At 42.3% G+C, this 56,296-nt stretch carries 57 protein-coding genes and 2 tRNA genes (2 of these 59 only partly in view); 28 read left to right on the top strand and 31 right to left on the bottom strand.

What is annotated here, in order from left to right:
* Positions 1-1,512, bottom strand: the 5' portion of a protein-coding gene (locus LEP1GSC192_RS01640; RefSeq protein ID WP_020768022.1) for an ATP-dependent DNA helicase. Its footprint begins 486 nt before the window's first position; 1,512 of the gene's 1,998 nt are visible here — the first part of the coding sequence; its start codon is at positions 1,510-1,512; the stop codon falls past the left edge of the window.
* Positions 1,513-1,518: 6 nt separating this feature from the next.
* Positions 1,519-3,327, bottom strand: a complete 1,809-nt coding sequence (locus LEP1GSC192_RS01645) for a sodium-dependent transporter (protein WP_020768116.1) — start codon at positions 3,325-3,327, stop codon at positions 1,519-1,521.
* A gap of 236 nt (positions 3,328-3,563) precedes the next feature.
* On the opposite strand from LEP1GSC192_RS01645, the gene clpB reads away from it, so the two are divergent.
* Entirely contained in the window at positions 3,564-6,131 is a 2,568-nt protein-coding gene (clpB, locus tag LEP1GSC192_RS01650) for an ATP-dependent chaperone ClpB (protein WP_020768043.1), read from the top strand.
* Positions 6,132-6,246: 115 nt separating this feature from the next.
* On the opposite strand, the gene LEP1GSC192_RS01655 is transcribed toward clpB, so the two are convergent.
* The 4 genes from LEP1GSC192_RS01655 to LEP1GSC192_RS01670 all read right to left on the bottom strand — a co-directional run bounded on the left by LEP1GSC192_RS01655 (position 6,247) and on the right by LEP1GSC192_RS01670 (position 9,604).
* Positions 6,247-6,654 (bottom strand): helix-turn-helix transcriptional regulator, encoded by a 408-nt coding sequence (locus LEP1GSC192_RS01655; protein WP_036088666.1) that lies wholly within the window; start codon positions 6,652-6,654, stop codon positions 6,247-6,249.
* 304 nt (positions 6,655-6,958) lie between these two features.
* Positions 6,959-8,494 (bottom strand): hypothetical protein, encoded by a 1,536-nt coding sequence (locus LEP1GSC192_RS01660; RefSeq protein WP_020768396.1) that lies wholly within the window; start codon positions 8,492-8,494, stop codon positions 6,959-6,961.
* A gap of 40 nt (positions 8,495-8,534) precedes the next feature.
* Positions 8,535-8,882 carry a hypothetical protein gene (locus LEP1GSC192_RS01665; RefSeq protein WP_020768381.1) on the bottom strand — a complete coding sequence of 116 codons (348 nt, stop codon included), beginning with the start codon at positions 8,880-8,882 and terminating at the stop codon, positions 8,535-8,537.
* 17 nt (positions 8,883-8,899) lie between these two features.
* Complete coding sequence (locus LEP1GSC192_RS01670; RefSeq protein ID WP_020768262.1) at positions 8,900-9,604, bottom strand: hypothetical protein; 705 nt, start codon at positions 9,602-9,604, stop codon at positions 8,900-8,902.
* Positions 9,605-9,649: 45 nt separating this feature from the next.
* Between LEP1GSC192_RS01670 and LEP1GSC192_RS01675 the strand changes: the two genes are divergently transcribed.
* Positions 9,650-10,000 carry an STAS domain-containing protein gene (locus LEP1GSC192_RS01675; RefSeq protein ID WP_020768291.1) on the top strand — a complete coding sequence of 117 codons (351 nt, stop codon included), beginning with the start codon at positions 9,650-9,652 and terminating at the stop codon, positions 9,998-10,000.
* 37 nt (positions 10,001-10,037) lie between these two features.
* Complete coding sequence (locus LEP1GSC192_RS01680) at positions 10,038-10,793, top strand: diacylglycerol/polyprenol kinase family protein (protein ID WP_020768279.1); 756 nt, start codon at positions 10,038-10,040, stop codon at positions 10,791-10,793.
* Positions 10,794-10,826: 33 nt separating this feature from the next.
* Here LEP1GSC192_RS01680 and LEP1GSC192_RS01685 read toward each other — a convergent pair whose 3' ends face one another.
* From LEP1GSC192_RS01685 to eno, 7 genes are read right to left on the bottom strand one after another with little or no spacing between them, the layout of a single operon-like run.
* Positions 10,827-11,399, bottom strand: a complete 573-nt coding sequence (locus LEP1GSC192_RS01685; protein WP_020768388.1) for a hypothetical protein — start codon at positions 11,397-11,399, stop codon at positions 10,827-10,829.
* The gene (locus LEP1GSC192_RS01690; protein WP_020768321.1) at positions 11,374-11,919 is read right to left on the bottom strand and encodes a DUF4416 family protein; all 546 of its coding nucleotides are present in this window, start codon (positions 11,917-11,919) and stop codon (positions 11,374-11,376) included. Before LEP1GSC192_RS01690 ends, LEP1GSC192_RS01685 begins: the two co-directional genes overlap by 26 nt.
* Positions 11,920-11,946: 27 nt before the next feature.
* Positions 11,947-12,948 carry a YheT family hydrolase gene (locus LEP1GSC192_RS01695; RefSeq protein ID WP_020768505.1) on the bottom strand — a complete coding sequence of 334 codons (1,002 nt, stop codon included), beginning with the start codon at positions 12,946-12,948 and terminating at the stop codon, positions 11,947-11,949.
* Between the two features lie 3 nt (positions 12,949-12,951).
* Positions 12,952-13,311 (bottom strand): hypothetical protein, encoded by a 360-nt coding sequence (locus LEP1GSC192_RS01700; protein ID WP_020768453.1) that lies wholly within the window; start codon positions 13,309-13,311, stop codon positions 12,952-12,954.
* Positions 13,312-13,321: 10 nt separating this feature from the next.
* Positions 13,322-13,924 (bottom strand): ClpP family protease, encoded by a 603-nt coding sequence (locus tag LEP1GSC192_RS01705; protein ID WP_020768100.1) that lies wholly within the window; start codon positions 13,922-13,924, stop codon positions 13,322-13,324.
* A gap of 10 nt (positions 13,925-13,934) precedes the next feature.
* Positions 13,935-14,399, bottom strand: coding sequence for a septum formation initiator family protein (locus LEP1GSC192_RS01710; protein WP_036088669.1), 465 nt, complete (start codon positions 14,397-14,399; stop codon positions 13,935-13,937).
* 7 nt (positions 14,400-14,406) lie between these two features.
* Entirely contained in the window at positions 14,407-15,705 is a 1,299-nt protein-coding gene (gene eno, locus LEP1GSC192_RS01715) for a phosphopyruvate hydratase (RefSeq protein ID WP_020768223.1), read from the bottom strand.
* A gap of 31 nt (positions 15,706-15,736) precedes the next feature.
* Here eno and LEP1GSC192_RS01720 point away from each other — a divergent pair, with 31 nt between their 5' ends.
* The 5 genes from LEP1GSC192_RS01720 to LEP1GSC192_RS01740 all read left to right on the top strand — a co-directional run bounded on the left by LEP1GSC192_RS01720 (position 15,737) and on the right by LEP1GSC192_RS01740 (position 20,816).
* A complete protein-coding gene (locus tag LEP1GSC192_RS01720; protein WP_157186883.1) occupies positions 15,737-16,516 on the top strand; it encodes a DUF4870 domain-containing protein in 780 nt (259 codons plus the stop codon).
* A 6-nt stretch (positions 16,517-16,522) separates the two neighbouring features.
* Positions 16,523-17,515, top strand: coding sequence for a UDP-3-O-acyl-N-acetylglucosamine deacetylase (locus LEP1GSC192_RS01725; RefSeq protein WP_020768101.1), 993 nt, complete (start codon positions 16,523-16,525; stop codon positions 17,513-17,515).
* Positions 17,516-17,616: 101 nt separating this feature from the next.
* Positions 17,617-17,997: a TIGR04452 family lipoprotein gene (locus tag LEP1GSC192_RS01730; RefSeq protein WP_020768060.1), complete on the top strand. Its 381-nt coding sequence runs from the start codon at positions 17,617-17,619 to the stop codon at positions 17,995-17,997.
* A gap of 104 nt (positions 17,998-18,101) precedes the next feature.
* Positions 18,102-19,907, top strand: a complete 1,806-nt coding sequence (lepA, locus tag LEP1GSC192_RS01735) for a translation elongation factor 4 (RefSeq protein ID WP_020768142.1) — start codon at positions 18,102-18,104, stop codon at positions 19,905-19,907.
* 3 nt (positions 19,908-19,910) lie between these two features.
* Positions 19,911-20,816 carry a hypothetical protein gene (locus tag LEP1GSC192_RS01740; protein ID WP_020768336.1) on the top strand — a complete coding sequence of 302 codons (906 nt, stop codon included), beginning with the start codon at positions 19,911-19,913 and terminating at the stop codon, positions 20,814-20,816.
* Between the two features lie 108 nt (positions 20,817-20,924).
* Here the strand turns inward: LEP1GSC192_RS01740 and LEP1GSC192_RS01745 are convergent, their stop codons facing one another.
* From LEP1GSC192_RS01745 to LEP1GSC192_RS01755, 3 genes are read right to left on the bottom strand one after another with little or no spacing between them, the layout of a single operon-like run.
* Positions 20,925-21,656, bottom strand: coding sequence for a succinate dehydrogenase/fumarate reductase iron-sulfur subunit (locus LEP1GSC192_RS01745; protein WP_020768435.1), 732 nt, complete (start codon positions 21,654-21,656; stop codon positions 20,925-20,927).
* Positions 21,656-23,572: a fumarate reductase/succinate dehydrogenase flavoprotein subunit gene (locus LEP1GSC192_RS01750; protein WP_020768497.1), complete on the bottom strand. Its 1,917-nt coding sequence runs from the start codon at positions 23,570-23,572 to the stop codon at positions 21,656-21,658. Before LEP1GSC192_RS01750 ends, LEP1GSC192_RS01745 begins: the two co-directional genes overlap by 1 nt.
* A 1-nt stretch (position 23,573) precedes the next feature.
* On the bottom strand, positions 23,574-24,275 hold the full coding sequence (locus LEP1GSC192_RS01755) for a succinate dehydrogenase cytochrome b subunit (RefSeq protein ID WP_020768007.1): 702 nt from the start codon (positions 24,273-24,275) through the stop codon (positions 23,574-23,576).
* A 221-nt stretch (positions 24,276-24,496) separates the two neighbouring features.
* Between LEP1GSC192_RS01755 and LEP1GSC192_RS01760 the strand changes: the two genes are divergently transcribed.
* From LEP1GSC192_RS01760 to LEP1GSC192_RS01775, 4 genes are all read left to right on the top strand, one after another.
* Positions 24,497-25,975: an aldo/keto reductase gene (locus LEP1GSC192_RS01760; protein WP_036088672.1), complete on the top strand. Its 1,479-nt coding sequence runs from the start codon at positions 24,497-24,499 to the stop codon at positions 25,973-25,975.
* The gene (locus tag LEP1GSC192_RS01765; protein WP_020768121.1) at positions 25,959-26,441 is read left to right on the top strand and encodes a DUF309 domain-containing protein; all 483 of its coding nucleotides are present in this window, start codon (positions 25,959-25,961) and stop codon (positions 26,439-26,441) included. Before LEP1GSC192_RS01760 ends, LEP1GSC192_RS01765 begins: the two co-directional genes overlap by 17 nt.
* Positions 26,442-26,445: 4 nt before the next feature.
* Positions 26,446-27,339 carry an alpha/beta fold hydrolase gene (locus LEP1GSC192_RS01770; RefSeq protein WP_020768181.1) on the top strand — a complete coding sequence of 298 codons (894 nt, stop codon included), beginning with the start codon at positions 26,446-26,448 and terminating at the stop codon, positions 27,337-27,339.
* Between the two features lie 168 nt (positions 27,340-27,507).
* Positions 27,508-27,717, top strand: coding sequence for a hypothetical protein (locus LEP1GSC192_RS01775; protein ID WP_020768242.1), 210 nt, complete (start codon positions 27,508-27,510; stop codon positions 27,715-27,717).
* Positions 27,718-27,786: 69 nt separating this feature from the next.
* Here the strand turns inward: LEP1GSC192_RS01775 and LEP1GSC192_RS01780 are convergent, their stop codons facing one another.
* Entirely contained in the window at positions 27,787-28,092 is a 306-nt protein-coding gene (locus tag LEP1GSC192_RS01780) for a hypothetical protein (RefSeq protein ID WP_020768298.1), read from the bottom strand.
* 521 nt (positions 28,093-28,613) lie between these two features.
* The gene (gene serA, locus LEP1GSC192_RS01785; RefSeq protein ID WP_020768271.1) at positions 28,614-29,837 is read right to left on the bottom strand and encodes a phosphoglycerate dehydrogenase; all 1,224 of its coding nucleotides are present in this window, start codon (positions 29,835-29,837) and stop codon (positions 28,614-28,616) included.
* 113 nt (positions 29,838-29,950) lie between these two features.
* On the opposite strand from serA, the gene LEP1GSC192_RS01790 reads away from it, so the two are divergent.
* Positions 29,951-30,496, top strand: coding sequence for a hypothetical protein (locus LEP1GSC192_RS01790; RefSeq protein WP_020768333.1), 546 nt, complete (start codon positions 29,951-29,953; stop codon positions 30,494-30,496).
* 102 nt (positions 30,497-30,598) lie between these two features.
* On the opposite strand, the gene lysS is transcribed toward LEP1GSC192_RS01790, so the two are convergent.
* The 4 genes from lysS to LEP1GSC192_RS01810 form a co-directional block, all read right to left on the bottom strand.
* A complete protein-coding gene (lysS, locus tag LEP1GSC192_RS01795) occupies positions 30,599-32,098 on the bottom strand; it encodes a lysine--tRNA ligase (protein ID WP_020768400.1) in 1,500 nt (499 codons plus the stop codon).
* 1 nt (position 32,099) lies between these two features.
* Entirely contained in the window at positions 32,100-32,735 is a 636-nt protein-coding gene (locus LEP1GSC192_RS01800) for a hypothetical protein (RefSeq protein ID WP_020768049.1), read from the bottom strand.
* 55 nt (positions 32,736-32,790) lie between these two features.
* Positions 32,791-32,873, bottom strand: a tRNA-Leu gene (locus tag LEP1GSC192_RS01805).
* Between the two features lie 64 nt (positions 32,874-32,937).
* The gene (locus LEP1GSC192_RS01810; RefSeq protein WP_020768051.1) at positions 32,938-33,609 is read right to left on the bottom strand and encodes a CDP-alcohol phosphatidyltransferase family protein; all 672 of its coding nucleotides are present in this window, start codon (positions 33,607-33,609) and stop codon (positions 32,938-32,940) included.
* Between the two features lie 128 nt (positions 33,610-33,737).
* Between LEP1GSC192_RS01810 and LEP1GSC192_RS01815 the strand changes: the two genes are divergently transcribed.
* Positions 33,738-33,811: transfer RNA gene (locus LEP1GSC192_RS01815), tRNA-Asp, on the top strand.
* A 329-nt stretch (positions 33,812-34,140) separates the two neighbouring features.
* On the opposite strand, the gene fliG is transcribed toward LEP1GSC192_RS01815, so the two are convergent.
* From fliG to pdhA, 4 genes are read right to left on the bottom strand one after another with little or no spacing between them, the layout of a single operon-like run.
* Positions 34,141-35,160, bottom strand: coding sequence for a flagellar motor switch protein FliG (fliG, locus tag LEP1GSC192_RS01825; protein ID WP_020768161.1), 1,020 nt, complete (start codon positions 35,158-35,160; stop codon positions 34,141-34,143).
* 22 nt (positions 35,161-35,182) lie between these two features.
* Positions 35,183-36,535: a pyruvate dehydrogenase complex dihydrolipoamide acetyltransferase gene (locus tag LEP1GSC192_RS01830; RefSeq protein ID WP_020768253.1), complete on the bottom strand. Its 1,353-nt coding sequence runs from the start codon at positions 36,533-36,535 to the stop codon at positions 35,183-35,185.
* Between the two features lie 44 nt (positions 36,536-36,579).
* Positions 36,580-37,554 carry a pyruvate dehydrogenase complex E1 component subunit beta gene (locus tag LEP1GSC192_RS01835; RefSeq protein WP_020768314.1) on the bottom strand — a complete coding sequence of 325 codons (975 nt, stop codon included), beginning with the start codon at positions 37,552-37,554 and terminating at the stop codon, positions 36,580-36,582.
* On the bottom strand, positions 37,554-38,537 hold the full coding sequence (gene pdhA, locus LEP1GSC192_RS01840) for a pyruvate dehydrogenase (acetyl-transferring) E1 component subunit alpha (RefSeq protein ID WP_198289289.1): 984 nt from the start codon (positions 38,535-38,537) through the stop codon (positions 37,554-37,556). The genes LEP1GSC192_RS01835 and pdhA overlap by 1 nt, the downstream gene beginning before the upstream one ends.
* A gap of 146 nt (positions 38,538-38,683) precedes the next feature.
* On the opposite strand from pdhA, the gene LEP1GSC192_RS01845 reads away from it, so the two are divergent.
* The 8 genes from LEP1GSC192_RS01845 to LEP1GSC192_RS01890 all read left to right on the top strand — a co-directional run bounded on the left by LEP1GSC192_RS01845 (position 38,684) and on the right by LEP1GSC192_RS01890 (position 46,772).
* Entirely contained in the window at positions 38,684-39,361 is a 678-nt protein-coding gene (locus tag LEP1GSC192_RS01845) for a response regulator (protein WP_036088676.1), read from the top strand.
* Positions 39,362-39,365: 4 nt separating this feature from the next.
* Positions 39,366-40,793, top strand: a complete 1,428-nt coding sequence (creC, locus tag LEP1GSC192_RS01850) for a two-component system sensor histidine kinase CreC (RefSeq protein ID WP_020768160.1) — start codon at positions 39,366-39,368, stop codon at positions 40,791-40,793.
* 85 nt (positions 40,794-40,878) lie between these two features.
* Positions 40,879-42,219 (top strand): cell envelope integrity protein CreD, encoded by a 1,341-nt coding sequence (creD, locus tag LEP1GSC192_RS01855; RefSeq protein ID WP_020768335.1) that lies wholly within the window; start codon positions 40,879-40,881, stop codon positions 42,217-42,219.
* Positions 42,220-42,283: 64 nt separating this feature from the next.
* Positions 42,284-42,988, top strand: coding sequence for a DUF1361 domain-containing protein (locus LEP1GSC192_RS01860; RefSeq protein ID WP_020768091.1), 705 nt, complete (start codon positions 42,284-42,286; stop codon positions 42,986-42,988).
* 476 nt (positions 42,989-43,464) lie between these two features.
* Positions 43,465-44,310 (top strand): flagellin, encoded by an 846-nt coding sequence (locus LEP1GSC192_RS01870; protein ID WP_036088678.1) that lies wholly within the window; start codon positions 43,465-43,467, stop codon positions 44,308-44,310.
* A gap of 455 nt (positions 44,311-44,765) precedes the next feature.
* Positions 44,766-45,614: a flagellin gene (locus tag LEP1GSC192_RS01880; RefSeq protein ID WP_008590488.1), complete on the top strand. Its 849-nt coding sequence runs from the start codon at positions 44,766-44,768 to the stop codon at positions 45,612-45,614.
* 283 nt (positions 45,615-45,897) lie between these two features.
* The gene (locus LEP1GSC192_RS01885) at positions 45,898-46,221 is read left to right on the top strand and encodes a helix-turn-helix transcriptional regulator (protein ID WP_036088682.1); all 324 of its coding nucleotides are present in this window, start codon (positions 45,898-45,900) and stop codon (positions 46,219-46,221) included.
* Positions 46,221-46,772 (top strand): SRPBCC family protein, encoded by a 552-nt coding sequence (locus tag LEP1GSC192_RS01890; RefSeq protein WP_020768432.1) that lies wholly within the window; start codon positions 46,221-46,223, stop codon positions 46,770-46,772. The genes LEP1GSC192_RS01885 and LEP1GSC192_RS01890 overlap by 1 nt, the downstream gene beginning before the upstream one ends.
* A 65-nt stretch (positions 46,773-46,837) precedes the next feature.
* Here LEP1GSC192_RS01890 and LEP1GSC192_RS01895 read toward each other — a convergent pair whose 3' ends face one another.
* Positions 46,838-48,085: a lipoprotein LipL46 gene (locus LEP1GSC192_RS01895; RefSeq protein ID WP_020768016.1), complete on the bottom strand. Its 1,248-nt coding sequence runs from the start codon at positions 48,083-48,085 to the stop codon at positions 46,838-46,840.
* Between the two features lie 66 nt (positions 48,086-48,151).
* Between LEP1GSC192_RS01895 and LEP1GSC192_RS01900 the strand changes: the two genes are divergently transcribed.
* From LEP1GSC192_RS01900 to LEP1GSC192_RS01925, 6 genes are all read left to right on the top strand, one after another.
* Positions 48,152-49,411, top strand: a complete 1,260-nt coding sequence (locus tag LEP1GSC192_RS01900) for an exo-beta-N-acetylmuramidase NamZ domain-containing protein (RefSeq protein WP_020768311.1) — start codon at positions 48,152-48,154, stop codon at positions 49,409-49,411.
* A gap of 31 nt (positions 49,412-49,442) precedes the next feature.
* Positions 49,443-50,051, top strand: coding sequence for a hypothetical protein (locus LEP1GSC192_RS01905; RefSeq protein ID WP_036088684.1), 609 nt, complete (start codon positions 49,443-49,445; stop codon positions 50,049-50,051).
* Entirely contained in the window at positions 50,048-50,902 is an 855-nt protein-coding gene (locus LEP1GSC192_RS01910) for a DUF2797 domain-containing protein (protein ID WP_020768345.1), read from the top strand. The genes LEP1GSC192_RS01905 and LEP1GSC192_RS01910 overlap by 4 nt, the downstream gene beginning before the upstream one ends.
* A 6-nt stretch (positions 50,903-50,908) precedes the next feature.
* Positions 50,909-51,772 (top strand): M48 family metalloprotease, encoded by an 864-nt coding sequence (locus LEP1GSC192_RS01915; RefSeq protein WP_020768269.1) that lies wholly within the window; start codon positions 50,909-50,911, stop codon positions 51,770-51,772.
* A 100-nt stretch (positions 51,773-51,872) separates the two neighbouring features.
* Positions 51,873-53,063, top strand: a complete 1,191-nt coding sequence (locus LEP1GSC192_RS01920) for a DUF2157 domain-containing protein (RefSeq protein WP_020768198.1) — start codon at positions 51,873-51,875, stop codon at positions 53,061-53,063.
* Entirely contained in the window at positions 53,060-53,623 is a 564-nt protein-coding gene (locus LEP1GSC192_RS01925) for a GDYXXLXY domain-containing protein (protein WP_020768472.1), read from the top strand. Before LEP1GSC192_RS01920 ends, LEP1GSC192_RS01925 begins: the two co-directional genes overlap by 4 nt.
* Here the strand turns inward: LEP1GSC192_RS01925 and LEP1GSC192_RS01930 are convergent.
* The 4 genes from LEP1GSC192_RS01930 to LEP1GSC192_RS01945 all read right to left on the bottom strand — a co-directional run.
* Entirely contained in the window at positions 53,595-54,473 is an 879-nt protein-coding gene (locus tag LEP1GSC192_RS01930; protein ID WP_020768245.1) for an NAD(P)-dependent oxidoreductase, read from the bottom strand. The genes LEP1GSC192_RS01925 and LEP1GSC192_RS01930 overlap by 29 nt on opposite strands.
* 45 nt (positions 54,474-54,518) lie before the next feature.
* Entirely contained in the window at positions 54,519-55,268 is a 750-nt protein-coding gene (locus LEP1GSC192_RS01935; RefSeq protein ID WP_020768423.1) for an MlaD family protein, read from the bottom strand.
* A 70-nt stretch (positions 55,269-55,338) separates the two neighbouring features.
* Positions 55,339-56,106 (bottom strand): ABC transporter ATP-binding protein, encoded by a 768-nt coding sequence (locus tag LEP1GSC192_RS01940; RefSeq protein WP_020768110.1) that lies wholly within the window; start codon positions 56,104-56,106, stop codon positions 55,339-55,341.
* A gap of 1 nt (position 56,107) precedes the next feature.
* Positions 56,108-56,296, bottom strand: partial view of an ABC transporter permease gene (locus LEP1GSC192_RS01945; protein WP_020768061.1) — the 3' end only. 591 nt of this gene lie beyond the right edge of the window; the window shows 189 of its 780 coding nt (coding positions 592-780); the start codon falls outside the window, past its right edge — the gene reads right to left on this strand; its stop codon occupies positions 56,108-56,110.

The following is a 56,296-nucleotide window of genomic DNA, read 5'->3' on the forward strand; positions in this document are numbered from 1 at the left end:
TATAATTTCGTTTAAGGATTTGTTCGAGGTAAATAGAACGAATGCTCCACCTTTAGTAAGCTCGATCAATTTTAAAATATAACGAGAAAGGTCCGCCGCATTTCTTTCCGGAGATTCGGTTGCATCCTTGATATCTTTCGGCAAAAAGAGCAATGCATTCTTTTCATACGGAAAAGGAGAAGCCACCAATTTAGAACGAGAAGGTAATCTTCCGATCCGATCCGCAAAATAGCCAAGGTCGCCCTTATTTGTGGAAAGTGTTGCAGAAGTGAAAATTATACTTTCCGTTCTTGGCTCCAACACTTCCCGCAATATTGTTTCCGATTTTAAAGGTTGGGTCAGAAGTTTCGGGAACATCTCTTTCGTTTTCGTATTCGGGGGATCCGCCCAATAAACTCTTTCTCCTTCGTCCATTGTGCGGAAAAGATGTAAACCTTCTGCGATCTGACCGATCCTTCCGGAAGACATTTCTATTTCCATTGCGATCTCTTTCTCTTCCAACTCGTCGCTTTCTTTAGAATATTTTTTTAATTCTATAAGAAGCGCTTCTTGCAAAGAATCTAATGCTGCTTCTAATTCTCCTCCGTCCATTTTTAACGGTCTGCGGATCCGTTGGGAACCGTAAAAGTTGAGCGGAAGTTCTCCTACTACCTTATTGAAACAAAGGAAAAGTTTTTCTCCCGCAAGATTGGCTAGATCATTGATCTTAGGAGAATTAAGCCTTGCTCCGAGTCCCGATTTTTTCTGGGAATTCCAAACACCTTGTAAAAGTTTTTGGATCTCCAAAGATGATAATTCTATTCTGAACGCATTTCCTAAAACTTCCGGAAAATTATGAGCCTCATCGATTACGATCTTTTTAAAGTCCGGAAGTATATTAAAATCCGACGCTATATGCGCCGCGAGTAGGGAATGATTTACGATTAGAAGATTGGACTTCTGCCATTTGGCCCTTTCTAAAAAATAAAATGAATGAGAAAAATTCGGGCAACTTCTTCCTAAGCAAGAGTCCGCCTCTCTGGTTACCTTGGACCAAAAATCAGGGGACGCATATCCATCGTATTCTTGCCTTCTTCCCGATTCGGATTGGTTTACCCAATCCTTAAATGAATTCAGATGTTCCATCATCTCGGGACCAAAGGTCCCTTGTGTGAGAACATTTCCTAATTTTCTTTTGCAGACGTAATTGGAAGCTCCCATTGCGATCTCTGCTTTTACTTCCTGTCCCAAAATTTGGGAAACAAGAGGGATGTCTTTTCGAATGAGCTGGTCTTGTAGAGCTTTTGTTTCCGTAGAGATGACTACGATCTCTTCTCTTTCTATCGCGTTCATTGCCGCAGGGATCAAATATGCTAAGGATTTTCCCACACCTGTTCCCGCTTCCACGATCAAATGTTCCGAACCGGCAAACGCTTGTTCCACACTATTTGCCATTTGGATCTGGCCCGATCTAGATTCGAAATCAGGCCAAAGTTTGGAAAGTTTTTTGAATTGTTCTTCGACTTTACTCAAAGGTACTTACGCTTCCCTGGTCCGGAAAAGTTTGATCACACAATATAAGGATAGAAGGGACACTAATCCCAAAGAAACCCACATGATCACCGCTCCATCGAAAGTTAATTCGGGAGAAACGGAACCGAATGCAGCCGCTATCGAGGAAGTTTCTTTATACGGAAAGAAGTTCATAAAGAATGCCAGGATCAGTATAAAACTTCCCAAAAAGATTGGTAGCATTTTGTTCGTGGATCTATCCTTGGATTCTTCCTTACCTTTTAGGCTGAAATGTACTAAAACGTAAATGAGCCCGAATACTGCGAGGATTGATAGAAATACATAACGGGAGATCAATGCCTGGAATTTCGCTTCTTCCGCGCTTGTTCCAGCCGAGGCATTTGCGATCATCCAATCCACATCCATTTTATTAAAATAAGATCCAAGATTTTGGTAGAGGAACATTCCGAATACGACAAGTAAGAATGCCGGAGTGATATATTGGATGACCCACCAGAAAAATTTAGGTAGGTGAGCGTGTGCACCTTTATGACCTTCTTCCAAACCTTTTTTGGCCCCTATTACCCAGCCGAAAATTAAGATCTGTAAGGTAGCTAAAATATAGATGAGAACCGTTCCGACCCAGAAATCCGCTTGGTCCAGCGCATTGAAGTTTTTGTTAAAATACAAGATAGGAAAGGAAAGCCCGAATGTGAAAAGAAAAAGAATAAAACTAGAAATCCTTCTTCTAATATGAAAAGCTTCTTCCAAAAACACGATCACTGGTTGCAACATCGTAACGGAAGAAGTGAGCGCCGCTAAGAATAAAACAAAGTACCAGATCGCTCCGAAAAAGGAACCTCCCGGCATTAATGCAAATACGGATGGAAGTGCGATAAATCCCATCCCAAACGTTCCGAAGGAAGTCGCCGATACTCCTAAAAATAAAAATGCCACAGGAATCGTGATCATTCCGCCGAATCCGACTTCTATAAACTCGTTTAGGGAAGCTGCGGAAACGGAAGATAAGATCACATCGTTCTCTTTTTTAAGATAACTGGAAAATACCAAAGCGATCCCGAAACCTGCAGACAAAGTAAAAAAGATCTGACCCGCAGCGGAGATCCAAACCTTAGCCTCTCCTAAAGCGGACCAATTCGGATTCCACATCTTGGCAAGCCCTAACTCTATATTATCCAAAGTTAATACTCGAACAAGTACGATCACGGAACAGATGAGCATGGAAGGGACCGCGATCTTAGCGAATATTTCGATCCCTTTCGCGATCCCTCTATACACTAAGATGAAATTCATTAAAAAACAGGCAAGTGTGGCGTAAAAAATTTTACCTTCTATGGCCATCCCATTTTCTTTAGCGCCTACTAGGGTATGAAAATGATCGGAAGAATTCTGGATGAGGGAATTCAGGTCCCCGTTCCCTGGGTTCAAGCTGATATTTCCTGTAATAAAATCGAATGCGTAAGCTAAACACCAGGCTTCCACAAAAACATAATATACATAAATGAGCAAAGGAATGGTAACACCGATTGCTCCGAGCAGTCTAAGAGGTACACCAGAAAGATAGGCTCGGAACAGATTCGGAAAACTATGACCATGTTCTCCTCCCATTCTTCCCATCACCCATTCGGTGATACAAACCGGGATCCCGACCAGGATAAAACTAATGATGTAGGGGAGAAGGAAAGCTCCTCCTCCATTCTGTACTGCTTGTCCCGGAAAGCGGAGGAAATTTCCGAGTCCGATCGCTCCCGAGGCAACGGTTAATATGAGTCCAGTACGGGATTTCCAACTTTCCTTGGGCGGTTCTTTAGTCATCTAGGGTTGTTCCGGCTTTTAGGGATTTTCGGACTTACCACCTGTCCGAAAAGGGAATGGACTATAATCCCAGCGGAACATATCCCCTTGTCAAAACGAATTCAGTTTGAGAAACGGAAAAAAAAGAGACATAAGCAATTGAGAATTGTCTCTGACTTTCTGGCAGAAATTAGTGAAAAAAATCTTTAAAGCCAGTCTAAGGTATAAGTCGAATCCATAATAGATCCGGTAAAAAAATGAAACTAGATAAGATTACATTAAAATTGAATGAGGCTCTTTCAGGTGCACAAAGCTCCTATGATAAGAACCCCGAGATACAAGAGGAACATATCATCGCTCAAATCCTAGGACAAGGAGATGGGTTTGCTCCTCCTTTGTTTTCCAAGCTGGGTTTGAATTTACCTGCGTTCCTAGATAAAACGGAAGAAGCGATCACTAGGCTTCCTAGAGTAGAAGGTCATTCCGAAAAGGGATTTTCGCGAGCCGCAATCTCTCTTTTACAATCTTCCGACAAGATCAGGATCGAATTGAAGGATGAATATCTTTCCACAGATCATGTTCTCTTGGCATTTCTGAAGAACGGGACTTCTTCCCTTCGCCAGGAATTCAATCGATTAGGACTCGATTATCCTAAATTATTAAAAGTCGTATTAGAACTTAGAAAAGGACAACCCATCATGGATGATACTCCGGAAAACAAGGCGGACGCCTTAAAGAAATATGCAAAAAATCTAAACGAGCTTGCAAAACTAGGCAAGCTGGACCCGGTCATCGGAAGGGATGAGGAGATCAGAAGGACCATCCAAGTTTTGACCCGCAGGACCAAGAACAATCCTGTGCTCATCGGGGAGCCGGGAGTAGGTAAGACCGCGATCGTAGAAGGTCTAGCCGGTAAGATCATCCAAGGAGAAGTTCCGGAAGGAATTAAGACCAAGACAATCTATGCCTTGGATCTAGGTGCGATGATTGCCGGTGCAAAGTATCGGGGAGAATTCGAGGAAAGACTAAAAGCGACACTCGACGAAGTAAAACATAGCGAAGGGAATATCATCCTATTCATAGACGAGATCCATACACTCGTGGGAGCAGGAGCGCAAGAAGGAGCAATGGATGCTTCTAATATGCTGAAACCTATGCTTGCCAGAGGGGAACTTCGCTGTATTGGAGCTACAACCTTAAAGGAATACCAAAAGTATATCGAAAAGGATGCCGCCTTAGAGAGAAGGTTCCAACCCGTTTACGTTAAGGAACCGACTGTGGAGGAAACAGTTACCATTCTTAGGGGATTAAAAGACAGATACGAACTTCATCATGGAATTAAAATTTTGGATTCCGCGATCGTGGCTGCAGCTAGTTTATCGAATCGTTATATAGCGGATCGTTTTCTTCCGGATAAGGCAGTAGACCTGATCGACGAGGCAAGCTCCAAGATGAGGATAGAAATGGACTCTATGCCGGAAGAATTGGACAAGCTGAGTAAGAAGATCCAGTCCTTAAAGATCGAAAAAGAAGCCTTAAAAAGAGAAACGGATCCGGCTTCCAAACAAAGAGTGGAGAATATCGCGAAAGAACTTTCGGAACAGGAAGAACTTTTCCGAAATCTAAAAGCTCGTTGGGATCTGGAAAAATCCAAAATTGCTAAAATTAAGGAAATCAAGGAAGAAACGGATAAATATAAGGTTTTGGAGGCGGAAGCAGAGCGTAGGGGAGAGATCAATAGAGTCGCAGAAATTCGTTACGGAAAACTAATCGAACTTTCCAAAGAAATGGAGAAAGCGAACGCGGAACTCAAAAAAATTTCCGGATCGGGAAGACTTCTAAAAGAAGAAGTGGATGAGGAAGATATCGCGAACATAGTTTCTCGTTGGACCGGAATTCCCGTCTCTAAAATGCTCCAAGGGGAGAAGGCAAAACTTCTCAAAATGGAAGATTCTTTAAAGATCAAGGTGATCGGTCAGGACCATGCTTTGGAATTATTATCGGAAGCGATCCGTAGATCCAGAGCAGGGATAGCGGATCCGAATCGTCCGATCGGTACATTCTTATTCTTAGGACCGACCGGTGTGGGTAAAACGGAAACTGCTAAGGCATTGTCCGAATTCCTTTTCGATGATGTGAATGCAATGCTTCGAATCGATATGAGCGAGTATATGGAGGCTCATTCAGTTTCCAGATTAATAGGAGCTCCTCCGGGTTATATAGGACATGATGAAGGCGGGCAATTGACTGAAGCTGTAAGACGTAGACCTTATTCCGTGATCTTGTTCGACGAGGTGGAAAAGGCTCATCCGGAAGTGTTCAATATTTTCTTACAGATACTGGACGAGGGTAGGTTGACCGATTCCAAGGGAAGAAATGTGGACTTTAAGAACACAGTTATCATTCTTACTTCTAACCTAGGTTCGGATGTTTTAGGTTCGACGGAGTATTCACAAGAAGAAAAAGAAAGAATGGTGGAGCAAAGGTTGAAAAAACATTTTAAACCTGAGTTCTTAAACCGCTTGGACGAAGTGATCCTATTCAAATCCGTGGACGAGGCAATGATCGCTAAGATCGCAGAATTACAATTGCAGATCATGGCTAAAAAGGCAGAGGAAAACGGATTAAAGGTAAGTTTCACTCCTGCATTAAAGAAACACGTTGTACAAGCGGGTTTCGATCCTGAATACGGAGCAAGACCTTTGAAAAGACTGATCCAAAGAGAGATCGGGAACGCTCTCAGTAGTTTTATCCTGAAAGGCGAATTCAAAGAAGGACAAAGTATCGTTCTGGATTATTCCGGCGGGACTGTGCTTGTTAAGTAAGAAGAAAATAAAAAACCCCGGGTTTGTTACAACCTGGGGTTTCAACAACGGCACATAGTAAGGGAAAAGAATGTGCAGTATTGCTTTACGGGAGTTATAACCTCCCGTATTCGATTTAGAATTCTACTTTATGTAGAAATAATTCCTCTTTTTTCATTTTTAAAACTTTAGATGCCATGCTCTTGAAATCTTCAGGCGGCTCTAATAGTCCTAACTCCACTTTGGAAAGGAAAGGAGTCGAGACCTTTAATTTTTTAGCCATATCGTATTGTTTGATACCCAATTCTCTGCGTTTTGCCCAGAGTTTATTGGTAAGTCCTTGGCTGAATTCAGGATAAACCTCTTCTACCGGACTGTCGTTAAACAGCTTATCTAATGTCGTTTTCAAATATTTAGCGCAAGCTTGTCTGAATTTTTCAGTAGGAGCTTGGCTTCCGGTTTCAATTTTGGAAAGGTAGCTAGGGGATACACCCAGAGCCCTTGCCATATCATATTGCTTGATTCCCCGTTTTTTACGGAGCATATAGATGTGGTTGTTCATTCTTTTCCCCTTTTTAACCGTTTTAAAACGACCTTACTTTGTCTCGAGAATAAATTTCCATTGGGTCAAACAAGCACTTAAGTATAGAAATTTTTTCCAAAGTCGGCTTATACTAAAAGAGAAAAGAATAAGAATCAAGCATTTGAATTCTTATTCGATAAAAAAAGGCCGCTACACTTTCACTGATTGTAGAACACGGTCAGTAGTCCGAAGTATAAAGGTATATAACCTTTTCGGACTACTGATATAAGGGATTTCTAAGCTATCGTAAGCGAAGAATATACGATCAGATCTTACCTTCTTTCAATCTACTGGAATCCAGAATGAATTGATAATCCGTTTTAAGCTTTTGGGTTAGCTCTCTTACGAAGTTTTGCTTTTTAGCCCGGATCAAATCCTCTTTAATTCTCTCTCTAACTTCTCCGTAAGGCATAGGGATCCTGTCTTGAGGATTGTTAGGATTTGATTTAGCGTAAGAGAACATTTTGGCAGCCTCATATTGTTCTCTCATCTCCGCTTCCGAAACGGTTACATCGCTTGGAAGTTCTCTTTTAAATACCAATGGTTGCACAATGTATAATTTCATTACATTGAACATATCTTGGAAATCCTTGGATTCCAAAGCTTCTTTCAATTCGGTAGAGTGGTCCGCTATCTTAAACCAAACATATTGTTGTCTAAAAAATTGGAGCACATTCGCCTTATCGTCTAATTTGGAAGAATCCAGTCCGCTTTGTTTGGCCAATTGTTCCAACTCGTTCAAAACGTCTTTAAATTTAACGGTTTCTCCGGTTTTAGTATTGGTTAATAGAACGGAGTCATGATTGAAAGTATTCAGATTGTCTTGGGTAATCGTTACCTTTTCGAAACCTGCATTTTTCACTAATTGTTCCTCTTGTTCGCTGACTGCGCTGAACAAGAATCTTTTTTTCATGAAGTCCTCATAACGTGGAGCGATATCATCCACCTTCAGATCCAAATAATTACGTTTTACTTCCGCTTTGATCTGTTCGGAAACATCGGGCGTCTCGATATATTTTTTAGCGAGAACTTTCAATTTACCGAATTCTTTTGCGAAAAACTTTCCAACTCTGGAAGCGTAGATGGTTTCCACCCTTTCTACTCTTAAGATCAGGAATTTTTTCTTTCTAGGAGCCTTAGGGTCCGCGCCAGGTTGAATTTGGTCATCGATCTCTTTTAAGATCCATTTTCCTTCGTTTGCTGCGGCTTCTTGGTAATAGGGAAGGTTCGGATCATTTCCACAATTTAAACATTGCGGCTCCAGTAATCCGCCTACCGCTTTGTAAGCAGGTTGGTCCGTATGATCCACAACATATTGGATAATTTCTTTTTTAGAGGAAAGTTTTTGAATTCCTTCGAAAATACTTTGGGCTCTCTGTCTGGTAACTTCCTCGTCTTTAGGATCGAAGGAAAAAACTGCGATCACACGTACGAAAGCGAATTTTAATTTACCGACTTGCTCCAACTTCTCCGCTAAATTCCTTTGAAGAAAAGAAGCCGCCATCTGAGGTTTGGAATATTTTAGAAAAACAGCTAATTCGTCTTCGGTAACAAGTTTCTTTTCGGTATTGTACAAAGAGATCAATTTGAAAAGACCTAAAGTTTCCAGAAGTTGTGTTTGTTCTTCTTTGGTCGGATGATTCGGCTCCGGCTTGCGTCCGCCTGTATTGAGTTGGTAGAAGTTCCTGAGTTCTTTTCTGGTTACAGTGCCTCCTTTGAATGAGGCTAATACATCCGAGTCCGAATTACACTGAAAGAGTAAAGCAGCCAGGAAGGTGAGTGCGATTATTTTTTTGTTCATGTCGTTTTATATAACCTGTTCTTTTCGGATCTCGAAAAGACTAGTATTTATGAATGGTCTTTCGGGCAGGTTGCTGCTTCTTACCTTGGATTTCAACGGATATTTCGCGAGTTAGGCGTTTTTCGTTGTCTTGGTAAAGTCCTTCGGCTGCCCTCGCGCCTGAAGGTGGGCCGGAAGAATTCCAATCGGAAGGAGTTTCTTTTGTCTTCAAAGAAAGCATCTCTTGTTTCTGAGAGGAGAGTTTATCCATCTCCGCTCCAATCGATACTTTTAGAGATTCGGAATAATCCCGGTCTGCTGCAATTCTATCCTTGATCTTGCCTAGTTCGGTCAGGTCCCGATCTATTTCTTCCGTTTTTCGTAAAAGATGAGCCACTTTGATTTTCATGGATAAGACCTGGAACCTTAAACTTCAGTTCCTGAATCTAGTCCCCAGGCTGCTTCTTGCAAGTAGGAAAAAAAGAGTCCGCAGGCAAGGATCATCAACTCTTCTCCCGGTTTGGATAGGCATATAAGAAGGAAGAAGGTGGAAAATAAGAGTCCGCTAAGAAAATCCTTCTTTCCCTTCCAGAGGACCCAAACCATTCCTAAAAACAAGAGTACCGATTTGAATAGAGACGGTCCTAAACTAGGATGAGGAGGCTCATATAAGATCCAAGCTCCGGAAACCAAAACACAAATTCCTAAAATTAGAATACGAACTTGTTTCGGAACGGAGAAAATTAGAAATAAGGAAAGTGCTGGGATCAAAAAAGGAGAAAGTTCCCTTCTGGAAAAGGAAAGGATACAGGATCCTGCCAATATTAGAATTCCTAAAGTTTCTCTAAAAGCTGGAGAGCGGCTTCCTAAAAAAGAAAATCCTCCGGAAGAGATCATACCGGCAAGGCTTAATGACACCAGATCCAAAATGAATTCCGCGGAGGTGCCGTCCCAAAAGGAAAGAACACATAGTGAAGCGGGAAAAAGTAAAAAACTGAGATTGGGTCTAAGGGTTTTGGAAGAATGGAACTGGGAAAATGCGATCGTAAGACAGAGTACCAAGGAACCGGAAAAAGGAAACCCATAGGTTTTGAAAAACAGATAAGCTGAGGTGAAGAATAGAAAAACCATTTGTATCTATTATGAAATTCCAGTATTCTGACGAATCAAACCGTTATGATCCTGAACGAGATTATCATCCAGACGGAAAAGATAGACGGCGTTCAAGTTCTGAAATTGCAGGGTTCTATCAACTCCTTTACGGAGAAAAAATTTAAGGATGTACTATCCTTGGCGGTACGTCAGGGACCGGTCATCATGGATATGGAAGACGTTCATTTGGTATCCTCCACCGGGGTCCAGGCCTTAAAGGAAGTTAGTCAATCCAGTTTCGCAACTAAGAACAAACTGGTTCTTGTAAATATTTCCAAAGCGGTGATCAATGTTTTTAAGATGGCCGGCTTAAGCGGATTTTTCCTAATTGCAAACGACGAAGAGGCAGCATTAAAGATGGCCTCTAAAAGATGATAATCTAAGATCTAAGATGAAATCTCGGAAATAAAAAATGAAATCTGAAAAAACTTCTTCCTTTAATTATTTTAGAAAGGCTTGGCACTTACTAGGACTGATCATTCCCGCCTTTTATTATTTCGATGTATTTCACGGACAATTTTCGTTAATGTATGCCACCAGGGCCATTCTGACCGTTTTACTCGTTCTATGTCTGGGGCTTTTGGTCCTATTAGAATGGGCGCGGTTCCATATTCCTGTCGTCCAGACAGTATTCGTAAAGTTAGCCGGTCCTTTATTGAAGGAAGAGGAGAAATCCAGGATCAACGGGACCTTTCCTTATTTTCTTTCCATCACGCTTGTGGTATTTTTTTTTCCTCCAGATATTGCGATCCTTTCTTTATTATTCTTAGTCATTGGAGATCCGATGGCTGCTTGGGTTGGGACCCATTTCGGAAAGAACAGATTTTCGAACGGAAAATCTAAGGAAGGGATTTTAGCGTTTATTTTATCTTCCGCCGTCGTAGGACTTTGGTTTCTCTCTGTGATTCAGTCGGGCTCCAGAGAATTCGGGATCTATCAATTTTCTTCCGGAGAATTTTGGCAGAATGTAATTTTGATCCTGCCTGCAGTAATCGCTGCCGCCGTAACCGAATTGTATAGTGGAACGTATTGGAACGGGATCGTAGATGATAATCTTCTGATCCCGGTAGTGTCTGCGGTTGTATTAGGACTTTTCTCGTATTTTACTCTGGATCTGAGCGTAGATCAGATCTTTTTAAATCCGATGCAGATCTTCGAGATGTATTAGGAAATCGAATTTTCTTTTCTGCGGGGGTTCAATTTAAGGAGTTTTTTCCGCAGGAAGGACATGATACACAAAATCGATCCTGGTTTTTGTGCTGCCTTTGATCCCTTTTGCAGACCAGGTAAATTCTAAGTCGGTTGGAAAAATCGAAGTCTCATACGGATATTGTCCTAAACGATTTTCCTTTTTTTGTTTTTCTTTCACCATAGAACCTAGATAATTAAAAGAACCGATCCAATCTTCTCCGATCTCGAAACCTTCCATCTTACCTTTTACGCCTGCAAATTCGTACATCGCAAAGTAGGTTTCTTGGATCTGTTTTCTTTCTTCCGGACTCATTCTGCGGTTCATTCGAAGCACGAACCCTGGAGTTTCTCTGGCATGGAAATAAAGATAGTTGCCAAGCTCCTCCCAAGTATTCGGCTTTTTGGCATTCGGAATATCCACCGAATATTTTTTATTCAAGGGAGAAGGTTCCCTGCACACTCCATCTCTCGTGAAATAGTCGCAAAGTTCCACATTGTTCACGGAAAGAACGGAAGGTTCGCAGGCCATAAAGGCAAATAAGAATAGATAAGTTGGTTTAACGTTTTTCCAAAGAGCTAACATAAGATTCTCGTAAATTAGTAAAAAAGTATAAAACTTCAGGGTGTTTGAAAAATTCCGATGCGGAAGTTTGCGGGATCCATTTTTGTCCCTGGTAGGTATATATGATCTCTGCGAATACACCATGGAACAGATAGATCCTATGTAGATCCTCTTCCAATGAGGCTAAAACCAAATTATAAGGAGTCAGATACCCAGGCAATACCCTGATAGACTCATCCGATTTGCGTAAGTAAGTCTGGAATTTCATACATTCCTTTTGGAGACTTGGAAGTTCTTCCCTGGAAATTCTACGCTTCAAAGAAAGAATTCTAGTAAATCTACCGATAGGAGAATCCAAAAAATTTTCAAACTGATGGGTCCATTTTGGAAGAGCTTTGGACTCGTATAAGGTTTGAGAAAATGAATCTTCCGCTTTTTCTTTTAAACGATAATAAGCCTCTTCATTTTCGTAAGAAACCACAATAAAGAAGGATGCAGGAAGAGGTTTTTTGGGTTTGGAAGAGTTCTGTTTGGAATTCACTTGTTTAAGCGGCTTTCAGGCAGCAGATTATAATTTGGAATCGAAATAATCCAGCAGAATTTTAGTAAGCCAACGACCGTCCGGAAGATCCGGTTTGGAATCCGTCACAAATCCAACATGGCCTCCTTGTTTGGTCAGAATGGTTTTTAAGTTCGGAAGTCTGTTCCAATCGATCGAATTCCATTCGAATAGAGGGACCACTGGATCATCTTCCGCATGGATAAGAATTCCATGATGAGTGATGGATTGGATATATCCTATGCAGGAGTTTTTTTTATAATATTCCATAGCACTCGGATACCCGAAAGAAGGAGCTGTGATCATATCGTCGAAATCAAAGAACGTTTTTATTTTTTTGGAATTTTCCAATTGCAAAGGAGTCAGATCCAATATCCCTTCTTTGATCTTCTTTTTAAAACTGCTGATAAAATGATTTCTGTAAAATCTTCCGGAAAGTGAATCGATAAATTCGCAATTTTTGGCCAGATCCAGGGGAGGGGAGACCGCCGAAAAAGCGAGTGATTTATGATTTCTGGATTCTCCGAAAAATTTTAGGACCAAGTTCGCGGAGAGTGAAAATCCTGATACGAAGATCTTTTGACTCAAATATTCATAGATATAATCCAGAACATCCTGTAAATCTTCCGACTGACCCGCGTAATATGATTTTCTGGAAAATCCTCTTCCTCTTCCACAATTGCGGAGATTCATTCGGATCACACCGTATCCTCTTTCCAGAGCGGAGGAAGCAAGAGATATTAAATAAGAACTTTCCGAATCACCTTCCATTCCATGGATCATGAGTATATAACTCCCGTTAGACGGAATGGAGCTCTTACGATACGAGGAAACAGGAGGATTATGTTCTAACCAGAGTTTATCCCCGGATTCTCCGCTTACCGTAAGAAGGATATCTTCGCAGTAATAAGAGGTCCTAAGAGGATTTTCAGGAGGAAAAAGTGTGCTGTAAATAGTTTGAGCGTGTTTGCCCGAGACGAATCTTTTAGGTCGAAAATGAGAGGCTTCCATGGATCAACGGATCTCGTTTTCCTTAAAGAACTCTTTCCACTCTTCTTCTTGTTCTTTTTTTAAAAGGGACCGTTTCTCTAAGAATTTCTTAAATTTTTTAAGGAATACTTTTCCCTTCTCTCTGATCTTTGCATCCTCAGGGAACATATCTTCCAAATAAAAGTTCAAAAATTCGTCCAATTCGAATGCGCTTAGATCGGAGACTAAAATTTTTTCGGAGGGATCTTCCGGATCCTCGAATAATAAAGCCGAGAACTCCAAAAGTAGATTAGCTATTTCTTTTTCGGAAAGATGTTGTGCTCCTTCCGGAATAGTTTCCAGATAGGAGCGAACGGTTTCTTCTAAGGAAGAGGGACCAGACAACAGAAAAACCTTAATTTTGTTTCGGGAATTCGATCTTGGTCGCAAGAGTATCTACGATCCCGTATTTGATCGCTTCTTCCGCGTCCATATAATAATCTCTATCCGTGTCTTCTTCCAATTTTTCGACAGGGTGACCGCAAGCGTCTGCAAGAATTTGGTTCAATCTTGCTCTGGTTTTTAAGATCTCTTCTGCTTGGATCTTAAGATCGGATGCAGGAGCAACGATCTGTCCTCCGATACTCGGCTGATGGATCATCACTTTCCCGTTAGGCCAAATGGCTCTTTTACCTTTTACGCCTGCAGCTAAAAGAACGGATCCCATAGAAGCAGCCAGTCCCATACAAACGGTATGAACCGGAGAAGTGATCATTTTCATTGTGTCGTAGATGGTAAGTCCGGAAGTCACAACGCCTCCGGGACTATTGATATAAAATGTGATTTCCTTTCCCGGATCAGCCATTTCCAGATAGAGTAGTTTGCCTACGATATCTTTTGCGGATTCATCGGTAACCGCTCCCCATAAGAAAATTTTTCTATGGTCGATGAACTTTTTGGAAATTTTGCTACCGGCTAATTCTTCGATTACTTCGGTGATTTTTTCAGTCTCGGACATTATGGCTCCCTTAAGCAGCGGTTCGTTCTTCCAGTTTCTTCCTCCGTAATTTCCTGAAAACTCCAATAAATACGAAAGCAACAAAGGAAACGTAAAAAAAGCGAAGTAACTGGATCGGAGGGACCGGCATATCACGGTCCGCTCTTAAAGCAATTAGACGGGAGGCGAGGACCGGACGATTCTCCGCTTTCGGCTCCGGCTCCCTAAATTTGATAATTTGTGCGTTTTCGGAGAGAAGATAATACTTTCTAGCTTCTTTCTCCAAAGCTAATCTATCATCTCTGAGAAGTTTTTGCCTTTCTTCTAACTGTCTATTCTCATACTCCAGTCTTTCCACATCCAAACGAAGGCTGGAAAGACTGGTTTCTAGGGTAGACCGTACGACCAGACCGGACTCTCCCAATACCGTGAAGTAAAACATTCCGGAAAGAAAGAGTAGAAGTAAAAACAGTTTGTTCGCCAAGCCAATTCCCATAAGTAGTTTAGAGATTATAGAATGTATTTCTCCCTTTGTAAACCGCAGAAGAACCTAATTCTTCTTCGATCCTCAAAAGTTCGTTATATTTAGCGATCCTATCGGTCCTGGATAGGGAACCAGTTTTGATCTGGCCCGCGTTCGTACCCACCGCGATATGCGAAATAGTTACGTCCTCCGTTTCTCCGGATCTATGGCTGATCACATTCGTATATTTGGCTTTTTTCGCCATATCGATGGACGCCAAAGTTTCGGATAAACTTCCGATTTGGTTCACCTTGATCAGGATGGAATTGCCCACCTTTTGGGAAATTCCCTGGGAAAGTTTTTCTATATTGGTAACGAACAAATCGTCTCCAACCAGTTGGATCTTCTTACCCAATTTCTCGCTTAGAAGTTTCCAACCTTCCCAGTCGTTCTCATCCAGACCGTCTTCAATAGTAATGATCGGATACTTTGAGACTAGATCTGAATAGTATTCCACTAATTCCGCGCTAGAGAACTCTTTATTTCCTTCTCCGCCCAAAACGTATTTTTTCTTGGATTTGTCGAAAAACTCGGAAGAAGCGGCATCTAAACCCAATAATACGTCTTTTTCCGGCTTATAACCCGCTTTTTCAATGGCTTGGAGGATCACTTCTAATCCTTCTAAGTTGCTTGCAAGATCCGGTGCAAATCCTCCCTCATCTCCTACCGCAGTATTCAGTTTTTTGGATTTGAGAACGGACTTAAGGCTATGGAAAACTTCTGCTCCCACTCTTAATGCTTCGCGGAAGCTATTCACTCCCACAGGTAGGATCATAAATTCTTGGAAGTCCACATTATTATCCGCATGGGCCCCACCGTTGATGATATTCATCATTGGTACGGGAAGTTCATTTGCGAAATTCCCGCCGACGTATCTGTAAAGCGGAAGTCTAGTATGGGATGCCGCCGCCTTTGCTACCGCAAGAGAGGTTCCGAGTATCGCGTTTGCACCTAATTTTGATTTGTTTTTGGTCCCGTCCCGATCCAGCATCAAGAAATCAATTCTGTTTTGGTCTAAAGCGTCTTCGCCGATCAATATGTCTTTGATCTTGACGTTTACGTTTTCTACGGCTTTTAGGACACCTTTGCCTAAATAACGGGATTTATCTCCGTCTCTTAATTCTACCGCTTCGTATTCTCCTGTGGAGGCTCCGGAGGGAACTGCAGCTCTACCGAAAGAGCCGTCTTCCAGTGTTATATCTACTTCAACCGTAGGATTTCCTCTGGAATCCATGATTTCGCGGGCACGGATCGCCGAAATTTTGGAGCTTTTGGACATGTGATTTCCTTATAATACCTATCTCTTATAGATTTTTCCTGAAATCCTTTTGTTACGCGGAAATAAATCAAGCGGGAAAAGCAGGAAAAAGATTGCCTGGACCGGCTATAAAGATACAAATCCGTCGATGAAGACCACTGAAAAACATTCACTATTCTTTCATATCTCCTTCACGATACTATGTATCATAGTTCTATTACTTCCAATTCCAGCGACTAACGGTTGGAGATTGTTTTTTCTGGTTTTAGTCTATAATATCTCTCTGCCAATCGTTGCCCAGGTTTGGGAACATGACCGTTGGATGGATATTTTTCTTTTTGTTTTACCTGTAAGTATTCTACAAGTGATCCCTGATTGGTTCTTATCCAAAGTGCTTGGGGTTTTGGTGTTCCCTCCGGACGGATTTTATAAGATCGGAACAGTATCCGCATATATGGCCGGCCTTTGGACCATTCCACTTTTTATCATAGTGTATGTGGCCACTCGATTTGAAAAAAGATATCCTGAGGCAAATCCGCTCAGCAAATATCTGTTAGCCGGAGGAACCGCATTTTTGATCTTCTTCTTATCCGAAGAATTAATGAGACTAATACCGGTCTGGTATGCGCAGAATGTTTCCATGATCGGACATACTGCGATCTATGTTTTATTTCCTGAATTCGTCTTGGGAATATTTGCCACATTCGCATATTTTCATACCGAGCATAAACCTTTTAGGACAAAATTGCTTTGGGCAATTCCGACTATGTTCGTGTATTTGGGAACTCTCTCTTTCAGTTATTTATTTGTAGAAGGTGTTTGGAAAGTCTAAAAAAGAATGAAGGTCCTGACCCAAATTTCTGAAATTAAGGACTTAGTCTCGGATCGAAATCCGGAAATCCTTTCTCTTCCTGAGGAATTTTCGCAGGAAACGGAAGTGGATCCGGAATATTCTTATACCATCCAGAAGGAATTCCAAGTCCAGGGTAAAGCCACCTTCGAGAACAAAGAATCGATCATTAAAGTGAGTCCCATCCAAAATGGAAGATCCGGATTTAGTTGGAATGGGATCAGATACGATTTAGATAGTAGGAAATGTATTAAAGGAAATCATAATATACAATTAGGAGAAGTAAAGGTGATAGAACATCCTCTTGCTTGGATGTTGGCATTCGGAATATATGCTGATTTTACCTTGACCGAATCCAGTTTTCCCACCTTCGATTTTTGCGATCGAGTCTATATGGTCCATTCGAAGGGAAATTTAAAGAAATTAGGGGAAAGAAAAAAGATCTCTGTATCTTCTCCATTCGCTCTAGTTTGGGAAAAGGGTTACTGCGTTTTGGAGCCTTCGGTCCAGGAGTCGCAAGGTCTCGTGATCGATCACCAAGTAGAATATCCGGGTACTACCGTTGGAAAATCGAGGATTGTGACCGAACTCACTGCGGAGAATTTTTCTTATTTCGGGGACGCAAGGACCACCGCCTTCCGTAACAAAAAGGATGCGGAAAGTTTTTATCAGATCGGGCTTGCCGGTGGATTGAAAGATTATCCTTTTACCTTGGAAAACGTATTACTTTTAGATGAAGATAAAATCTATAATATTCGGGACAAGTTTCAGGACTCGAGGTCCGGTTACAATTACGAATTCATCTGTCATGAATTGATAGATATCATTTCTTGGTTACGTTTTGTGGAAGAAAAATATGAAGGAAAATTTTTCGGAAAGATGACAACTTTTCTTTTTGATCATCACAAACAGATAGATATCGCCCAGTTTTCCTGTGATCCGGAAGAATTGGAAAAATACGGGATTCGGATAGAAAATTAATTTCGGGTAAAGGATTTCCAAAAACCTAAAACTACTTGAAATAGAAACGGTTTCGTTTTAAAAAATCAAAACGAAGTCCATTTTCCCTAAAGAGGTTACCAATGCGGATCGGAATATTACCGCTATTATTTATCCTAATGATCGCAGTAAATTGTGTAGCGTTAAACACTACCGGTTTAACGAATCGTTATAAAGGAAGTGAAGCAAAGGATAAAATAGAAGAGGCGGCAACCCTTGCGGCTCAATTGTATGCGATCGGGAGCGGAGATTTTTCCGGCTCTACGTATTTGAATAATATATTTCTTCCGCCGATCCTGGCAGGGATCAAGCCCAGCGAATATTACGCTAAAGAAGATGTGCATGCTTGTGTGGACGAGATTAAATTGTTCGGAGCCTTAGGACTTCAACCGTCTATCGCAGTTCTGTTTGGGCAATGCTCGAATTTACAGCCTGACAATAATATCTACGGAAGTGTAGACTAAATTTCCTTTTCAACAATGCCCCCGGCTTCACTGAAGCTGGGGGCAAATTTCCCCAAGTAAAAGACTTTTCACCGGGTCCCTCTCGCTGGACTTTGTTTATAGCAATGTCCGATCGCCAACAATACATCCGCAATTTTTCGATTATCGCCCATATTGACCACGGTAAGTCCACCTTAGCGGACAGACTCTTGGAAATAGGCCGGATCACTGATGATCGGACCAAAAAAGACCAGATCCTGGACTCCATGGATATAGAGAGGGAGAGAGGGATCACGATCAAGGCAAACAACGCCACCTTTAATTATACCGCTGCTGACGGACATACTTATACGATGAACCTGATCGATACTCCAGGCCACGTGGATTTTACTTACGAAGTTTCCAGATCCTTAAAAGCATGCGAGGGAGTTCTACTCATAGTGGATGCAAGCCAAGGAGTAGAAGCCCAAACCTTAGCAAACTTGTATCTTGCTATGGAGCAAGACCTGGCAATCATACCTGTCATGAATAAGGTGGATCTTCCCGCGGCTGATGTGGAGAAGACCAAACTTCAGATCGAAGACAGTTTAGGTTTGGATGCTGAGAATGCGGTCGCGATTTCCGCGAAAACGGGACTGAACGTGCAGGCGGTCTTGGAAGAGATCACAAAACAAATTCCTCCACCGAAGGGAGATCCTAAGGCTCCTCTCAAAGCGTTAATTTATGATTCATACTTCGATCCATATATGGGCGTTGTGATCAAAATCAGAGTATTCGACGGAAGTGTAAAAAAAGGGGACCGAATCCTTTTGATGAGTAGCCAAAAGGATTTTACAGTCAATGAAGTAGGGATCAAAGGAATTACTTTAACGCCTACAGATTCTCTCACTGCGGGAGAAGTAGGATATATCATCGCAGGTATCAAAAAAGTTTCCGATGCAAGAACGGGGGATACCGTTACCTTATACTCCAATCCGAGTGCGGAAGCGGTTCCAGGATACAAAGATGCAAAACCGATGGTGTTTGCAGGACTATTTCCGATCGCAGGAGAACAATTCGAAGAATTAGTAGATGCGATCGAAAAGATGAAACTGAATGATGCAGCGCTAGTATATGAGAAAGAAAGTTCCGCGGCATTGGGATTCGGATTTCGAGTTGGGTATCTGGGACTTCTCCACATGGAAATCGTACAGGAAAGATTAGAAAGAGAATTCAATCTCGATCTGATCACTACTGCTCCTTCCGTAAAATATACCATCAAAATGAAGAATGGAGAGGTTTTCGATATTGATAACCCTTCTAAATTCCCGGATCCCGTTTTTATAGAATCTACGGAAGAACCTTATGTTAAGGCCTCAATCATTACTCCAAACGAATATGTGGGAAATATTATGACCTTAGCGATCGAAAAAAGAGGGGTACAATTGGATACCGTATATCTTTCGCAAGACAAGGTCCAGTTAACCTACGAGATCCCGCTCGCCGAACTTATTTTCGAATTTTATGATAAACTAAAGTCTTTGACCAGAGGTTACGCTTCTTTGGATTACGAGCCTTGCGGTTATAAGGCTTCCAAGTTGGTTAAAATGGATATCCTTGTGAACGGGGAATCTGTGGACGCTCTCTCTATGATCGTTCACAATTCCAAGGCGGAATCTCGCGGTAGAGAGATTATCGAAAAACTGAAAGAAATAATCCCTCGTCACCAATTTATGATCCCGATCCAAGCCGCAGTCGGAGGGAAGATCCTCGCCAGAGAAAGTATTTCCGCCCTTCGTAAGAACGTAACCGCTAAATGTTACGGTGGAGATATCACTCGTAAGAAAAAACTTTTAGAGAAACAGAAGGAAGGGAAAAAACGAATGAAACAGATCGGAAATGTGGAAATCCCTCAAGAAGCGTTCCTAGCAGTCTTAAAAACAGGGGATTAATTTTTGAAAGACTCCGTTTTGCGTTTCAGCAGAACCGGAGAAGATTTCGTTCTCAAAATACATTCTTCAGAACTTTTCATCAAAAGAGAAGATCGGATCTTCTTTTCTCAAGGGACCAAGATCCGTAAACTACTTGGAATTTATAAAAGTTTAGAATCGGAATTCCGGTCAGGGAAGATCCGAAAGGTCATCTTACAAGGGAATTTGCATTCAAATGCGGTCCTTGCTGGGAGTTTGTTTTTTCGATTTGTTGAAGTGCCTACAAAAATCCTGGGATATTCCAGGGATCCAAAGCTCATTTCTCCTGCTTCGATCATTGTAAAACGGTTTTCGGAGCTGGAATTGTATCCGACACGGAAGGAATGGGAGAGAATTGTCGAAGATACTACAAATTCTCTCCCTTCCAGCCAAATCCTGATCCCGGAATATCTATTCACACCAGAGGCTCTGCAGGGACTTGCTTCTCTTTGGAATGAAATAGATCCGACAAGATACGATCGGATCGTTTTAGACGTAGGTTCAGGGCTTACGTGGATCTCTGCTATTTTATGGGGAAAACTCCCGGTCACCGGGATTTGTCTAGGTATACAAAAGGAGAAGTTTCTTCCTTGGATACGATCACGTCTGTCCTCACTTCTACTTTCGAATGTAAATCTTCCTTTGGAAACTCTCATCGATCCAAAAGAAAAAGGAAAAGCGGATTTCTCCTATGGTAAAAAAGGGAATTTCTGGTTGGACAGATCTAAGGAATACCAAAGAAGATTCGGAATTTATTTAGAGCCTATCTATGCTGCAAAGTCTATTCGCATTATTGAATCTATGATGGAGAATAGAGAATTGGAAGGAAGGATTTTGTATATTTATCAAGGAGGTATCTTACAAGGCGGAATAACTTCGATTTCTCCCTAAGGGATTCGGCGCATAGCATAACTTATATATCGAGTCTGAAGTTCCTTTCAAAAAGAAAAAAGGCCATCTTTCGAAGGCCTTTTTCTCAATTGGTAGTAACCAGAAGTCTTAAGAAAGAATATATTCTTTATTCAAAACTCGGATAAAATCCCGTTTGATTTCTTTCGGACAAGCCGCCTCGCATTCATACTGATTCGTACAATTTCCGAAACCTTCTTTGTCCATAGCGTTTACCATGTTTTTTACACGTTCTTTTTTCTCTACTTGCCCCTGAGGCAGTAGTGCAAGGTGAGAAATTTTTGCCGAAACAAAAAGCATAGCGGAAGCATTTTTACAAGAAGCAACACAAGCACCACAACCGATACAAGTGGCTGCATCCATTGCAACGTCTGCATCCTTTTTTGGGATCGGCAATGCGTTTGCGTCGGGAGCTCCTCCCGTATTGACACTGACGAATCCCCCTGCTTGGATGATCCTGTCAAAACCGCTACGATCTACGACTAGGTCTTTTACGACCGGGAATGCTTTCGCTCTCCATGGTTCTAAATAGATCGTGTCTCCATCTTTAAAACTTCTCATATGAAGTTGGCAAGTGGTCACACCAGGGAGAGGGCCGTGTGCCTCTCCGTTGATCATAATATTACAAGAACCGCAAATACCTTCTCTACAATCATGCTCGAACGCAATCGGGTCATCTCCCTTTACGATCAGATCCTCGTTAACTACGTCCAACATTTCTAAAAAAGACATATCGGGAGAGATCCCTTTTGCATCGTAATTTACGATTTTGCCTTTCTCTTTTGCGTTTTTTTGTCTCCAGACTTTTAGTTTGAGGTCCATTATTTGTAGCTCCTCGTTGCGAGTTTAATATTCTCGAATTCCAGTTTTTCTCTGTGCTCTGTAGGTTTTGCACCTACACCTTTCCATTCCCAAGCGGTGGCATGACAGAATTTTTCGTCGTCACGTTTTGCCTCCCCGTCGTCCATCTGGTGTTCCGTACGGAAATGTCCTCCACAAGATTCTTCCCTTGTGAGAGCGTCCAAGCAGAGAAGTTCTCCGAATTCCAAGAAGTCGGCAACTCTACCGGCTTTTTCCAAAGATTGATTTAGCTCAAGTCCGGAACCTGGAACGTTTACGTTCTGCCAGAATTCTTCTCTGATCTGAGGGATTTTCACAAGAGCTTCTTTTAAACTCTTATCGTCCCTTGCCATTCCGCAATTATTCCACATGATCTTTCCGAGTTCTTTATGGAAAGAATCAACGGTCCTTTTCCCTTTGATAGAGAGAAGTTTGTTGATTTGAGAATTAGCGTCGGTCTCTGCTTTTTTGAATTCGGCATGATCCGTAGAAGGAGTTTTTCCGAACCCAACTTCTGCCAAATAATTTCCAATGGTGTAAGGAAGAACGAAATAACCGTCTGCCAGTCCTTGCATTAGTGCAGAAGCCCCGAGTCTGTTTGCTCCGTGATCTGAGAAGTTTGCCTCACCGATCACAAATAGTCCAGGAAGATTGCTCATCAGATTATAATCCACCCAGAGTCCACCCATTGTATAGTGAACTGCCGGATAAATTCTCATCGGAACTTTGTAAGGGTTTTCTCCGGTAATCTGTTCATACATCTGGAATAAGTTCCCGTATCTTTCCGCGATTGTATGCTCTCCTAGACGTTTGATCGCAGAGGAGAAGTCCAGATATACACCTTGTCCACCTGGCCCAACACCGAAGCCCGCGTCACAAACTTCTTTTGCAGACCGGGAAGCGATGTCACGAGGACAGAGGTTTCCGTAACTTGGATACTTTCTTTCTAAGTAATAATCTCTTTCGCTCTCAGGGATATCCGCAGGGTTACGAGTATCTCCTTGTTTTTTAGGGACCCAAATACGTCCGTCGTTTCGAAGAGACTCGGACATCAAAGTCAGTTTGGACTGATGATCTCCGGACACCGGGATACAAGTAGGGTGGATCTGAGTGTAACAAGGGTTCGCGAAAAAGGCTCCCTTCTTGTAAGCTCTAAATGTTGCAGTAACGTTAGAACCTTTCGCATTTGTGGAGAGATAGAATACGTTACCGTATCCACCGGAAGCAAGCACCACTGCATCTGCAGAATGAACACTCACTTGTCCAGTGACTAGATCTCGGATCACCACACCTTTTGCATGACCGTCGATTACAACTAAGTCCAACATCTCCGTTCTAGGATACATCTTCACATTTCCTAAACCGATCTGTCTGGAAAGTGCGGAATAAGCTCCCAATAGAAGCTGTTGTCCGGTTTGTCCTTTCGCATAGAAAGTACGGGAAACTTGCGCACCACCGAAGGATCTATTGTCCAAATGTCCGCCGTATTCTCTGGCGAACGGAACACCCTGAGCCACACATTGGTCGATGATATTTGCAGAAACTTGGGCTAAACGATATACGTTTGCTTCTCTTGCTCTGAAGTCCCCACCTTTGATGGTATCGTAAAACAAACGATACACTGAGTCACCGTCGTTTTGGTAGTTCTTCGCTGCGTTGATACCACCTTGAGCTGCGATGGAGTGAGCCCTACGCGGGCTGTCTTGGAAGCAGAATGTTTTCACATTATATCCCAATTCAGCCAAAGTAGCGGAAGCGGAACCACCTGCGAGTCCTGTCCCGATCACGATAACGGTATATTTTCTTTTGTTAGCCGGGTTAACTAATTTGATATGGGATTTATAATCGTCCCATTTCTTTTCCAAGGGACCCGATGGGATTTTGGAATCTAAACTCATATTATTGCGCTCCTGGAACTTTCACGAAGTTGAGAAGAATAGCAACCGGCATGGAAGTATTGCCGATGAAGATGGTCAAAGCGTAGAGGATCGCAAATGCGTTCGTCTTCGGCGCCCAGAACGGAGTGTTCAAACCGAGAGTTTGGAAAACACTCGTAACTCCGTGACGAAGATGGAATGCAAGCAAAGTCATCGCTACGATATAGGAAATAGAAACATAGATGTTCTTAAATCCTAAGATCACCATGGAGTAAACATCATGTCTTTGTTTGTCACCAATGGTTTCTTGGAGAGCGAAGTTTTCCGGCTGGATCTTACCTAGGGTAAAATGAAGCAAATGGTATATTACGAAAGCTAATAATACGGAACCTGTCAAAGCCATATAACGGGAAGACACGGTTGCTTGGATCGTACTTTCTTTTACATAACCTACAGGCCTTGCCTTCTTATTTTCCAAAGACAGTTTGAGGGCGTAGTAAACGTGTAATACGAACGCTACCAAAAGAATTCCGCGGGCAAGCCATAGTAGTCCGCCTAAACTTTGTAAGAACTCAGCATAGGTGTTAATCTTATCCGGTTCTTGGAAGATCTGGAGGTTCCCCAGCATGTGTATAAATACAAAGCCGAAGAGAATGATTCCGGTAATCGCAACGATAGTTTTTCTACCGATGGACGACCTTAGATATCCAGCTTGAAAATCCATTCAAAATCTCCTGTGAGGATCATGGGAAGAAGTCATCGATTTGTTTGAGGAAGGGATCGAAAAAGCGAAAGATCGAATTTAGAATCCCTCTACAAAGTAGGATAAAAAATAAGGTCTAGACGAAAAGCACTTTTAAACCAAAAGACAAAAAATGGACATTCGCGGAGGAATTTTTAGACTTGGTCTCATTTAGTGCGGCGCGAAAATTCAAAAAAACGCAAATGATTTCGAAGGATCCATTTCAGTCTTTATATAGGGAGCCCATTTACGAGGGCCGAAAGGAAAAATTCTCCCCGGGAAAAAAGGGAGAAGGGACTGGCTATTTTCTCTTCCGAGAACTCAAACTTTCCCGAATTGCGTTCGGCGGATATCGGATTGGACTGGAAGATCCGGAGCATAAGGAAGCTCTTCAGCTTGCCCTACATTCCGGAGTCAATGTGATCGATATATCGGCCAACTACGGAGATGGAGAGGCAGAAAGTTTAGTCGGTAAGGTCCTGGATGAAAATTTCAAAAAAAGGCATCTGCACCGAAAGGAAATTTTTTTAGTCACCAAAGCCGGGTATATCCAAGGAAGGAATGTGAAACTTGTGGAGTCCAGAGAAAAGGAGAAGGATCCTTTTCCGGAAATCACCTATTACCAACCCGGCTGCTATCATTGTATCTCTCCGGAATTTTTAGAAGACCAATTGGAAAGATCCAGAAAGCGTCTGGGAGTTTCCACCATCGATGCATTCCTATTACATAATCCGGAATATTTTCTAAGCCACTCCGAAAAGAACAAAGTTCTCAAGGAAGAAGCGCATGCGGAATACTATCGCAGGATCAAAGAGGCCTTTCGGTTTTTAGAGAAGGCCAGAAAAGAAGGAAAAATCCAATTTTATGGAATTTCCAGTAATACCTTTCCTGTGCCGGAATCGGAATATACGCATACGTCTTTGTCGAAGTGCCTACAAATTGCTGAGAAGGTTGCTGGGAAACAAAACGGATTCGCAGTGGTCCAGTTCCCTGGGAATTGGTACGAAGACGGATTCCTTCGTAATCGGTCGGAAGGCCGGACTCTACTCGAAATCTGTAGGTACTTCGACCTTCTACCGCTCATCAACCGACCTCTCAACTCCTTCCGAGCAGGAAAAGGGATGGTCCGACTTTCTTATACTCCCCAGAACCAAGCTCCGGACCTGTCGAAGTTACTACAAATCCTAGAACTCGAATCCTCTCTTTTGGAATCACTTTCTCCAAATCCGAACCGGAATTCACTTTCCAAGCTCTGGCAAACCTATGGGGAGAAGGTTCGCTCCGAAGAACAATTCCAAGTCCTTCTCCAAAAATCCTGGATCCCTAGCTTGCGAGTAGTCATTGACGAAATATATTCAGAAAAAGGAAAAGAATCCGCGGAAGAATATTTAAGAGTCTTAAACACCGCACTTCCATTATTAGAAGAACAAATACAGATCCGCTCTTCTGAAAACCTTTCCGGACTATACGAAAGTTTGGTTTCAAAATATCATCCAAACGGAGATGCTCCGGAAAGTTTGTCTTCACTCATGGTATTCCATTTGGCTTCCCTTTTGGAAAAAGGAACCGTGTTACTCGGAATGCGAAAAAGAAAATACGTACGGGATATTCTTCCCATCTTCAAAAAACAACTACCGAAGATCCCAGGATCCGAATGGGGAGAAAATGGAATTCGATCCTGAAATACTTTCCATATTAGAAAAAGTGAAACAAGGAGACCCAGATTCCAGTTTCGAATACGCATGGACAGAAGGAAGAAAGCTCTATTTAAAAGGACGATATTTCGAATTACATGAGGTATTCGAATTCCAATGGAAAAAGGAAACGGGAGGAAGAAGGCTTTTTCTGCACGGATGGATCCAGCTTGCAATTTCTCTGAACAAAATATTCGTAAAACCGAATATACGCGGATCTAAAATGCAGGCCGAGAAATCCAAAGAGAAATTCATAAAACTTTCCGAAGCGGGAGAACTTTCCCTAAACGGAGAAATACAAATTGCCGGTATAATCTCCTACTTGGAAACACTTTTGAATTTATTTGAAAGTGAAGAAAGTTGGGACCTCGAACAAATTAAGGAACTTTCTCTTCCGGAAATGCAGGAAAACGTAAAGGAATTGTTTTCAAGTTCCGTTTTCCCGGCATCATGACCTAATGGAAGTTTCGGATCTTCAGAACAAAAACCAAGAAAGCGGATTTTTCGAATCCGGCGGATATAAACTTCATTATACAAAAAGAGACAATGGAAAGGGGAGAGCATTACTTCTTCTTCATGGATTTATGGATTCTTCTCAAACCTTTTTGTTTCAGGAAGAATATTTATCCAAACATTTCGACTTATACCGTTTCGACTATAGGGGGCATGGGGATTCAGAATGGTTACGAGAAGGTTTTTATCATTTTATGCTTCCTTTGGTGGATACAAAAACGTTCATCCAAAAATTTCTTCCTGAAAAATTCCATATACTCGGCCATTCCATGGGAGGAGGCCTTGGATCAAGGATTGCCGGTCTATACCCGGAAAGAGTCGAAAGTCTTGTGTGTCTGGAGGGATTTAGTTCCCTCCAAGATCCGGAAAAAGAAAGAAGAAGATTCCTCGGCTGGCTGGAAAATTGGGAATTAAGCCTCGCTGGAAAAGATAGGAAACGCCAAAAAAATTTCAGATCGGTGGAAGATGCGGCAGCCCGACTCGCACCCATCTATCCGAGACTTCCTAAAGAAAGACTTTTAAAAATTACGGAAACTTTAACGAGACCCGCAGAAGAGGGAGGTTATATGTGGAAGAGCGATCCTTCTTACAAAAACGGTCCTCCTGTTTTTTTAAGTCCCCAATTTACTCGACATCTCTGGGAAACCATATCATGTAATGTTCTGGTAGTTTATGGACAAAAGACACATCTTGCCTTGGACGATAGTAAGGAAGTATTCTCGCATATTAGAAATTTAAAATATATTGAAATGGAAGATGCGGGCCACAATATGCATCATGATCGTCCCGAACTTCTCGAGACGATGCTCGAGGAATTCTACGTAACAAATTTGAAGTAAACAGGCCTTGCGTACGAATCTGTGTCGGATAACGTATTATCCACTCACGTATGTTTAGTACGAAAAATCGCGTGACATAAAAAAATTTCCTGGGTATTTTCAAAAAAAACTTGTACTTTTATCATACCGGAATAGTTTTCCTCCAACGTTTTGTAGTTAGGGGCGAACATGGTAAGCAGCAAATTTAAAGAGCAGATGGAAAGATACGTAAATTACAGAGGGATAGACATTATTCTACATTTAAAAGACGGTTCTATCATCGAATTGGATAAAAACAGAAGACTTGTAGGCGAAGAGATCGTCTATTTTCCACAAAAAACAAATCCAAGTAAAATTTCTCTTACCATGATCCAAAAAGCGGATCTGTTCGTCGCCTAACCAAAGTGACGAATCCCTTCAAGATGATCAAAACGACACCGGGGATACCCGGTGTTTGTTTATAAGGCCTTAAGCTAAGGTCTGGATCAGTTCCTCGATCTCCTTGATCTTATCAAAATCCTTTTCCGTGTAATTCAAGAACACATCGTATTCCGCATCGGAAACACGGTCGCATTTGATCACTTTCATCGGGATATCGATGGAACCGGAGATACTAATCGTTCCAACTTTTAGAGCCAGGTTGGTCCCAGGCTCTAAGGGGACTTCCGTTCTATGCACGATTCCTACTAGTACGTTTTCAGCAATTCTCAGCTTAGAACTTTCCAAGACCTGAAAGCCTACATTAAGTGTGGAGGGGATTCTATTATATCTCATGGCGGTTTTCCTCCCTGTTTCTGAAAGAATATAGATTCAGTCGCTTACGTTCCGATTAAGATCCTTTTACGATCTGAAAAAATCGGTCAGAGCGGCGATTTTACTATTTAAAGCAAATTCTATACCAGTAATCCTATATTTGGCCCCGGACAAAAAGAAAATCGTGCATTGCACTAAAATATTACGTCACTTTCTAATATAGCGAACGCGCTGCAAGATATAGCAGAGGGGGAGTGGGATCTTTTGAGGATTCCGGCTTCGGATCCTTCTGTTTTGTCGAAGCTACTACATGGCAGATCTTAGAGCCGTATCCTGAATATTCTTCTATCTTGCTAATTTATTAAGCGAATTGGAAATTTATTGCTCCGGATGAAGAGAATATTATTCGTATTGACGTATTTTCAAAAGCGGATTGGATCTTAAGCGGAGATTCCGATCTTCTGAAATTAAAACAGTTTCAGAAAATCGAAATCATTTCTCCTAGAGAATATAAACTGAAGTTTTTAGTCTGATCAAAAGCTTTAGTAAAGAATTCTGGTCTTGATAGAACCTGGATGTTTTTCTATTCTTTCTTTTAGCTCGTCTCCAACACTCATATTGATTACCATGGAGAGGTAGCCGATTTCCGCACTGGTTCCTAAATGTTGGGAACTGATATTTGCTCCGATCTCCGAAACCATACTGTTGATATCCTTCAAGAATCCAGGTTGATTTTTGTGAACATTTAGAATTCTATACATTCCCTGAGGGATCGGATTCAATTCAAGATTCGGGAAATTGACCGCAAAAGTAGTGGAACCATTGTTTACAAACTTCAAAAGTTTAGAAGCAACTTCCGTTCCAATATTCCTCTGAGCCTCTTCCGTAGAACCTCCGATATGAGGGGTCAATATTACATTTTGCAGATTTTGTAAAGGAGTGATGAATGGGTCGCTATTGGATTCGGGCTCTTGTGGAAAAACATCCACTCCGGCGCCAGCGATATGGCCTGACTGGATCGCCTCAGCCAAAGCTTCCAGATCCACAACCTTTCCTCTGGAAAGATTGATGATATAAGCTCCTTTTTTTGTTGCCTTGATTTCCTTCGCTGCATATAAATTCATCGTTTCGGGAAGTTCAGGAACATGGAAGGTAACAAAATCGGAAACGGAAAGGAGTTCTTCATAAGAATTTAGAGGGGTAGCATTTCCCAAAGGAAGAACAGTTTGTGTATCGTAATAGACCACTTTTAGACCCATTGCTTCTGCGAGCACAGAGACTTGGCTACCGATATGACCGTAGCCTACGATCCCCAGGGTCTTTCCACGGACCTCAAAACAGTTCTTAGAAATTTTATTCCAGATACCTGCGTGAGTATTTCGAATATGGTCGGGAACCCTTCTCGCTAACATTACGATTTCTGCAATTACAAGCTCCGCAACGGATCGGGTATTAGAATAAGGTGCGTTGAAAACTGGAATTCCTTTCTTCTCCGCTTCCGCCAAATCCACTTGGTTTGTCCCGATACAGAAACAACCCACGGTCAGAAGTCGTTTCGCCTTAGCTAAAACTGGCGCGGTTAGATTGGTTTTACTTCGGATCCCCAGAACATGAATGTTCTCGATTTCTTTCGAAAGTTCGTCTTCGCCCAGAGCTTGGGGGAGAAGGCGGACATTAAAACCGTCTTTTTGAAAGAGTTGGAATGCGTCTTGGTGAACATTCTCTAAAAGGAGGACGTTTATCTTTTCTTTCGGGTAGGAAATCATAGTTCTATTGCCATAGAACGTATCCTTGGCTTCTCTGAAAACGGATTTTTTACTTCACCTTTGGGGGATCGTGAGAAGAATGGAATGGAAACCCACCCGGAGACCAATTTTTAATGATCCGTAGCAATTTCTCTTTTTTACAAGTTTCTTCCATCATCGTATTTTTTGCCGTTGTTCTGAATTCCTGCTCCGCTCGGGTCCAAGTCCTTCCGGAACCGGTGGTCGAGCAGACTCTTTTCAGAAGTGGTCCCGTCTGCCCGGGAGCAATTTTTTGCAGCGTGGGAAAACCCGGTTCTTTGAATTTTAAAGGGATCTTGGTGAATAAGACGGGAGAGAAACCGATCTTCTTGGAATATTATATGAGCTCTTTTGAGGAAAGTTTTCCGATCGGGATCTCTGTGAAGTTGGACCAAACATGGCATAATCTCAGAAAAACTTCTACCGATTACGGGGATACGGTTCGTGTAGTGTCCATTCTTCCTACTGATGTGGCCGACAAATTGCTCTCTGCAAAAGAAATTCAATTCAGCTTCTCTTCTCGGGAGAATACAAGCACATATACTTTAAGTTCTTCCAATACGGAAAGTTTGAAATCCTTATTGAAGGACCTAAAGGAAAAGTTGGATACACAGGCGAAATTAACGATCACAAATCATTAAGATCTATCACCCGAAAATAGCTTGGGTGAATAATCCTCCAAGCAGGAATAGGGATCGTTCAGCCTGAGAAAGTTATATTCGGGCTTTGGGATGGAGGATATTTTATTCCGGTCTCATAAGAGGGAATAAAATGGTATCTCGGATAGAATGAGAATTCGTGAGTAACATCACCAAACGATCTATTCCGATCCCGAGACCTCCCGTCGGCGGCATTCCATATTCAAGCGCTCGGATATAATCCTCGTCCATCATGAATGCCTCGTCGTCTCCTGCTTCTCTTTGTTTTACCTGATCTTCGAATCTTTCCTTCTGATCGAATGGATCGTTTAACTCGGAGAATGCATTCCCGATCTCTCTTCCTACGATATAAGGCTCGAATCTTTCCACATAATCCGGATTGGACGGATTCGATTTTGCCAACGGAGAAAGTTCTTTTGGATAATCCGTCACGAATACAGGCTGGATCAGATTTGCTTCCGCTTTTTCGGAGAATACTTCATCGGCAACTCTCCAGATAGAAGTACATTTGCTTGCGTCCACTTTTACCGAGCTTGCTTTTTCTTTTGCTTCTTCTAGAGTTTTTACCTGAGAGAAATCGATCCCTGAATATTCTTTGATAATATCCACGTATTTTACTCTTCTCCAAGGCGGACTAAGATCGACTAGATCGTTTCCGTATTTAATTTTAAGAGTTCCGCAGATCTTTTGGGCAACAGTAATGATGAGTTTTTCGGTCAATTCCAACATTTTCCCCATATCCCCATAAGCCATATACGCCTCGAGCATGGTGAATTCAGGATTATGTTTGGTTGAAATTCCTTCGTTCCTAAAGTTTCGGTTCAATTCGAAAACTCTATCTAATCCGCCTACGATCAGACGTTTTAGATATAATTCAGGTGCGATCCTTAAGAATAATTGCATATCCAAAGTATTGTGGTGGGTGACAAACGGTCTAGCTGCCGCACCTCCCGCGATCGGTTGCATCATCGGAGTTTCCACTTCCAGAAATCCTTCTGAAGTTAGAAAATTACGAATCTCGGATACGATCCTACTGCGAGTTATAAAGGTATCCCTTACATGATCGTTTACTACCAAGTCCACATAACGCATTCTGTATCTTTGTTCGACGTCGGCGAATGCGTCGTAAATCACTCCGTCTTTCTCCTTAACAACGGGAAGAGGGCGAACACATTTTGCAAGTAAGGTAACGGAAGTTAAATGAAGAGTGGTCTCGCCCTTTTGTGTTTGGAAAAGATAACCTTCTATCCCGATCAGATCCCCCAAGTCCAAACTTTTGAAAAGAGTATAGTTCTCTTCTCCCAGATCGTCTCTGGTTGCATAAAGTTGGATGACTCCGGATTTATCTTTTAAATGAGCGAAACTCGCTTTTCCCATCACACGTTTGGAATGAAGACGTCCACCTAAGAGAAATTTTTTCTCCGGACCTGTAGGAGTTTTAGAATACAGATCGATCAAAGCCGCGGAATCCGAATCAGGAAAAAATCGGATCGGGTAGGGATCTACACCCTTCTCCTTTAGGTGCTTGATCTTCTCGATTCTTTGTTGGATGAGTTCGTTTGTTTCTTTTAAGTCTTGGGACATTCTAATTTCCTAATAGTATCAGATATAAATGTTTCGAGAGTCTTCCTAGGATGGATTCCAGGCTTTTCGGTTTTGTAAACCAATCCCAGGATCCGATCCCTTCACTCACTTTGGAGACCGCGATATAAATTCCCGCCGGTTCCAACACGTTCCTATATAATTTTAACAAGGTTGCGGAATCGTATTCTTTTCCTATCAAAAGAAAAGTTTTCCACTGACGATCCAATGCGATCTTTAACAGAGTTTTAGGGAATTCCTGAGGACCTGCGTCTACGGTATAAACTAAGATCTTTGTCTCTTCTACCCCCAAGGAAACCAGATAAGTTTGCAGAGAAGCAGTAGGATCTCCTACTAACCCCAAATCGGAATCTTGGTTGGGAGGAGAATGAAGGATCAGGATCACAGGAGCCAAGCCCTTCTTCCATAAGGCAGCCGCTTGTTTGAATTTATCTTTTTTACCGGTTTCTATGGCTTCTAAAATAATTGCGTCCGATTTTTTGGGATCCGCTTTTGAAATTAAAAGAAAAGGAGCGGAGAAGAACAAGATCAGAAAAAGGATCAATAATCCGAAAAAGCCGTAAGAAACAAGTTTGGCTTTGTCTAAGAAATCTTTAACGGAGAGAGCACCCGATGTCATAATTTTACCGAGGGTTGGTTTTTCGAAATGGAGGAATGTGAGCCAGGTAGGACGATGCTCGAGAGGGGACTCGAACCCCTACACCGAACCGGCACAAGCACCTCAAGCTTGCGTGTCTACCAATTCCACCACCCGAGCGGTCGCGATTGACAGGATGGGTGAGGAGGCTCCGGTGTCAAGGAAATTCAAACTGGACTAGGGATCAGACCAGTTCGTACTTTTTTTTCTGTTTTTTATCTTCTGGATCCAGGATGAATCTTTCCGGATGGAACACTATATTCCAATATCTCTTGGAATAAGCTATGACTCCAATACTTAAGATCAAAACCAAAACGTAACCTGAATATTCCGGATGTTGAAAGAAATGATTTTCTGGTAATGTGGGACCGATGAGAGGTAAGGTCATATACCATAAGACTGCGGCCGCAACAAGACCCACTCCAATCTTACCCCACCAATTCGGTTTTCCTTGGATCCCTCTTTTTAAATATAGGAATCCACCCAACCAAACTCCTAAAATTTCTCTCAGGATGTAAATGATAAGTATCCATAGAGGAAACTGATAATAATGAACGATGACCGAAAGTCCGCCGATCGTAACGAACTTATCACAGATCGGATCCAGATATTTTCCCAAGACGGATTCTTGGGAGAGTAGGCGGGCAAGAAACCCGTCTAGAAAATCTGTGAGTACTGCGAGAATACAGGTCCCAATTGCTAAAAATAAATATTCGCTATTTCGAGGAGACTCGATATGTTTTCGGGTGAATTGAATAAAAAAAGGAAGTAGTAAAACTCTGGAGACTGATAAAAAATTAGAAAGAGTAAATACTCTCTCTTCGAGTAGATCCTTTGGTCTTTTTTCGTGAAGCATTTAATAAAGCCGTAAGTCGGAAAAACTCCGCTATTGGAAAGCCTATGGAAGGGACTTAAAAATTCATCCCTTTTTCAGATAAACGAATTGACCCCCAGGCTCACTCAGAAATTATGTTCTTCATAAAAGGAGCTGTAGCTCAGCTGGTTAGAGTGCCTGCCTGTCACGCAGGATGTCGCGGGTTCGAGTCCCGTCAGCTCCGGAATTTCCCCTTTATTCTATAACTTGACTCGAAGCTTTTGCGGGATAGCAATTGTAGCGACCCATAGGGAGCGTAAACAATTGCGACGCGAGACAGGATGTCGAAGCGAGCGCAAAAGACGCCGTGGAGCCAAGTTTGCCAGGAAGGCAAACTGCGTAACGGCGAGTCCCGTCAGCTCCCGTACGTGAAATTTCGTGAGAAATTTCCAAACTCCAAATTCACACTTACTGAAGACCAACCTCATAAAGCGATCGAAGATCGCGCTGAAGCTAGGCCCGAAGGTCGCAAATAATCACAGAAAAAATAAAAACAACTGACTCTCTTTGGTCTTAAATAAACTCTTCCGAGTCTTTTTTAATTATAATTTCTCCGATCTCTTCCAAATCACGCAATGCGGTAAGAATGCTGTTTCTTGCGTCAGTGATCTCTTTTAGGGTCACTTTTCCTCGGATATCCATACTTTCCAAAATATCGTTGGCTCGATTTTTTGACATTGCTTCGAAGAAATGAGACTTGATCTGGTCGGAAGCTCCTCTGAGTGCGATCGCGATCAGATCGTCGTCTCCTATCCGGTTGATGATTAACCTCATTTCCTTGGAGTTGAGTAGAAGTACATCTTCGAAAGTGTATAACTTCTCCCGGACCTGAGAAGCGAGTTCGGGAGACTGCTCTTCCAGTTCTTTAAGGATGGTCTCTTCTAAAGATTTATCCATATGATTCAGAATATTGGCGAGAGCTTCCGCTCCTCCTGCTTCGCTGAATTCGGATTTGTCTCTTTGTTCGTACTTTTTCTTCAGGACTTTTGCGATCTGACGGATCGCATCCGGATGGGTTTTAGTAGTATTTGCAAGCCTAAGAGCGACCTTACTCTGGAGTTCTTTAGGTAAAAACTTAAGTGTTTCTGCGGCTTTTTTGGGATGTAAAAATGCAAGTGTGACTGCGATCGTTTGTGTATGTTCCGGAGCGAGAAGGTGAGCGAGCGTCTGGGGTTCTGCATCGTTTAAGAAGGAAAAATCTTCCTCTGTGTCCTTTCTATCCAGTTTTCCTAATATGTTTTCGGATTTTTCTTTACCTAAGGACTTTTGCAATAATTCTCTGGCAGTTTCGATCCCGCCTCTGGATTCTGCCGCAAGATCTTTTAAGGAACCTTGAAAATCTAAGAGAACTTCTTCTTTTTCGGACTTGCTGATCGTTTTGATCTTTGCCATTTCCTGGACGATCTCTTCAATTAATTTTTCATCCAGTTGGGCTAATGCTTTGGCGGCCGCCTCCTTGTCTAAGGACAGAAGTAGCATCGCAGCTTTTTTTACTTTTAGGTCTCTTGTTTTAAGATTGGAATCTTGATCCACTGCTTCTTAGCCCACAAAGAAATCAGGCAAGTAACCGAAGAGGATGTTCCAGAAAATTCCGAAACACTTCCAACCAACCGGCTCCCACCGCACCGTCTACCACTCTATGATCGCAGGAAAGGCAGACTGAAAGAGTTTTTCCGGGGACAATGTTTCCGTTTTTGATTACCGGTTTGGATACCACGTTTCCAACTGCGAGGATTGCTGCCTCAGGTTCGTTGATTACCGCCGCAAACCGATTCACTCCGAACATTCCTAAATTGGAAACAGTAAAGGTTCCGTCCGAAAACTCTTCCGGTTTGAGTTTTCGTTCCCTTGCACGGGAAGCAAGCTCTTTTACCGTTCTTCCGATTTCCAATACCGACCTTTTGTCTGCGTTTCTCACGTAAGGAGTGATGAGCCCTCCTTCGATAGAAACCGCAACTCCCACATCCACTCTTCCGTGTTTTAAGATATGATCTTCTCTCCAGGAGGAATTTACTTCCGGAACTTTTAAGAGAGCAAGTGCAGAAGCTTTTATGATAAAGTCGTTTATGCTAACTTTGATCTCTTCTCCCGATTGTATTAAGTCGGAGTTAAAATTTTCTCTCAATTGTACGAGTGCGTCGGCATCAATTTCCATATCCAAATAGAAATGAGGTTGGTGCGTTTTAGAATGGACTAAGCGAGAAGCGATCGTCTTTCTCATTCCGGAGATAGGAAGTTTCTCTTCTTGTAATATTTCTCCGGTAAATGGAGAAGTTACACTCTTTGTGAATGCAGAGATCCCGTTTTCAATATCCCGTTTGATAATCCGTCCATCCGGCCCTGTCCCTCTGATCTTGGAAAGATCGATCCCGCTTTCCTCAGCCATTCGTTTCGCTAGAGGAGAAGCCTTTATTCTTCCTTCTAATGCAGAAGGAGAAAGTCCCCTGGAGATTGGACTTTCCTTAGGAGAAGGAGCTTCTTCTTCCAGTTCGGACTCGGAAATCGTCGAAGAACCTACATTTTCCTGTTTTTTCGGCGCTGGACTTGGAGAAGGCGAGCTAGAGCTGGCTTGCACAGGCTCGGATGCAGGGGGCGGAGTGGCCGGGGTAGAAGTCCCGGAGGCGGCTGATCTGGATTTTGCCTCCGAAAGTAGGGAAGTGATATCTTCACCCGCTTTTCCAATGATAGCGACAGGGGCACCGACCGGGAGTTTGGCGCCTTCCTGGGCTAAAATTTCCAAAATTACCCCGGAATCGAACGCTTCCATTTCCATGACCGCTTTATCGGTTTCCACCTCGGCTAATATTTCCCCCGGAGCGACGGAATCCCCCTTCTTCTTTAGCCATTTTACCAAAACACCTTCCGACATGGTCGGGGATAGCTGGGTCATTTCGGAAATTTTTGCCATTTATTTTTCCTATTTATAATATAATAATATACGAATATTATGATTTACTTAATCATTTCTCTGACTTTTTTGATAATTTTCTCTTCACTCGGGAGGGAGGATTTTTCCAGGTTGGCCGCATAAGGCATTGGTACGTCTTCCTGAGTGATCCGTTCGATCGGAGAATCCAGATAATCGAACGCTTCTTTTTGGATAAGATACGCCACTTGCGCGCCGAATCCCGCCACATTCCAACCTTCTTCCACTATGAGAGCCTTGTTTGTTTTTCTAACAGAAGCTAGAATTCCTTCCTCGTCCAAAGGTCTTATACTTCTTAGATCCAAAACTTCGACGGAAATTCCTTCTTTTGCCAGTTTTTCCGCCGCAGGAAGGACGTACATGAGTGCTCTGGACCAACTGATGATCGTAAGTTGTGTTCCTTCTCTTTTGATATCCGATTTTCCCATCGGTATCAAGAATTCTCCTTCCGGCACTTCTCCTTTGGAACCGTACAATACCTCGCTTTCTATAAAGATAGTCGGGTTATTGTCTCGGATGGAAGTTTTTAGTAGGCCGTACGCATCCGAAGGAGTGTAGGGGGCGAGGACTTTAAGTCCTGGGATATGTGCATACCAACTCTCGAAGGATTGGGAATGTTGAGCGGCAAGTCTTCCACCCGCACCTCCGGCTCCTCTGAAAACGATCGGGATCGGAAATTGCCCCGCACTCATATAATTCATTTTGGCAGCGGAGTTGATGATCTGATCGATTGCAACTAGAGAGAAGTTCCAGGTCATAAATTCTATGATAGGCCTAAGTCCTACCATAGCGGCTCCTATTCCGACTCCTGCAAAACCGTTCTCGGAAATTGGAGTGTCTATCACTCTTCTTTCCCCGAACTTAGCGAGCATACCTTGGGAAACTTTATAGGCTCCTTCGTAATGTCCTACTTCTTCTCCCATGAGAAAGATATTCGGATCCTTCTCCATTTCTTCCGTCATGGCTCGATTGAGGGCTTCTCTATAAGTCAGTACTGCCATTAAACGTTCTCCGCATAAACATGCTTGTACAGCCAACCTAGAGGAGGTTCTTCGCTCTTTTCCGCGAAGTCCACCGATTCTTCGACCGTTTTGAGGATGATCTCATCCATTTTTGTGAGTTCTTCTTGGGCCCAGCCCGCCGCGAGTAGATCCTTTTCCGCTTTGATGAGAGGATCACCTTGTTTATATTTTTCTAATTCTTCTTTGGTCCTATACTTAGCAGGGTCCGACATAGAGTGACCTCTGAATCTGTAGGTGGAAATTTCCATAAGGGTAGGGCCTTCTCCTCGTCTTGCTCTTTCCACCGCGACTCGTACGTGTTCTCTGACTTTACGGACCTCGTCCCCTTCTATATGATCTCTTGCGATATCATAGGCGACCGCTCTTACGGAAACGTCTTTGACGGAAAGCGCTCTATATTCCGGAGTTCCCATCGCGTAGTGATTGTTCTCGCAGATCATGACTAAAGGAAGTTTCCAGATCGCCGCTAAGTTCATCCCTTCGTGAAAGGAGCCGATGTTTGCAGCACCTTCTCCGAAAAAACATAACGTCACAGCGCCGTCTCCGCGATACTTGGAAGCGTATGCGATCCCGGCCGCCAGAGAAATATGCCCTCCTACGATGCCGTGTCCCCCCATGAAGTTTTTACTCTTATCGAAAAAGTGCATGGAGCCGCCATTGCCCGATACGATCCCTGTTTTTTTGCCGAATAATTCCGCCATAAGCGCTTTTGGTTCTAGACCTCTGGCAAGCGCATGGCCATGATCTCGATAGGTCGAGACTATATAATCTTTTTGTTCTAGAGCAGAGATGGCTCCCACGCCCACAGCCTCTTGACCGATGTATAAATGGCAGAAGCCGCCGATTTTGCCCATGCTATAGGCCTTTGCGGAAGCTTCTTCGAAGCGGCGGATGAGAAGCATTTGTCTGTATAATTCTAATAGGTCTTCGGTTTCTTTTTTTGTTTTAGGTTGGCTCATAATTCAATGGTTTGGAGAAACAATCGCAAAGTATCGCTGCGGAACTGGGATATGCAAACCGATTTCGAAAATTTTTGAAAAAAAGGAAAAGCTCCGGCAAGAAAAAATTTTCCTTTCCTTAGGAGAAGTTTCGGTTTTCCTTTTTATGAATGGACTCTGCTCGAACGATTCTCGTAACGGAAGATGAACCAGGGATCATTGATACGATCCGAATGGTCCTTGAGTCGGAAGGATTTCGGGCTTTGGCTGCAATGACTAGCAAAGAATGTTTTGCCCTCATGTCCGAATCGCCGGATTTACTAGTCTTGGACGTAGGCCTCCCTGATTCGAATGGGTTTGAGGTTTTAAAGGAACTTCGTAGGAAATATTCTATCCCAGTAATATTGCTTACCGCTAGGGAATCCGAATTGGATCGGGTTCTTGGACTTGAACTAGGTGCCGACGATTATATGGTAAAACCGTTTAGTCCGAGAGAATTGGTCGCTCGGATCCGAGCCGTGCTTCGAAGATACGACGGAAATTCGGAAGAAAAGTTTACGGATTTCGTAATGGACGATGAGCGAAAGATCATTTACTACCACGGAAAATCCTTAAGCTTAACGCCTTACGAATATAAAACTCTGGTATTATTTATCAAACGAAGAGGCAAAATTTTTAGCAGAGATGAAATTATGGATTTAGTCTGGACGGAGCCGGAAGATAGTTTTGATCGAGCTGTGGATACGGTAATCAAGAATTTGAGAGCTAGGTTAAAGGAGGTTCGTCCCGATTTGGATCCAATTGAAACCAGAAGGGGACAAGGATACGGTTTAAAAGAGCACTTATGAGTCTTTGGATCCGGATCATCATCGGTTTTTTTTTGCGTTCTCGATTGGATTTTATTATCTTGTAGATAAGATCGAAGAATCGATTCGACCGCGTTATATGGAAACGGTGGAAGAATCCATGAACGATACTGTGTATGTTCTTTCTTCCCTCATAGAGCAAGAGCTTCTGAAACATCCTGAGGCTTCATTTCAATCCAATATCAGCCACGTATTAGGTGCTTCCTTTCGGAAGGCTAAGGAGAAAATTTTTGAAGCAAAGATCTATAACCATACAAAACGAAAGATCGACCTCGAGTTCTATGTGACCGACTCGAAAGGAGTCGTAATATACGATTCTTCCGGAAAGAGAACGGGAGAAGATTATTCGCGGTATAACGACGTATTTCTCACTTTACAAGGTAGATACGGAGTAAGGTCCAGCAAATTAGTGAAGAATGATACGGAAAGTGCGATATTCATCGCGGCTCCCATTTATTTTAAGGGAAAGATTGCGGGGGTTCTTACACTCATTAAACCGAAAGCAAGTATATTACCTTTTATTGATTTTGCAAAGGAGAAGTTTTATCGGATTAGCCTTCTCGTAGCTGTCTTCATTTCGCTAGTTTTTTGCGTTGCGGTTTATCTTATTTTTTCTCCCATCCGAAAATTATCCGCTTATGTTTCCGCTTTGCGATCCAAAAAACGTCCTAGTCTTCCGAAGATCGGCGTTCCTGAAATCCGAGAACTGGGGGAACAAATGGATCATCTTGTCCGCGAGATCGCGGGAAAGGAGTATGTGGAAAATTATGTACAGGTTTTGACTCACGAGATCAAAAGCCCGCTTTCCTCTATACTTGCCTCCGTAGAATTATTGTCCGAGGATCCGAATCGACTAGGGATTCTTCTCCAAAATATCCAATTAGAAAGTAAAAGGATCCAGGCGGTAATCGAGAAATTATTGGAACTTAGCTCTTTGGAGAATGTTTCCAGCTTAGAGATCCAAACAGGTTTGTATAGCCAGGAGATCATTGGCGAAGTTTTAAATTCCTTTTCTTCGGAAGCTTATCGAAAGAAGATCAACGTGAATGTTTCGGGACAAAATACGAATTTGGATGGAAATCGGTTCTTTCTAACGACCGCATTTAGAAATCTTCTGCAGAATGCTTTAGATTTTTCTTATGTAAATACGGAGATTCTGATCCGTACTGGAATTTCCGAAAAGCAAGAATGGTTTCTCGAAGTGCAAAACGAGGGCCCAAATATTCCTGATTACGCACTTACTAGGATTTTTGAACGTTTTTATTCATTGCCTCGTCCCGATACCGGTAGAAAAAGCTCCGGCCTTGGGCTTGCTTTCGTTCAGGAAGTTGCGGAGTTACATTCCGGGAAGATCGAAGTATACAATTGTGATAAGGGAGTCATTTCCAGGTTCTCAATTGCGATCCGTCCGTAATTTTTCTTTCCTCACATAATGTACACAATTCCCTCATAATCCACTCACGTTATTCGCAGATACTTTCTGCTCAAGGAGCGGAAATATGAGTAAATTAAAAACTTCAGTCGGCATTCGAGTTTTAATTTTAGGAGGGATGCTTATCGGATTTGTGGTCCCACTATTTATGATGGGAGCCTTAGTCAGCGAAAGGCAAGAACGGTCAAGAGAAGCCATGCAAGAAATGAATTCCAAATGGGGTGCGAGCCAAACGATCGCAGGCCCGTTTTTAGTAATCCCGTATAAATTGGAGAAAGTAAAAAAGACTTCCAACGAGCGTGATGAAGAAGAAGTGGATAGCGAAAGTGGAGAGATCTACATTCTGCCGGAAACTCTAACGGTAAATTCGGACCTGAAGGCGGAGAAGAGAAAGAGATCCATTTATGAAACGGTTCTCTTTTCCGGGGATTTTAAGATGGAAGGAAGTTTTAAATCTCCTACTCTGGCGGATTTTCCCGCTAGAACCAAGAATATCCTATGGTCGCAGGCACGGATCATTCTCTCCGTTTCGGATCCGAAAGGAATAGGGAAGGATGTAAAATTCAATTTAGCCGGAAAGGATACTGTCTTACAACCGGGATCCTCTTCCTATTTTTTCCCGGCAGGACTTCATACGAAATTAATGTCGAAAGTGGAAAGTGGCAACTTTGCTTTTTCCTTGGAAGTTCCGCTAAAGGGTTCGGATTCAATTTATATTGTCCCAGTCGGGAAAACGAGTTCTATCAAAATGAGTTCGGATTGGAAAGATCCTTCTTTCGAAGGTTCCATTTTGCCGAATGAAAGGTCAGTGACCGAAAATGGTTTTCAAGCCGTATGGGAATCCACTTACTTTGCAAGAAATTATCCTCAAGTCATACAGGATATGAACGGTTCCTTTATGGATTCTATTATAAATTCTGCATATGGGGTCCGTTTGATCATTCCCGCCGATCATTATCTGAAATCGGAGCGTTCCTTGAAATATGCGATTTTGTTTTTGACTGCTAGTTTTACCCTATTCTTCTTGCTCGAAATTTTCGGAAGAAGGAGCTTGCATCCTTTGCAATATTTGATGATCGGTGCAGCGATGCTCGTCTTCTATGTTTTGAATCTTTCTCTTTCGGAACATATAGGATTTAATTGGGCATATGTATGCGCCTCTATCTCGGTATCGGCATTAATTTCATATTATGCGGGTTCCGTATTAAAAGATAAAAAGAGGGGATATCTGGCTGGGGGATATTTTACTATTCTTTATACCTTCTTATATGTGATCCTTGCGTCGGAAGAGAACGCGTTACTTTTAGGTTCTTTAGCTGTATTCTTTGTTTTAGCGGGGCTTATGCATCTGACTAGAAATGTAGATTGGTATTCTTTTGGGACCAAAGAGGAACGGATCCCTGCGTAATTCCATTGTCTTCCTTTTAGGGGATTTGATTTTCCCTAAAAGGATCTTTGTGGGGCTTAATAGTATGAAATTAATTTTTAATATACCTTTCATCCGACAATTATTCGTTCTCTCTTTAAGCAGTTTCGTGAGCGTTTTCTTGATTTGCACACGTATTTCGGTCTCTAAAGAGAAAGCATTCTCTTTTTTAATCTGGAATTTGTTTCTTGCGATTGTTCCATTAGTGTTTTCGTATTTTGCCTACGTATATTATGAATTACGAAATCGTAGGATGGATTTATTCGTCTTATCCTTGTTGATCGTTTGGTTTATATTTTTTCCGAATGCTCCTTATATCGTTACAGACTTCGTACATTTGCGGGCCAGGAATTCCGTTCCGATCTGGTTTGATATATTGATGATCTTTTCTTTTACATGGTGTGGCTTATTTGCGGGCTTTATTTCTTTAAGAATCGTACAATTACTGCTGAACGATCGGATCAATTCTTGGTTTGGGTGGATATTTATCGTTTGTATTTCTCCGCTGACGGTTTTTGGCATCTGTATCGGTAGATTCTATCGTTGGAATTCTTGGGATCTATTAAAAGATCCTGTTTCTCTATTTTCAGATTCTTGGGATTTTTTACGGATAGTTTATGGGAATTGGAAATTGTCTCTGGCACTGGGATTTTTATCGATTGGGATGTTACTTGCCTACCTTCTCGCTTTATCTTTGGGAGATATGAATATCCGCTCGGTTCCTTCCGGATTGAAAGTGAAGTCACGGTAATGCTTGAAGTAGGGAAGTGATGAACCGCGCGAAAAATTGTAAAATATTCGGAAATAAGCCTCTATGATTGCTTTTTCTCTTAAAAGCAATCATAGGTGAAGTCTCGACTTCCTGCGAGAAACCTCCTCGATTTTCCAAAAAAATGCTTATGGAAATTTCCGATTCGTTCGAACTTTTAGATGAGCCCAAAAAAGGAAAATTTTTTCTAAAATTTCTCCAAATCTATTTCCTTCATTTCTTTAAAAATCGCTAAAAAACAATAAAAAACCGTTAATTTTAACGAAAAGCTTCATTTTCGTTAAAATTAATCTAGGACATCTGCTTCACCGAAGATATATCTGAAGGAAACCCTGAATTCTAGGTCTTTCCCGGAATTCAGCCTTCATTTAAATAGATAGAAAAAAAGACCAAAACCAAACCAGCACAAGATCCCGGCACGGATGCCGGGCTCATGATCAGTTTCAAGGAGGAAACAAATGATCATTAACCATAACTTAGCCGCGATTAACTCCCACCGCGTTCTGAAGTTCCAGAACAACGAAGTGGCGAAAAACATGGAGGCTCTTTCTTCCGGTATGCGTATCAACCGCGCCGGGGATGATGCATCCGGTCTAGCCGTTTCCGAAAAAATGAGAACTCAGGTGAAAGGACTTCGCCAAGCGGAGAGAAACACTGAGGACGGCATGTCCCTGATCCAAACAACGGAAGGATATCTTCAAGAAACGAATGATATCATCCAAAGGATCCGTGTACTTGCAATCCAATCTTCCAACGGTATCTACGGTGCAGAAGACCGTCAGATGATCCAAGTAGAAGTTTCTCAGCTTATAGACGAAATTGATCGCATTTCCTCCCAAGCAGAGTTTAACAAGATGGCATTGCTCCAAGGCGATTTCGCTCGTGGATCAAGAACTGCTTCTATGTGGTTCCACATCGGACCGAACCAGCACCAGAGGGAACGTGTCTATATCGCAACTATGACCGCTAAGGCTCTGAATTTGATCAAGTCTGATGGAACACTTTTGACTCTTTCTACTGCTGAACTTTCAAACGAAGCAATCGGCTTTCTTGACGATGCTTTAATGAAAATCAACAAACAAAGAGCAAATCTTGGAGCTTACTATAACAGACTAGAGCATGCCTCTAAAGGTCTGATGGTAGCTTACGAGAACATCCAAGCTTCAGAGTCGAGAATCAGGGACGCGGATATGGCAGAGGAAACTGTATCGTTCACTAAGAACCAGATCTTGGTTCAGTCCGGTACTGCAATGTTAGCACAAGCTAACGTAAGACCTCAGTCTGTCCTCCAGTTACTTAGGTAATTAGGACTTTCCGGCAGCGGGAGCAGTGATGCTCCCGCACCGGGAACTTCTTTTCTGTAGAACTCCGAAGCCGCAGATGCGGCTATCGTCGTCTAGGGACCTAATTGCCGTCGCAAGCTCCGGCTTATAAAGCCCGCTTTGCGGACTATAACGAAAAGGTACAGGAAAAACGTCGGGTCTAGTCTTCTTCTTTCCCCAATTTTTTTCCGGTTCCTTTTCCAAGGAGGAATTCCGAGGAAACGAAAACCGGGTTAGTAATAACCTAAAGCTTATTGTACTTTTGTAAGATCACTGACGTTAGTCGGCGTTCTTGCCGTGATTGAAAAATATCCTAAATCTCCAAGGGAGAATGACCTGTCGGGTGGTCCGACCGGGTCCATCCCGGAGCACCGGACAGGTCATGTCCGATCGGAGGATAGGGAGATCCTCCGGAAACTCTCTACAAGGAGTGTAGGATGATTATCAATCACAACCTGAGTGCGGTGAATTCACACCGCTCTCTGAAGTTCAACGAGCTAGCTGTGGATAAAACCATGAAAGCTTTGTCGTCCGGGATGCGGATCAATTCTGCCGGCGATGATGCTTCGGGTTTGGCTGTCTCCGAAAAACTCAGAACGCAGATCAACGGACTGAGACAAGCGGAGAGAAATACGGAAGACGGGATGAGTTTCATCCAGACTGCGGAAGGATTCCTTCAACAGTCTTCGGATATCATCCAAAGGATCCGGGTTTTGGCCATCCAAACCTCGAATGGGATCTACAGCCCCGAAGATAGACAATTGGTTCAGGTGGAAGTTTCCGCCTTAGTCGACGAAGTGGATCGAATTGCTTCTCAAGCCGAGTTCAATCGATTCAAATTGTTCGAAGGAGACTTCGCTAGAGGTTCCAAAAGGGCTTCTATGTGGTTCCATATGGGACCGAACCAGAACCAAAGGGAAAGGTTCTTCATTGGAACTATGACTTCCCGAGCTTTAAAGCTGACCAAGGCAGACGGAAGACCGATTGCGGTTTCTTCTCCTGGGGAAGCGAACGAAGTGATCGGCCTAGCCGATGCTGCGCTCGGAAAGATCATGAAGCAGAGGGCGGATATGGGAGCTTATTTTAATAGGCTGGAACATTCCGCAAAAGGTCTCATGGCGGCATACGAAAATATGCAGGCCTCCGAGTCCAGAATTCGTGACGCCGATATGGCGGAGGAGATGGTTGCTCTAACTACTAAACAAATACTCGTGCAGAGTGGTACGGCGATGTTAGTGCAAGCAAATCTTAAACCGAATTCGGTCCTCAAACTTCTTCAAATGTAGTTTTCGGGAACAGGCACCACCGGACGGGAAATCCTCCGGTGGTTTTTTTCTTTTAAATCCGTAAATTCGCGAGTTTGTCAGGAATTTATAATATTCATTCTTCATTTCCCGAAAAACCGTCGGTTAATTCTATATTCGTCTTTTCCTTTTTTTTCTAAACGTTTCGTTCCTAAAAAAATTCTCGGTTTTTTATCGCTTACTTTTGATTTTCGGACCTCGACTTTTCGGGGAAAAGATATAATTAAGTGTTGACTTAATTAAGTTTATACTTAAATATATGCTTATGAAGGCTTTAGATGCGATTGCGGACCCAACCAGGCGCAAAATTTTAGAACTCTTGTTCGATGGGGAAATGGGAGCCGGAGAAATTGCAGGACATTTTGATATAAGTTCCGCCGCGATTTCCCAACATTTTAAGGTTTTGAGAGAATGTAATCTAATCCAAACAAGAGTGGATGGGCAAAGAAGGATCCACTCATTGGATTACAAAGGTTGGAAAGAGATCCAAGACTGGCTGGATAGAGCGAAATCTTTCTGGGAAGGAAGACTCGATCTTCTGGAAAAGGAATTAAAAGCCAATAAAATGAGAAAGGGGAGAAGATCGTAATGAAAGATCTAACTGTAAACAAAACGTATGGGACCTTTACTTCCGAGTCAGAAGTTCGTTTCCAAAGGTTACTACCGGGTCCGATCGAGACTGTTTGGGAATATCTTGTCGATTCCGAAAAGCGAGGCACCTGGCTTGCAAAGGGAACTATGGAGCTGAAGGTGGGTGGAAAAGTAGAACTGAATTTTTTACATTCCTCTCTTTCGGAGGAAAAAACATATCCGGATCGATTCAAGGCGATGGAAAACGGTATTAGCGGAGTAGAAACGATCACAGCAATCGAAGCTCCTCGTCTTTTAAGTTTTACTTGGCATCCTAATTCGGAAGTTCGTTTCGAGCTAGAAGAAAAGGGAGAAGATGTTCTTCTTACCTTGAGACATTACAAACTGACGGATGAATTCGGTAAACTTATGGTTTCTTCAGGCTGGCATACTCATTTGGATATTCTTGTCTCTAAACTTTATAGGGAATCGGTCCCTAAATTCTGGCAGACATTCGCAAAACATGAAACTGCGTACGGTGAAAAACTGAAAATTACCGCTAAGAAGTAAGCCTTAAAAGTAAAAAGCCGACGAGCAATTCGCCGGCTTTTCTTTTAGATCGATCGGTAAATCGATTATTTATTCGGACTGAACTCCAAAGTGACGACACCTCTTGCAGCGGATTTAACGTTCATTTTCTTAGTAGCTAAGAAAGAAAATCCTCTGTCCTTTTTATAGACTAATTCGTCCATAAACAGTGCGTCTTTTCCTGGGTAAGTAACTTCCCACTCGGAACCGCTTACGTTGCTAGTTCTAACATTGATGTCTTTTGCAGCGGTCAATTCTGCCAGATCATCTTTGAACTTAGTGGATTCGTCCGCATCCAATCCGGTAAACTTGAGAATGATGGTATTGTTCTCGGTGAGATTAAACCACTCTTCTTTGAGTTGTTTGTTTACTTTTTTGGTAACGTCTTCCGCCCAACCTGCAAGCGCTTTTTCTCTGGAAACTTTTTGTGTGATATCCGCTCCACGAGCGTCTCCGTTTCCGGATGCTACAATTTTTCCATCTCCCCAAAGCAGGATCACTTTATAAGGACCGGTGGCAGCAGTATTGAATAAAGGTCTATCCAATTGTTTTCCGCCGATTGCAGTTACAGGCGCTTGGTCTTCTGTCTCTACGGAACCAACTACCAGCACTTCTGCTCCGGAAGCTTGAGCTTGGATGAGTATCGCAGCTCCGGCATCCAGAGAGTTGACTGCATCCGCATTCAAACCGGAAGGTTTAACCGTTTTAGAAGCAGTTCCCGGATCTACGATCTTGTTGCCTGCTTTTTTTAAACCTTTGATGATCTCAGCTTCCGCAATATTACCATTGCTTAAAGGAGCAACCGGTGCCCCTCCAACTTTAGAAGGAACTAAAACTACAATTCTTGGATTTCCAACATCTGCAAGAAGACCTTCGACCGCGGTGGAAAGTTTAGATTCTTCGATGGTGCATCGAACTGTAAGTTTTAAGATCGGTTGAGTATCGATCTTACCTTGGTCTTCCGAAACGATATCGTACGATTTTACGAATGCATCCGTTTTGGAAAGTAGACTAGAGCCTAAACTTTCTCCATCGGAAGCTTGGCTTTTGTTGGAAATTTCTTCACCAACTACTTTACGTACCGCATTAACTTTTGCGTCTTTGATCGCTCTTTGTTTTGCGTTCGCTATATCTCCGTTATAGATCGGAGCCTCTCCGATCACGGTGATGGTATTTCCTTCTCTAGTGAATTCTTCTTTTTTCTTGCGTCGGGATCCGTCACCCGTTGCGCATGCAAAAGCGAAACCTAAAATCAGTGTGAGAGCGGTAATCCGCAGGATGGGCAGCTTTGCCATATCGCTTCCTTTTTCTCCTTGATGTATTGAATTCTGTCTATTTACTGAACAAATAAGGTATCTTACATGCGGTTCAAAGAAAGAAACAAAAAAATCCTAACTTTACTCATTTTTTTTCTGACAATTTCCTCAGGCTCCTGCGTAGAAGCGTCATCCCGAAGTCATATTTCTAAATCCAAAATTATTCCAGCCGAAGTTTCCTTCTACGAGCAAGTACTTCCTAGTCTTTCCGGTAAATCCGTTGTGCTCGTTACCAATCCATCCGGTATAGGAAGATATCCTGAGAAGATTATAAAAGAGTTTAAGGATAAAAAAGTAAAGATCAAACATCTGATCGGGCTTGAACACGGGTTTTTAGGATTGGAAGAGGACTTCAGTAAGTCTCCTGTCACAATGGATGAAACTTTTCAACTCCCTATCTATCATATTTATAAAGTTAAAAACTCAGAGATCCCTGCGATCTTAAAGGGTGCGGATGCAGTAGTCTTCGACGTAGTCGACATGGGGATGCGTTGTTATACCTACCTAAGCGTTTTGAAACGTTTGATGGATAATTTGCCCGATCCAAACACGAAGTTTATCCTCTTAGATCATCCAAACCCGGCATTATATTTAGGCGCAAGGGGAGAAGGTATCCAAAAGAAGTTCCTTAACTTCGCGGGAGAATTTCCCTCTCTATTTTTCACAGGGATGACTCTGGGAGAAGCGGCTGCATTCTATAACGGAGAATATTTGGGTGGGAGAGTAAAACTAAATATTATCTCTCCCGAAAATCTAAAAAGAGGATTCGATTGGGAAAAAGAAGGTATCCCTTGGTCCACACCTTCTCCGAATCTACCGATGCTCGATTCTGCGCGGAATTATCTTGGTCTGGTATTATTAGAAGGAGTGAATGTTTCCGTAGGAAGAGGTACCCAGGCTCCATTCGTATATTTCGGCGCTCCTTGGATGAATGAACCGGAAGAAATTATCTCCGAATTGAACGAGGACAGTAAGGGAGATTATTATTACCAAAGTGTATTTTTTAAACCTACCTTCGGACCGTTTAAGGGAGAGATCTGCAGAGGTCTGCGTTTAACGGTAGTCAACCGAAAATACGATCCGATCAGAATGGCGTATAACCTGACGTCCATTATGAAAAAGAAATATAAGGATTTCAAATGGAGACAATACGCGGACGGATCGCATAATATAGATTTTCTTTGGGGTACCGAAAAATTCAGAGAGTCTGTGGATGCGGGTAAGACCTACGATGAATTTAAGGCTTCTTACGCGGAATCGGAATCTTCCGCAAATAAGCTGATCCAAAAATATCTGATCTACTAATGTTTTGTTACAGGATTTCGAAAGAGATATTATGAGAACCCGATTCGCTGCCATATTCGTAATTTTATTTTCCTTTTCCCTTTTTGCGGAAAACCAAAGCGGAGAATGGAAAGAATACGGACTAAAAGAAGTTTTGGGCCGTTTGAAATTTTATGCGTTTGCAAAGATCGCACAAAGTGTTCGCACAGGTGCTTCCTTTGATCAGGAATTATATGTAAAAGAGGCTCCCTGCAACCAAAACTTTCCTAAATTAGAGGGAAATTTCCAATGCGCATTACTTAGGGTTTCTAGTTTAGAAGACAAGTTGGCGGAAGGTTCGGATCCGGAACCTAAAACTCCGGACGCTGCCTCTGCAAGCAGCGGTTTGACTCCCGCGAGGACGATACCTTCTATCCCTATGAAAGCGAAATGGTACGAGGGAAGGACCCTCGCAGGAAAGGGAGTTCTTTCTGTTCCCGGAAAAGAAGGGGAGAGCGATCTGAAATTTTTCTATCATACGGATGGAAGGTTGAGCCATTATTCCTACGAAGATAAAATCGTTGTTTTTGACTGGAAAGGGCAGGAGTTAAGCACTATTTTAACCGTAAAAGTGGATGCAAAGTTACGACCACTCGGCGGTAAGGAATATTTTTTTCCATGAAAGAATTGTCTTCCGGATTTTTAAGAATGATGGACCATGAAGGTGTAAACCCGGTAGAATATATCTGGGTGGTAGCTACTTATCCGTCTTCCGAATCCGGAAAACAAGAGGCCCAACTTGTTCCCGAAGGTTTTCGGATCGGTAATCTTGTAGGCAAAAGGGTAAAACTGGAATTTACCGGAAAAATCCGCTGCGTGAATTGTGGAAAAATAACAAGCAAAAGTTTCAACCAGGGAAGTTGTTTCCAATGTTTTCAAACATTAGCGGAAAATGATCTATGTATTCTTCGTCCTGAAACCTGTCATTTTCATTTGGGAACCTGTAGGGAACCTGAATGGGGAGAAGGTTACTGCTTCCAAAAACATACCGTATATCTTGCAAATACAAGCGGATTAAAAGTGGGGATCACTCGAGAAAAACCTGTCTCCAATCGTTGGGTGGACCAGGGAGCCCAAGAAGCAATCCCACTTTTGGAAGTTTCCTCCAGAAGAGACGCAGGTCTCATCGAAAAACAATTTACGACCGTTATCGATGATAAAACCAAATGGCAGAAGATGGTGACGGAAGATTCGGGAACCTTCGATCTGATTTCCAAAAAGAAAGAATTACTGGAAATCTTGGATTCCTGGGACCTAGGGGTTCCTTATACGGAATCAGAAGAACGAAATATCACAAAATTAAGTTATCCTATTTTAGAATATCCAAAAAAATCCAAATCTTTTTCCCCCGATAAAGAGAAGGAGATAGATTCCAAATTACTCGGCATTAAAGGACAATACCTTTTGTTCGAGGATGGAGTCATCAATATCCGCGCCTATGGCGGATACGAAATCCGTTTGTATTCGGAGTAACACCAAATGAAGAAAACCTCAATTCGCAAATATTTCCTGGTACTATTTTTGCTTTTTAGCCTCCAAGGTTGTGGCTGGATGGTCGATCTCGTTTTTCCATTGGACGTCGATCGTTTTTTAGGAGAACAATTTTATAAAGCTGCCGTTACGGGTGATGCCCACGGTGAAATTTACAAAGACAAACCTTTGGAAAAATATCTACAATCCATTGTAGACCGTATCTTAAAGTCCAAATCCATCCAATACAAGGATGAGTTCAAATATAAGGTAACCATAATAGACGACGATAAGGTGATCAATGCGATCTGCGCCCCCGGAGGTTATATTTTCGTCTATACGGGACTTCTTCATTTCGTAAAGAATGAAGCGACTCTTGCCGGTATCCTTTCTCACGAGATTGCTCATGCGGAGAGAAGACATTCCACCAAACAATTATCCACAAATATCACTTTATATTTTGCCTTGTATTTTGTTCTGTCTTATGTGCTCGGTCCCGATCTGGCACAACATTCGGCGGACATAGCAGGACTTTCCACAAATCTATTAGGTCTTGTAAATTCCCGCTCCATGGAAGAAGAAGCGGACGAATACGGCTTTGACTATATGAGGTCCACTCCTTATTATCCTGGAGCAATCGCGGATTTTTTTAAAGATCTCCAACAAGAGAAAAAGAAAAATCCTGAGTTGAGCGGCGCCGATATTCCTTTGGAAAAATATTTGAGCACTCACCCTTTGGACGAGGATCGAATTTCGGCAAACGAAAGAAGGTTGAAAGAAGCCGGGATCGGTGCGCCGAATCAAAAGTCATTCTTTAAAGAAAGATACCGTAATCATATAGAAAAATCTTTGGGAACAAAGGAAGAAGACTGATTTAGCTCTACGGATATCGGCTTGTAACTGCCGGTTCTATTTCTAAATTATTGAAAGAAAGGTTGACTGAATTCCATTCCGTCCGGATAACCTTTGCGTCATGAATTGGAAGAAAAAATTAAAAACTTGGGTGGATTCAGGACTCATTAGCCAGGCTCAGGCAGAGTCCATTCTCAAATTCGAAGATTCTAAAAAAATTCCTTATGTATTCTATTCCTTTTTAGCCTTAGGAATCGTGGTCATCGGTCTTGGAGTTATCGCTATGGTGGCGGCTAACTGGGACAAGATTCATTATTCGATAAAACTGGGCACTAGTTTTACGATACTTTTCGGGATAGGGATCGCGATCCTATATTCACAAAGGAAAGAGATCTGGAACGATACGATCCGTTATCTTTTGGTTTTACTTCTGGGTGTATTATTTTTTGCGAATATTGGTCTAATCTCCCAGGTTTACCATACACAGGGGAAATTATACCAGGCTTTGCTCTTATGGTCGGGGATCACTATTTTACTTGTGATCATGTATCCTGGCAGGGTGCTGCAACATCTTTGGATCGCGGTATTCAGTTCCTCCATTTTAAGTTGGATCGACAATAATTCGAATATCGACTGGAGAGAAAGAAGTCATTATTACTCTTTATTCTTTTTTGTTGCCTCCTGGGTGTTTGCAGGGGTTGCGATCTTTGCAGAGAGAAGGCTGGAAACAAAGGAGAGTAAAACTTCTATTCTAGTGAATCCGTTCTTACTTTGGGCCTTCGGTTTTTTTATCACTTCTTCCATTTGGGGAAGTTTTGAGACACGCGATATCCCGAATTTAGATCCGAACCCCGAGTTTTACAGAAAATACGACGTTCCTTTTCCATGGTACTGGCCCCTAATTATTCCAGTCACGTTAATCGCTATTTCTCAAATTTTTCGAAACCGTTTTTCAAGAAGAAAGATCATCTTACTTTCGATTTCCGGAATATTCTTAGGATTTCTGAATTATCCGCAACTGTTTCATTGGTATGGAAAATTTCCGGCTATGATATTCTTCTTTTTGGCCTGGATCCCGTTTACATTTTTATTTTTCGAATCCAGAAGATGGTTTGATCTATCTTTATTAGTCTTAGGCGTCCGTTTCGTTTATATTTATCTGGAAGTGTTCGGAAGTTTACTCGCCACAGGGATCGGTCTCGTCGTCTCGGGAATATTCATACTAGGATTCAGTATTTTAATATTTAAGATGAGGGAAAGGATCCGAAATGCAGCGAACCAACTCTTTCAATCGGAGGAATTAGGAATATGAAAAAGTTAACCATTTCGGTTCTTGCGGTATTTTTGCCCATTCTTGTTTTAGCCTCCATAGCTCTAGAAAGAGAATTCGATCTTAGGAATGGAAAAGTATTAATCCTTCCGATCACGGGTTATGATCCTAGAGATCTACTTTCCGGGCATTATCTCAGATTTCAGATAGATCGTAAATATTCGAACGACGTTTGCCAAGGAGAGGGGACCGTCTTTTCCTTTTCTTCCAATTCTTTCGAGGCGGACCCTAAGATCCCGAGAAAGAATATAAAGGAAGCTTGTGTATGTTTCAATTCCAGAGAACCTTCCGTTTATGACTTAGGTTTTTACTCCGATTGTAACGAGGCAAAGAATGATCCAACTTGCTGGAATTATATCAGAGGGGAGTGTAATTACGGAAACTTTCATTATCCTTTCAGCAAATACTATATCCCGGAAGAAGGCGCGAAAGAACTAGAGGAAAAATTAAGAAAGCCGGGAGCCAAAATCCAATTACGAATGGATAAGAACGGGAATGGCCTCATCGAAAAGATCATTTGGCCGGAGGTATCTTCGCAGTAACTTCGTTCAAGCTGCAATAATCCTTCTCTCCTAAACCCGCTTCCATCCCGTAGCGATAGATCTCATCCAATCCGGAACAGAGTGGCAACTTTGTTCCGGATGTTTTCCCTAATGTGAGGGCATGTTTCAGATCTTTGTACATATTCTTCAATGCAAAATGAGTTTCGTAGTTTCCGGAAAATACGAACGGAAACTTAAATTCTGAAATTCCGGACTTGGCAGCGGATTGTTCTAAAATAGATTTCAAGACAGAAGGATCTATACCTTGAGCCTTTGCCAATGAAAAACCTTCCATATAGACTTGGAAGATCCCTGCTTGCACCATATTTAATGCGATCTTTGCTTTCTGTCCATCTCCGACTTCTCCGCAATAGACCGTGTTTTTCCCGCAGGCCTCAAAAATGAAAGAGATATCTTCGATCTCTTCCTTGGACTTTGCTCCTACCATAAATAGGATCTGACCGTCCCTGGCTGCATTCTTGGAACCCGTCATCGGAGCATCTAAGAAATGAATATTCATTTTATGGAATGTATCTTTTAACTTGAGAGTGAGAGAAGGGGAGGTTGTGCCTACGTCGATCACATAATTTGCATTCGTTTCCAAAAGTCCGGAGGAGAATACGGACTCTTCCACAACATGATCTTCGGTCAGACAAAGTATTATAATTTCCGAATCTTTTACCGTTTCTTTGATATTTCCATGAACGGAGACCAGATCGGACTGTAGGTCTTGGATCTTTTCAGGATTACGGGCGAATAATTGGAGAGAATGACCTAACTTAGAAAGATTATTTGCGATCCCTCTACCCATGATCCCTATACCGATGATTGCGATTTTACGAGAAGACATAGGAAAAGTCTTTCGTAGGAAACCCAGTTTGGCAAGAAAAAGGTTTTAAAAAGAGCTGAGTGCCGCGCGGATAAAGCTTGTGACCGGTGCCTGTTCGCGTGTATCTTCCAAACCTTCTCTTAGTTCTCGCAGAACGATCTGTGCATCCGTCAGAACGGTATTTACATTGGTATGAAGATCGTCACGATTGATCAGTCTTCCCAAAGTCCCATCTCCACTATTGATCTTTGTGGTGATATCGGCTACGTTGGAGAAAGTTTTTCGGATATCTCCTCTATTCTCGGCGATTAGTTCGGAAAGAGATACGAGCGGATCTTGTAATACTCTCCCTTTTAAGGAGGCCCCTGCCGTTTTATAATCCACAACTTGGAAGGTCCTCGGTGCTCCTTTGCTTTCTTCCGCGGATTCGGAAGTTCCAGGATCTATGGAAATTACTCGGCCTGAAAGTAAACTTTCGTTACGTATTGCAATATCATAATTTTCATATATACGGACCGGTTCTTTCAGAAGAATTGTGACTTCTACTCTAGTGGCGACTCCCACTTCTCCCGCAGGAAGAACGGCTCCACTTTCGTCTATCTGGATCAGTCTAATGTTAGAAACGTATCCGAACGGAACACCTTGTACAGTGACCTTGTTTCCTACCTTGATCCCCTCCGAGTTTTTGAAATTGATTTTTAGGAATTCTCCCCGTTTTTGAATGGGTCCACCTTCCGTCATTACGGTAAAATAACCTACTATGACTAAGGCGACCGAGAAGATAGCACCTACTAAAAGATAACGGATTGATTTCATTTAGGATCCAGAACTCTTACCATATTTATATCGGACTTTTTATCCAGAATATTCTCTTTGGACCTAGGTTTCAATTCTTAGTTTCCAGGATCATTGGGCCCTTTGTGTGCCCATGAATAAACTGACGGATGAATTCGTTCGGAGAATTCTGCACTTCTTGTGGAGTTCCGGTAAATAAAACCTGGCCCCCGTAAAAAAATGAAATGCGGTCGGCTATCATATACGCACTGGACATATCATGGGTAACCACGACCTGAGCGGCGCCTGTTTCTTTTTTGATACGGATAATCAATTCGTTGATCACGTTTGACATAACGGGGTCTAGACCGGATGTGGGTTCATCATATAGAATGATCGCCGGATTAGAAGCGATCGCTCTAGCAAGTCCCGCTCTTTTTTTCATTCCGCCGGAGATATCGTTCGGAAAATTGTCCTTTGCCACGGTCATATCCACTAACCTGAGTTTTTCGGCGACAATACGTTGGATCTCCTCTTCGGGATATAATTTGTGTTCTCGTAAGGGGAGTGCAACATTATCGAAAACGGTCATCCAGTTGATGAGTGCCCCCGATTGGAATAAAACCCCCATTTTAGAACGTAATTTTTCTCTTTCTGGTAAGGTAGCTCCAGAAATATTTTCGCCGAAGATCCTACATTCCCCTGCGTCCGGTTCCAAAAGACCTGTGATATGTTTTAAGGTGACGGATTTTCCTGTTCCGGACGGTCCGAGCACTACCATGGTCTCTCCTTTTTTTACCTGGAGATTCATTCCTTTTAAGATCTTTCTCTGCCCGAAAGCTTTGTGCAGATTTATAATTTCTATTGCGTATTCTTCCATTTTATTCCCTGTAGAAGATCGCCGTGATCACATAACCGAAAAAGATCACCATTAAAAAAGACGTCACCACTGATTCTCTTGTGGCTCTACCGACACCGATTGCTCCGCCACTCGTTCTTAAACCGTGAGAACAGGAAATGGAGGAAATGATCAGGCCGAAAACATACCCTTTGAATAAGCCCGTATATAA

The organism is Leptospira sp. B5-022, assembly GCF_000347035.1.
GTDB classification, from domain to species: domain Bacteria; phylum Spirochaetota; class Leptospiria; order Leptospirales; family Leptospiraceae; genus Leptospira_B; species Leptospira_B cinconiae.

Excerpts from the sequence above, each read along its gene's own strand:
- LEP1GSC192_RS01940 (WP_020768110.1), bottom strand. The coding sequence starts at position 56,106 with ATGGAAGAATACGCAATAGAAATTATAAATCTGCACAAAGCTTTCGGG.
- LEP1GSC192_RS01830 (WP_020768253.1), bottom strand. The coding sequence starts at position 36,535 with ATGGCAAAAATTTCCGAAATGACCCAGCTATCCCCGACCATGTCGGAA.
- LEP1GSC192_RS01660 (WP_020768396.1), bottom strand. The coding sequence starts at position 8,494 with ATGAACAAAAAAATAATCGCACTCACCTTCCTGGCTGCTTTACTCTTT.
- LEP1GSC192_RS01675 (WP_020768291.1), top strand. The coding sequence starts at position 9,650 with ATGATCCTGAACGAGATTATCATCCAGACGGAAAAGATAGACGGCGTT.
- LEP1GSC192_RS01870 (WP_036088678.1), top strand. The coding sequence starts at position 43,465 with ATGATCATTAACCATAACTTAGCCGCGATTAACTCCCACCGCGTTCTG.
- LEP1GSC192_RS01730 (WP_020768060.1), top strand. The coding sequence starts at position 17,617 with ATGCGGATCGGAATATTACCGCTATTATTTATCCTAATGATCGCAGTA.
- LEP1GSC192_RS01920 (WP_020768198.1), top strand. The coding sequence starts at position 51,873 with ATGAATTGGAAGAAAAAATTAAAAACTTGGGTGGATTCAGGACTCATT.
- LEP1GSC192_RS01680 (WP_020768279.1), top strand. The coding sequence starts at position 10,038 with ATGAAATCTGAAAAAACTTCTTCCTTTAATTATTTTAGAAAGGCTTGG.
- LEP1GSC192_RS01655 (WP_036088666.1), bottom strand. The coding sequence starts at position 6,654 with ATGCTCCGTAAAAAACGGGGAATCAAGCAATATGATATGGCAAGGGCT.
- LEP1GSC192_RS01860 (WP_020768091.1), top strand. The coding sequence starts at position 42,284 with ATGAAATTAATTTTTAATATACCTTTCATCCGACAATTATTCGTTCTC.
- LEP1GSC192_RS01890 (WP_020768432.1), top strand. The coding sequence starts at position 46,221 with ATGAAAGATCTAACTGTAAACAAAACGTATGGGACCTTTACTTCCGAG.
- LEP1GSC192_RS01835 (WP_020768314.1), bottom strand. The coding sequence starts at position 37,554 with ATGGCAGTACTGACTTATAGAGAAGCCCTCAATCGAGCCATGACGGAA.
- LEP1GSC192_RS01780 (WP_020768298.1), bottom strand. The coding sequence starts at position 28,092 with ATGAGATATAATAGAATCCCCTCCACACTTAATGTAGGCTTTCAGGTC.
- eno (WP_020768223.1), bottom strand. The coding sequence starts at position 15,705 with ATGTCCAAAAGCTCCAAAATTTCGGCGATCCGTGCCCGCGAAATCATG.
- LEP1GSC192_RS01765 (WP_020768121.1), top strand. The coding sequence starts at position 25,959 with ATGGAATTCGATCCTGAAATACTTTCCATATTAGAAAAAGTGAAACAA.
- LEP1GSC192_RS01925 (WP_020768472.1), top strand. The coding sequence starts at position 53,060 with ATGAAAAAGTTAACCATTTCGGTTCTTGCGGTATTTTTGCCCATTCTT.
- LEP1GSC192_RS01750 (WP_020768497.1), bottom strand. The coding sequence starts at position 23,572 with ATGAGTTTAGATTCCAAAATCCCATCGGGTCCCTTGGAAAAGAAATGG.
- LEP1GSC192_RS01770 (WP_020768181.1), top strand. The coding sequence starts at position 26,446 with ATGGAAGTTTCGGATCTTCAGAACAAAAACCAAGAAAGCGGATTTTTC.
- LEP1GSC192_RS01930 (WP_020768245.1), bottom strand. The coding sequence starts at position 54,473 with ATGTCTTCTCGTAAAATCGCAATCATCGGTATAGGGATCATGGGTAGA.
- LEP1GSC192_RS01685 (WP_020768388.1), bottom strand. The coding sequence starts at position 11,399 with ATGTTAGCTCTTTGGAAAAACGTTAAACCAACTTATCTATTCTTATTT.
- creD (WP_020768335.1), top strand. The coding sequence starts at position 40,879 with ATGAGTAAATTAAAAACTTCAGTCGGCATTCGAGTTTTAATTTTAGGA.
- LEP1GSC192_RS01755 (WP_020768007.1), bottom strand. The coding sequence starts at position 24,275 with ATGGATTTTCAAGCTGGATATCTAAGGTCGTCCATCGGTAGAAAAACT.
- LEP1GSC192_RS01810 (WP_020768051.1), bottom strand. The coding sequence starts at position 33,609 with ATGCTTCACGAAAAAAGACCAAAGGATCTACTCGAAGAGAGAGTATTT.
- LEP1GSC192_RS01725 (WP_020768101.1), top strand. The coding sequence starts at position 16,523 with ATGAAGGTCCTGACCCAAATTTCTGAAATTAAGGACTTAGTCTCGGAT.
- serA (WP_020768271.1), bottom strand. The coding sequence starts at position 29,837 with ATGATTTCCTACCCGAAAGAAAAGATAAACGTCCTCCTTTTAGAGAAT.
- LEP1GSC192_RS01705 (WP_020768100.1), bottom strand. The coding sequence starts at position 13,924 with ATGTCCGAGACTGAAAAAATCACCGAAGTAATCGAAGAATTAGCCGGT.
- LEP1GSC192_RS01885 (WP_036088682.1), top strand. The coding sequence starts at position 45,898 with ATGAAGGCTTTAGATGCGATTGCGGACCCAACCAGGCGCAAAATTTTA.
- LEP1GSC192_RS01665 (WP_020768381.1), bottom strand. The coding sequence starts at position 8,882 with ATGAAAATCAAAGTGGCTCATCTTTTACGAAAAACGGAAGAAATAGAT.
- LEP1GSC192_RS01915 (WP_020768269.1), top strand. The coding sequence starts at position 50,909 with ATGAAGAAAACCTCAATTCGCAAATATTTCCTGGTACTATTTTTGCTT.
- LEP1GSC192_RS01645 (WP_020768116.1), bottom strand. The coding sequence starts at position 3,327 with ATGACTAAAGAACCGCCCAAGGAAAGTTGGAAATCCCGTACTGGACTC.
- LEP1GSC192_RS01695 (WP_020768505.1), bottom strand. The coding sequence starts at position 12,948 with ATGGAAGCCTCTCATTTTCGACCTAAAAGATTCGTCTCGGGCAAACAC.
- LEP1GSC192_RS01775 (WP_020768242.1), top strand. The coding sequence starts at position 27,508 with ATGGTAAGCAGCAAATTTAAAGAGCAGATGGAAAGATACGTAAATTAC.
- LEP1GSC192_RS01895 (WP_020768016.1), bottom strand. The coding sequence starts at position 48,085 with ATGGCAAAGCTGCCCATCCTGCGGATTACCGCTCTCACACTGATTTTA.
- LEP1GSC192_RS01800 (WP_020768049.1), bottom strand. The coding sequence starts at position 32,735 with ATGACATCGGGTGCTCTCTCCGTTAAAGATTTCTTAGACAAAGCCAAA.
- LEP1GSC192_RS01670 (WP_020768262.1), bottom strand. The coding sequence starts at position 9,604 with ATGGTTTTTCTATTCTTCACCTCAGCTTATCTGTTTTTCAAAACCTAT.
- LEP1GSC192_RS01790 (WP_020768333.1), top strand. The coding sequence starts at position 29,951 with ATGATCCGTAGCAATTTCTCTTTTTTACAAGTTTCTTCCATCATCGTA.
- LEP1GSC192_RS01760 (WP_036088672.1), top strand. The coding sequence starts at position 24,497 with ATGATTTCGAAGGATCCATTTCAGTCTTTATATAGGGAGCCCATTTAC.
- LEP1GSC192_RS01910 (WP_020768345.1), top strand. The coding sequence starts at position 50,048 with ATGAAAGAATTGTCTTCCGGATTTTTAAGAATGATGGACCATGAAGGT.
- LEP1GSC192_RS01745 (WP_020768435.1), bottom strand. The coding sequence starts at position 21,656 with ATGGACCTCAAACTAAAAGTCTGGAGACAAAAAAACGCAAAAGAGAAA.
- LEP1GSC192_RS01935 (WP_020768423.1), bottom strand. The coding sequence starts at position 55,268 with ATGAAATCAATCCGTTATCTTTTAGTAGGTGCTATCTTCTCGGTCGCC.
- clpB (WP_020768043.1), top strand. The coding sequence starts at position 3,564 with ATGAAACTAGATAAGATTACATTAAAATTGAATGAGGCTCTTTCAGGT.
- LEP1GSC192_RS01845 (WP_036088676.1), top strand. The coding sequence starts at position 38,684 with ATGGACTCTGCTCGAACGATTCTCGTAACGGAAGATGAACCAGGGATC.
- LEP1GSC192_RS01900 (WP_020768311.1), top strand. The coding sequence starts at position 48,152 with ATGCGGTTCAAAGAAAGAAACAAAAAAATCCTAACTTTACTCATTTTT.
- LEP1GSC192_RS01905 (WP_036088684.1), top strand. The coding sequence starts at position 49,443 with ATGAGAACCCGATTCGCTGCCATATTCGTAATTTTATTTTCCTTTTCC.
- LEP1GSC192_RS01880 (WP_008590488.1), top strand. The coding sequence starts at position 44,766 with ATGATTATCAATCACAACCTGAGTGCGGTGAATTCACACCGCTCTCTG.
- LEP1GSC192_RS01710 (WP_036088669.1), bottom strand. The coding sequence starts at position 14,399 with ATGGGAATTGGCTTGGCGAACAAACTGTTTTTACTTCTACTCTTTCTT.
- lepA (WP_020768142.1), top strand. The coding sequence starts at position 18,102 with ATGTCCGATCGCCAACAATACATCCGCAATTTTTCGATTATCGCCCAT.
- lysS (WP_020768400.1), bottom strand. The coding sequence starts at position 32,098 with ATGTCCCAAGACTTAAAAGAAACAAACGAACTCATCCAACAAAGAATC.